Origin of the sequence: Cupriavidus sp. IDO, assembly GCF_000812465.1 — a bacterium.
GTDB lineage: Bacteria > Pseudomonadota > Gammaproteobacteria > Burkholderiales > Burkholderiaceae > Cupriavidus.
Map to the genome: position 1 here is coordinate 57,672 of NZ_JWMA01000022.1, position 50,522 is coordinate 108,193.

The 50,522-nt window shown below is 66.5% G+C and carries 43 protein-coding genes; 18 read left to right on the top strand and 25 right to left on the bottom strand.

The window, feature by feature from the left end:
- Positions 1–91: 91 nt before the first annotated feature.
- A complete protein-coding gene (locus RM96_RS07595; protein ID WP_039009416.1) occupies positions 92–571 on the bottom strand; it encodes a winged helix-turn-helix transcriptional regulator in 480 nt (159 codons plus the stop codon).
- Positions 572–650: 79 nt separating this feature from the next.
- Here RM96_RS07595 and RM96_RS07600 point away from each other — a divergent pair, with 79 nt between their 5' ends.
- Positions 651–1,250, top strand: a complete 600-nt coding sequence (locus tag RM96_RS07600) for a GNAT family N-acetyltransferase (RefSeq protein WP_039009418.1) — start codon at positions 651–653, stop codon at positions 1,248–1,250.
- Between the two features lie 8 nt (positions 1,251–1,258).
- On the opposite strand, the gene RM96_RS07605 is transcribed toward RM96_RS07600, so the two are convergent.
- On the bottom strand, positions 1,259–2,134 hold the full coding sequence (locus RM96_RS07605) for an EamA family transporter (protein WP_039009421.1): 876 nt from the start codon (positions 2,132–2,134) through the stop codon (positions 1,259–1,261).
- A 178-nt stretch (positions 2,135–2,312) separates the two neighbouring features.
- Between RM96_RS07605 and RM96_RS07610 the strand changes: the two genes are divergently transcribed.
- Complete coding sequence (locus RM96_RS07610) at positions 2,313–3,029, top strand: SDR family oxidoreductase (RefSeq protein WP_039009423.1); 717 nt, start codon at positions 2,313–2,315, stop codon at positions 3,027–3,029.
- A gap of 277 nt (positions 3,030–3,306) precedes the next feature.
- Here the strand turns inward: RM96_RS07610 and RM96_RS07620 are convergent, their stop codons facing one another.
- The 6 genes from RM96_RS07620 to RM96_RS07645 all read right to left on the bottom strand — a co-directional run bounded on the left by RM96_RS07620 (position 3,307) and on the right by RM96_RS07645 (position 11,877).
- Complete coding sequence (locus RM96_RS07620) at positions 3,307–4,929, bottom strand: efflux transporter outer membrane subunit (RefSeq protein WP_238587141.1); 1,623 nt, start codon at positions 4,927–4,929, stop codon at positions 3,307–3,309.
- Positions 4,930–4,959: 30 nt separating this feature from the next.
- Positions 4,960–6,921, bottom strand: coding sequence for a glycosyltransferase family 2 protein (locus RM96_RS07625; protein WP_039009426.1), 1,962 nt, complete (start codon positions 6,919–6,921; stop codon positions 4,960–4,962).
- A 2-nt stretch (positions 6,922–6,923) separates the two neighbouring features.
- Positions 6,924–8,213 (bottom strand): hypothetical protein, encoded by a 1,290-nt coding sequence (locus RM96_RS07630; RefSeq protein WP_052279373.1) that lies wholly within the window; start codon positions 8,211–8,213, stop codon positions 6,924–6,926.
- A gap of 82 nt (positions 8,214–8,295) precedes the next feature.
- Positions 8,296–9,633, bottom strand: a complete 1,338-nt coding sequence (locus RM96_RS07635; RefSeq protein WP_039009428.1) for an HlyD family secretion protein — start codon at positions 9,631–9,633, stop codon at positions 8,296–8,298.
- Positions 9,634–10,050: 417 nt separating this feature from the next.
- Positions 10,051–11,505: an MFS transporter gene (locus RM96_RS07640; protein WP_039009471.1), complete on the bottom strand. Its 1,455-nt coding sequence runs from the start codon at positions 11,503–11,505 to the stop codon at positions 10,051–10,053.
- 129 nt (positions 11,506–11,634) lie between these two features.
- Complete coding sequence (locus RM96_RS07645) at positions 11,635–11,877, bottom strand: DUF2789 domain-containing protein (RefSeq protein WP_039009430.1); 243 nt, start codon at positions 11,875–11,877, stop codon at positions 11,635–11,637.
- Positions 11,878–12,071: 194 nt separating this feature from the next.
- On the opposite strand from RM96_RS07645, the gene RM96_RS07650 reads away from it, so the two are divergent.
- On the top strand, positions 12,072–12,782 hold the full coding sequence (locus RM96_RS07650) for a DUF899 family protein (protein WP_039009431.1): 711 nt from the start codon (positions 12,072–12,074) through the stop codon (positions 12,780–12,782).
- Between the two features lie 57 nt (positions 12,783–12,839).
- Here RM96_RS07650 and RM96_RS07655 read toward each other — a convergent pair whose 3' ends face one another.
- The 3 genes from RM96_RS07655 to RM96_RS07665 all read right to left on the bottom strand — a co-directional run bounded on the left by RM96_RS07655 (position 12,840) and on the right by RM96_RS07665 (position 16,495).
- Positions 12,840–13,541: an intradiol ring-cleavage dioxygenase gene (locus RM96_RS07655; RefSeq protein ID WP_039009433.1), complete on the bottom strand. Its 702-nt coding sequence runs from the start codon at positions 13,539–13,541 to the stop codon at positions 12,840–12,842.
- Positions 13,542–13,573: 32 nt separating this feature from the next.
- The gene (locus RM96_RS07660; protein WP_039009435.1) at positions 13,574–13,783 is read right to left on the bottom strand and encodes a hypothetical protein; all 210 of its coding nucleotides are present in this window, start codon (positions 13,781–13,783) and stop codon (positions 13,574–13,576) included.
- 330 nt (positions 13,784–14,113) lie between these two features.
- Positions 14,114–16,495: a TonB-dependent receptor gene (locus tag RM96_RS07665; protein ID WP_039009436.1), complete on the bottom strand. Its 2,382-nt coding sequence runs from the start codon at positions 16,493–16,495 to the stop codon at positions 14,114–14,116.
- Between the two features lie 252 nt (positions 16,496–16,747).
- Here RM96_RS07665 and RM96_RS07670 point away from each other — a divergent pair, with 252 nt between their 5' ends.
- From RM96_RS07670 to tkt, 5 genes are all read left to right on the top strand, one after another.
- On the top strand, positions 16,748–18,514 hold the full coding sequence (locus tag RM96_RS07670) for a PQQ-dependent methanol/ethanol family dehydrogenase (RefSeq protein ID WP_052279370.1): 1,767 nt from the start codon (positions 16,748–16,750) through the stop codon (positions 18,512–18,514).
- A gap of 98 nt (positions 18,515–18,612) precedes the next feature.
- On the top strand, positions 18,613–18,936 hold the full coding sequence (locus RM96_RS07675) for a c-type cytochrome (RefSeq protein WP_039009437.1): 324 nt from the start codon (positions 18,613–18,615) through the stop codon (positions 18,934–18,936).
- A gap of 746 nt (positions 18,937–19,682) precedes the next feature.
- Complete coding sequence (gnd, locus tag RM96_RS07680; RefSeq protein WP_039009438.1) at positions 19,683–20,723, top strand: phosphogluconate dehydrogenase (NAD(+)-dependent, decarboxylating); 1,041 nt, start codon at positions 19,683–19,685, stop codon at positions 20,721–20,723.
- Positions 20,707–21,492: an ROK family protein gene (locus tag RM96_RS07685; RefSeq protein WP_152624059.1), complete on the top strand. Its 786-nt coding sequence runs from the start codon at positions 20,707–20,709 to the stop codon at positions 21,490–21,492. The genes gnd and RM96_RS07685 overlap by 17 nt, the downstream gene beginning before the upstream one ends.
- A gap of 87 nt (positions 21,493–21,579) precedes the next feature.
- Positions 21,580–23,670: a transketolase gene (gene tkt / locus RM96_RS07690; protein WP_039009439.1), complete on the top strand. Its 2,091-nt coding sequence runs from the start codon at positions 21,580–21,582 to the stop codon at positions 23,668–23,670.
- Between the two features lie 237 nt (positions 23,671–23,907).
- Here tkt and pqqE read toward each other — a convergent pair whose 3' ends face one another.
- The 5 genes from pqqE to pqqA form a co-directional block, all read right to left on the bottom strand.
- On the bottom strand, positions 23,908–25,059 hold the full coding sequence (gene pqqE / locus RM96_RS07695) for a pyrroloquinoline quinone biosynthesis protein PqqE (protein ID WP_039009440.1): 1,152 nt from the start codon (positions 25,057–25,059) through the stop codon (positions 23,908–23,910).
- The gene (gene pqqD / locus RM96_RS07700; protein ID WP_039009441.1) at positions 25,031–25,303 is read right to left on the bottom strand and encodes a pyrroloquinoline quinone biosynthesis peptide chaperone PqqD; all 273 of its coding nucleotides are present in this window, start codon (positions 25,301–25,303) and stop codon (positions 25,031–25,033) included. The genes pqqE and pqqD overlap by 29 nt, the downstream gene beginning before the upstream one ends.
- Positions 25,300–25,992, bottom strand: coding sequence for a pyrroloquinoline-quinone synthase PqqC (pqqC, locus tag RM96_RS07705; protein ID WP_039009442.1), 693 nt, complete (start codon positions 25,990–25,992; stop codon positions 25,300–25,302). The genes pqqD and pqqC overlap by 4 nt, the downstream gene beginning before the upstream one ends.
- Complete coding sequence (gene pqqB / locus RM96_RS07710) at positions 25,989–26,906, bottom strand: pyrroloquinoline quinone biosynthesis protein PqqB (RefSeq protein ID WP_039009443.1); 918 nt, start codon at positions 26,904–26,906, stop codon at positions 25,989–25,991. Before pqqB ends, pqqC begins: the two co-directional genes overlap by 4 nt.
- A gap of 172 nt (positions 26,907–27,078) precedes the next feature.
- Positions 27,079–27,153, bottom strand: a complete 75-nt coding sequence (gene pqqA, locus RM96_RS07715; RefSeq protein ID WP_009277446.1) for a pyrroloquinoline quinone precursor peptide PqqA — start codon at positions 27,151–27,153, stop codon at positions 27,079–27,081.
- A gap of 75 nt (positions 27,154–27,228) precedes the next feature.
- Here pqqA and RM96_RS07720 point away from each other — a divergent pair, with 75 nt between their 5' ends.
- A complete protein-coding gene (locus tag RM96_RS07720) occupies positions 27,229–28,167 on the top strand; it encodes an alpha/beta fold hydrolase (RefSeq protein WP_039009444.1) in 939 nt (312 codons plus the stop codon).
- A 105-nt stretch (positions 28,168–28,272) separates the two neighbouring features.
- Here RM96_RS07720 and RM96_RS07725 read toward each other — a convergent pair whose 3' ends face one another.
- Positions 28,273–30,285 (bottom strand): sigma-54-dependent Fis family transcriptional regulator, encoded by a 2,013-nt coding sequence (locus RM96_RS07725; RefSeq protein WP_039009445.1) that lies wholly within the window; start codon positions 30,283–30,285, stop codon positions 28,273–28,275.
- 290 nt (positions 30,286–30,575) lie between these two features.
- Here RM96_RS07725 and pedF point away from each other — a divergent pair, with 290 nt between their 5' ends.
- Both pedF and RM96_RS07735 read left to right on the top strand, forming a co-directional pair.
- Positions 30,576–31,055: a cytochrome c-550 PedF gene (gene pedF, locus RM96_RS07730; protein WP_039009446.1), complete on the top strand. Its 480-nt coding sequence runs from the start codon at positions 30,576–30,578 to the stop codon at positions 31,053–31,055.
- An 81-nt stretch (positions 31,056–31,136) separates the two neighbouring features.
- Positions 31,137–32,030, top strand: a complete 894-nt coding sequence (locus RM96_RS07735; RefSeq protein WP_039009447.1) for a substrate-binding periplasmic protein — start codon at positions 31,137–31,139, stop codon at positions 32,028–32,030.
- Positions 32,031–32,112: 82 nt separating this feature from the next.
- On the opposite strand, the gene RM96_RS07740 is transcribed toward RM96_RS07735, so the two are convergent.
- On the bottom strand, positions 32,113–32,709 hold the full coding sequence (locus RM96_RS07740; RefSeq protein ID WP_039009448.1) for a helix-turn-helix domain-containing protein: 597 nt from the start codon (positions 32,707–32,709) through the stop codon (positions 32,113–32,115).
- Between the two features lie 90 nt (positions 32,710–32,799).
- On the opposite strand from RM96_RS07740, the gene kbl reads away from it, so the two are divergent.
- Positions 32,800–33,999: a glycine C-acetyltransferase gene (kbl, locus tag RM96_RS07745; protein ID WP_039009449.1), complete on the top strand. Its 1,200-nt coding sequence runs from the start codon at positions 32,800–32,802 to the stop codon at positions 33,997–33,999.
- On the top strand, positions 33,999–34,967 hold the full coding sequence (locus RM96_RS07750; RefSeq protein ID WP_039009450.1) for an L-threonine 3-dehydrogenase: 969 nt from the start codon (positions 33,999–34,001) through the stop codon (positions 34,965–34,967). Before kbl ends, RM96_RS07750 begins: the two co-directional genes overlap by 1 nt.
- A gap of 6 nt (positions 34,968–34,973) precedes the next feature.
- Here RM96_RS07750 and RM96_RS07755 read toward each other — a convergent pair whose 3' ends face one another.
- The 4 genes from RM96_RS07755 to RM96_RS07770 form a co-directional block, all read right to left on the bottom strand.
- The gene (locus tag RM96_RS07755; RefSeq protein WP_063925973.1) at positions 34,974–35,510 is read right to left on the bottom strand and encodes a hypothetical protein; all 537 of its coding nucleotides are present in this window, start codon (positions 35,508–35,510) and stop codon (positions 34,974–34,976) included.
- A gap of 130 nt (positions 35,511–35,640) precedes the next feature.
- Complete coding sequence (ada, locus tag RM96_RS07760; RefSeq protein WP_039009451.1) at positions 35,641–36,717, bottom strand: bifunctional DNA-binding transcriptional regulator/O6-methylguanine-DNA methyltransferase Ada; 1,077 nt, start codon at positions 36,715–36,717, stop codon at positions 35,641–35,643.
- A 131-nt stretch (positions 36,718–36,848) separates the two neighbouring features.
- Entirely contained in the window at positions 36,849–37,586 is a 738-nt protein-coding gene (locus RM96_RS07765) for a 2OG-Fe(II) oxygenase (RefSeq protein ID WP_039009452.1), read from the bottom strand.
- 97 nt (positions 37,587–37,683) lie between these two features.
- On the bottom strand, positions 37,684–38,022 hold the full coding sequence (locus RM96_RS07770) for a hypothetical protein (RefSeq protein ID WP_039009453.1): 339 nt from the start codon (positions 38,020–38,022) through the stop codon (positions 37,684–37,686).
- Positions 38,023–38,391: 369 nt separating this feature from the next.
- Here RM96_RS07770 and RM96_RS07775 point away from each other — a divergent pair, with 369 nt between their 5' ends.
- Both RM96_RS07775 and RM96_RS07780 read left to right on the top strand, forming a co-directional pair.
- Positions 38,392–39,879: a PQQ-dependent sugar dehydrogenase gene (locus RM96_RS07775; protein ID WP_238587144.1), complete on the top strand. Its 1,488-nt coding sequence runs from the start codon at positions 38,392–38,394 to the stop codon at positions 39,877–39,879.
- Between the two features lie 193 nt (positions 39,880–40,072).
- Positions 40,073–41,314 carry an MFS transporter gene (locus RM96_RS07780; protein WP_082016452.1) on the top strand — a complete coding sequence of 414 codons (1,242 nt, stop codon included), beginning with the start codon at positions 40,073–40,075 and terminating at the stop codon, positions 41,312–41,314.
- Between the two features lie 122 nt (positions 41,315–41,436).
- On the opposite strand, the gene serA is transcribed toward RM96_RS07780, so the two are convergent.
- The 3 genes from serA to RM96_RS07795 form a co-directional block, all read right to left on the bottom strand.
- Positions 41,437–42,687 carry a phosphoglycerate dehydrogenase gene (gene serA / locus RM96_RS07785; RefSeq protein ID WP_082016454.1) on the bottom strand — a complete coding sequence of 417 codons (1,251 nt, stop codon included), beginning with the start codon at positions 42,685–42,687 and terminating at the stop codon, positions 41,437–41,439.
- Between the two features lie 133 nt (positions 42,688–42,820).
- Positions 42,821–43,336: a hypothetical protein gene (locus RM96_RS07790; RefSeq protein ID WP_039009455.1), complete on the bottom strand. Its 516-nt coding sequence runs from the start codon at positions 43,334–43,336 to the stop codon at positions 42,821–42,823.
- A 78-nt stretch (positions 43,337–43,414) separates the two neighbouring features.
- Positions 43,415–44,146: an MBL fold metallo-hydrolase gene (locus tag RM96_RS07795; RefSeq protein WP_039009477.1), complete on the bottom strand. Its 732-nt coding sequence runs from the start codon at positions 44,144–44,146 to the stop codon at positions 43,415–43,417.
- Positions 44,147–44,553: 407 nt separating this feature from the next.
- Between RM96_RS07795 and RM96_RS07800 the strand changes: the two genes are divergently transcribed.
- Genes RM96_RS07800 through adeC form a run of 3 tightly spaced genes read left to right on the top strand, consistent with a single transcriptional unit; the run spans position 44,554 to position 50,342 of the window.
- Positions 44,554–45,705 (top strand): efflux RND transporter periplasmic adaptor subunit, encoded by a 1,152-nt coding sequence (locus RM96_RS07800; protein WP_039009456.1) that lies wholly within the window; start codon positions 44,554–44,556, stop codon positions 45,703–45,705.
- A gap of 24 nt (positions 45,706–45,729) precedes the next feature.
- Positions 45,730–48,885 carry an efflux RND transporter permease subunit gene (locus tag RM96_RS07805; RefSeq protein ID WP_039009457.1) on the top strand — a complete coding sequence of 1,052 codons (3,156 nt, stop codon included), beginning with the start codon at positions 45,730–45,732 and terminating at the stop codon, positions 48,883–48,885.
- Positions 48,882–50,342 (top strand): AdeC/AdeK/OprM family multidrug efflux complex outer membrane factor, encoded by a 1,461-nt coding sequence (gene adeC, locus RM96_RS07810; protein WP_039009458.1) that lies wholly within the window; start codon positions 48,882–48,884, stop codon positions 50,340–50,342. Before RM96_RS07805 ends, adeC begins: the two co-directional genes overlap by 4 nt.
- Positions 50,343–50,522 lie beyond the last annotated feature (180 nt).

A 50,522-nucleotide genomic window follows, 5' to 3' on the forward strand; every position in this document is an offset into this window, starting at 1 on the left:
ATTGCGATGCGCTGCCGTGGGGCGGCAGCGCGAGGGACGGCACAGTCATGGTGCAGTGCAGTGTGCTGCGACGGTGCGGTGCGGAAGAAATTCAGGTATTGGAAGTGCCCCTAGCGACGGGCAGGAGTTCCATATCCCTGGGCGATACCAGCTCGCCATCCTCATCGACGATTGCGGCGTGCACCAGCTGGCCGTTAGCGCGGGAGCGGATCTGCACCGGACCTTCGCCGTTCTGCGCAAGGTGTGCGTCGCCCCATTGCATCAGGCCGACCAGCACGGGCAGCAACTCCACGGCGGCACGCGTGGGGCGGTATTCGAAGCGCTCCCGCTCGCCGGGCTCGCGGTAGCCGACCCGGCGCAGCAGGCCGGCTTCGGTCAGTGTCTTCAGGCGCGCGGAGAGCACGGCAGGAGAGCATTCGAGCCGGCGCAGGAATTCATCGAAGCGCGTCACGCCGTGGAAAACGTCGCGCAGGATCAGGATCGTCCACTTTTCGCCGATCAGCGAAAGTGTGGAGGCGATCGAGCAGTAACGGAGGTCCGAAGCAGTGGCTTTCATGATGGATTCAAGCATAGCACCCTAACTTCATTTGCAAAAGTCAGGTGTTTGCCTATACTCTGACTACTGAGTTTGTAGTCAGATGGGGTGCGACATGTTCAGTTCGGAATTGGCGGAAGTCGAAGCACAAGAACAACCCGTGGAGGAAGAAAGCTGGCGCGTGCGCGGGGGCGAATGCGTCACGCTGCGCTCCGCGCACGCGGCGGACGAGATAGCGGTCCGGCAGATGGTGGACGGGCTGTCGCGGGAAAGCCGCTACTTCCGCTTCCTGACGGGCGGCCGCGTGGTGGAACACATTGTCGACGGCCTGGTAGCACCGGGGCGGGGCGGCGTGGCGCTGGTGGTGATGGCAAGGCATGGCGATGAGGAAGCCGTCATCGCAAACGGCCAGTACGTGGTCACGGGCGACCGAGTTGCCGAATTCGCCGTGGTGGTCGCCGATGCATGGCAAGGACAGGGGCTGGGTCGCCGCCTGATCAACAAGTTGCAGCAGCTGGCGCGCTCGGCAGGGCTGCGGCTGATGCGCGGAGACGTGCTCAGCGAGAACCGCCGCATGCTCGCCATCCTGCGCGATTGCGGCTTCAGCACCCGGCGCAATCCGGAAGACAGTTTCCTGCACGAAGTGACGATGCCGCTCGCGCAGTCTGCCGCGGCGCCGCAGCGGTTGCCGGCGGACTGGCTCGGTGCGCGCTGATGGCTTCCTCAGGCGGGCTGCCGCTTGCCGCGCGCCGTGGCCGTGCAACCCACTGATGCAACGATGATGCAGCCAATGGCCAGCCATTGCCGGGCGTTCAGCTGCTCGTGCAGGAACACCAACCCCGCCAGTGCGCCCATTGCCGGCTCCATGCTGAGCAGGATGCCGAACGTGCGCCGCGGGAGGCGTTTGAGCGCCACCATTTCGAGCGAGTAAGGGATCGCGCTCGACAGCACGCCCACCGCAAGCCCGGCCGCCAGCAGCGACGGGCTGAACATCGTGGCGCCGGCGTGAGCCAGCCCGAACGGAAACACCACCAGCGCGGCCATCGTCAGGCCCAGCGAGGTCGCCTGCCCGCCATGGGCGTTGCCGGCCATCTGGCCGAAGATGATATATAGGGCCCATCCCACGCCCGCCGCAAGCGCGAAGCCGATGCCGACCGGATCGAGCGTGCCGGTGGCCTGGCCCAGCGGCAGCAGCATTACCAGCCCGATCACGGCAAATCCGATCCAGACAAAGTCGATGGCCTGGCGCGAGGACAGCACCGCCACCGCCAGCGGCCCCGTGAATTCGATCGCAATCGCCAGCCCCAGCGGAATGGTGCGCAGCGACATATAGAACAGCAGGTTGGTCGCGCCCAGCGCCGCGCCGTACAGGGCGATGGCACGCGCGTTCGCCAGGGTCAGCGGTATCCGCCAGGGCCGCCACACGCACAGCAGGATCAGGGCCGAGAAGCCCACGCGCAGCGCAGTGGTGCCCTGCGCGCCAAGCGCGGCAAACAGGCTCTTGGCGAACGAGGTGCCGATGCACAGCGAGGCCATCGAGCCGGTCAGCGCCAGCACGGCGACCAGGGTGGAGCTTTGTTTGAGGCGGGCGAGAGGCAATTGAGGTCCTGTTAAGCGGGCACTGCGTGGCGCTGCCGCATCTTGAACCATTCAGCCTTGCGTCGCCATATACGGCCAGGGGCGTCTGTCACCTGTACAGTTGCCGGCATTTCCGGCTTTCCCTTCCGGTGCCGCCGCGACTATGGTGGTAGCAGCGCAATGCTCAGGGAGCCGAAAGATGGAATCTGCCGCCGCTGTTCGTCATGTTGTCATCACCGGCGCCGCCGGCTCGCTTGGGCAGGCCGTCGCCAGCCGCTTTGCCGGCGAGGGCGCGCGCCTGGCGCTGATCGACCGCGATCTGCAGCACCTGCAGAGCGTCTTTGCCCACCCCGATGCCGACAGCGGCATGCTGCTGTTCGAGGCGGATGTCACCTCGGAAGCCAGCATGGGCAAGGTCGCCCAGGACATCCTCGGCACCTTCGGCGCGGTCGATGTATTGGTCCACGTAGCCGGCGGCTTCGAGATGGGCGACCCCACGCACGCCATCAGCCGTGAATCGTGGATGCGGATGATGGACCTGAACGCCTGGTCGCTGGTGGCGGTGACGCGGCATTTCATGCCGGCGATGCTGGCCCGGCACAGCGGCAAGGTGATTGCCGTGTCCGCGCGCGGCGCCAGTGCCGGTGCCGCGGCGATGGGGGCCTACTGCGCGTCCAAGAGTGCGCTGCAGCGGCTGGTGGAAAGCCTCTCGCGCGAGGTGCGGGGCGCCGGCATCAACGTAAACAGCATTGCGCCGGGCATTCTCGATACGCCCGCCAACCGGCGCGATATGCCTGCGGCCGATCCGTCGGTGTGGGTGTCCACGGGCGTGGCGGCACGGGTGGTCGCCTTCCTTGCCTCGGATGGCGCGCAGGCCATCCATGGGCAGCACGTGGTGCTCGATGGCCTGAGCTGAAAGCCGTTCCCGCTCGCCGTCCGGGTGTGCCGACGCGCTACTGAGGGCGCGCGCCAGCCCTTCGCCGCGGCCGCGCTGCAGGCCGGCGATTCAGCCTGGCTCTCCGGTGAGACAGGACACGGCTGGCGCGATGCCTGCGGCTTCCCGTACCGGCGAGAGGTGTGCCTTGTCGTGCTGGCGCTGACACGCGCCGGTGTTGCGTGGGCATGGCGGTTTCCGCTAATGGCGATTCAGCTGAAGGGCATCTGCCGCTGAGCGGCCGGCGGCAAGGCGGCTCTCACTGCCGGTTCGATGCCGCCACCGGAGCATTCGGTTGCGCGGCCACCGGTGCCTTCGGCTGCGCGGCCACTGGTGCCTTCGGCTGCGCGGCCACTGGCGCGGGCGGCGCAGTGGCGCCATCATCCTTCACTTCCCGCCAGCCGCCGCCGAGCGCCTTGTACAGCGAAACGCGGCTGGTCAGGCTGGCCAGCTGGTAGGTGATCAGCGACTGCTGCGCGCCATAGAGCTGGCGCTGGGCATCGAACACGCCGAAGTAGTCGTCCACGCCGTTGCGGAAGCGCATTTCGGAAAGCCGCCTGGTTTCGGTGCCTTCCTTCACCAGGGCTTCCTGTGCCTTGGCCTGCCGCTCGTAGGTGGCACGTGCCGCCATGCTGTCGGCCACTTCGCGGAAGGCGGTCTGGATGGTCTTCTCGTAGTTCGCGACAAAGATGTCCTTGCGCACCTTGGCCAGGTCCAGGCCGGCCTGGTTGCGCCCGGCGTTGAAGATCGGCACGGTGATCTGGGGCGCGAACACCCATGCCAGGCCGCCGGAGAAGAGCCCCGCCAGGCTGGTGCTGGCTGCGCCCACGGCGCCGGTCAGCGTGATGCTCGGGAAAAACGCTGCGCGAGCGGCGCCGATATTGGCATTGGCCGCCTTGAGTTGGTGCTCGGCATCGAGGATGTCGGGGCGGCGCTCAAGCAGGCTGGAGGGCAGGCCCTCCGGAAACTCCGCCAGCAGGTTGCTGCCATCAAGCGGTGCGGGGCCTGCCGCGGTTGCGGTGATGGGGTCGCCCACGGCATCGGGCAGCTTGCCGCCGATCAGCAGGCTCAGCGCGTTCTCGTCCTGCGCCACCTGCCGGGTGTATTGCTCCACGCCCACCTGCGCGGTCTGCACCTGCGTTTCCACGCGATGCTGGTCGATCTGCGCCATCGCGCCCGCGCGGCGGCCGCGGCTGACCATCTCGGCGGCGTCCTGCTGGGTCTTGAGCGTGTCCTGCGACAGCTTGAGCAAAGCCCGGTCCGCCAGCAGCGTCAGGTAGGCGTTGGCTACCTCCGCCACCAGGCTGATCTGCGCGCTGCGCCGTGCCTCCTCGGTGGCCATGTATTGTTCCAGCGCGGCGTGCTTGAGGCTGCGTACGCGGCCGAAGAAGTCCAGTTCGAAGGCGGTGAAGCCGATCCCGGCGTTATAGGTCGTGATCTGCGCCGGCTGGCCCGGCGCGCGGATCTTCGACGACAGCCGCTGCGCCACCAGGCCCGCGTTGGCGTCCACGGTCGGGAACTGCGCGGCGCGTTCGATCTGGTACAGCGCGCGCGATTCGTCGATGGCCAGCGTGGCCATGCGCAGGTCGCGGTTGTTGGCCAGCGCCAGTTCGATAAGCTGCCTCAGGTTCGGATCGACAAAGACATCGCGCCATCCCAGGTCAGCCGCCGAGGGGCCGGCGGGTTGTGGCTGGCCAGTCTGCCCAGGCTGCGCCGCCGCGCCAGGCTTCGCGCCGTTGTAGGCCGCGCCCTGCGGGTACGCGGACGGGATGGGCGCATCGGGACGCTGGTAGTTGGGCTCCAGGCTGCATGCGGCAAGTGCCACGGCAAGCGCGCACGGCAGCACGCGCATCGGATTGAAAGTCGGGGACAGGCTTCGCATGGGCAATCTCATTGTGGTTAGAAGACGCGCTCAACCCATCAGCGCGCGCCGCATGAAACGCGAGATCGCCAGGCGCGGGCGGCCCTGTCTGGCGATGTTGTGCGCCGGGTCGGTGAACAGCGTGCGGATCAGGCGATGGCGTGCCGCCATGTCCGCATGCAACGCGAGGCCCAGCAACTGGTCCTTGCGCCGCACGATCCGGCAAGGGACCCAGCCGGTCGGCGCCAGCCACACTGCGCCCTCGGCGTCGACCGGCATCATGGCCGCCAGCGGCGTGGTCACCGCCACGCCGTTGCACGACAGGTCGGTAGTGGTGACCTGGAGTTCGCGCTCGCCCACCCGCAGCATCGCGCGTGCCCGATAGGGAAAGCGCTCCTCCTTGCGCGGCCGCGGCAGCTCCACGCACACCAGCAGCGAGGCCAGGTAGAGCATCAGCGCAATGCCGGTCCAGACCGTGTTGAAGGCCAGCCCCTGCGAATCCGGGTCGGCCAGCAGCGCGTGGCCGAGCCCCAGTGCCGACAGCCCCGCCAATCCGGCATAGAGCGCGGCGAACTTGCCGTGGATGACTACCTTCGAACGGTCCAGCCCCTTGTTGGTGACCTTGAAAGGGCGCCCGAACGGCTTGAACATGGCACTGACCAGCGAAGCCGTCACCGCCATCGCGGCAACAATCTGCGTGACTTCCGTGAAGATCGGCAGCGCGCGCTGGCCGGTGATCCAGATGCTGTACGCCCAGTAGGCAACCAGTGCCGGCACGCCGTACGCAAGGAACTGCAGCGGCTCGCCGTAGAGCGTCGGCACGTCGAAGTACCAGTAGAGCAGCGGTCCGGCCAGCAGCATCAGCGTGAACGGGCGCGACAGCCAGTGCAGCAGGCCGTGCACGTAGTGCAGCCGCTGCACGAAGGTATAGCCGCGTCCGCGCAACGGCCCGTCCGCGGTCAGCGCAACCTGGATCGTGCCAAGGCCCCAGCGGCTGCGCTGGCTGATGTACTCGGGCAGGCCTTCCGCGGACAGGCCCACGCTGAGGCGCTCATTGAGCCAGCGGGTGATGTAGCCGTGTGGAAGCAGGCGGTAGGTCAGGTGGATGTCCTCGGTCACGGTGCCGGTCGGGAAGCCGCCGATCAGCTCGAGCAGGTCGCGCCGCACCACGAACGACGTGCCGATGCAGAAGGCCGAGCCCCAGGCGTCTTTGGCCGGCTGCATCACGTCGAAGAACGCGCGCTGCTCGTCCACCCAGCATTCCGTGGCGCGCAGGTTGTACTGGATGGGGTCGGCGTTGTAGTAGAACTGGGGCGTCTGCACCAGGCCCACCTTGGGGTCGTTGAACAGCCCGACCGTGCGCAGCAGGATGTTCCGGTGCGGGGCGAAGTCCGCGTCGAGCACCAGGATGTGGGGCGCGCCGCCCGACTCCGCGCTGAGACGCAACCCGTTGTTGAGATTGCCCGCCTTCGCATGCGTGTTGTCGGGCCGCGTGGCGTAGTGCGCGCCCACGCGTTCGCAGAATGCCTTGAGCCAGTCGCGCCGGGTATCGTCGAGCACCCAGACGCGGAAGTCCGGGTAGTCGATGGCGAGTGCCGACACGATGGTCTTCTCGAGGATGTCCAGCCCTTCGTTGTAGGTGGCGATGAAGATATCCACGCGGGGCACCTGCTGCGCGCGCCGCAAGGCGGCCTCGCCAGCGTCCGCGTCGGGGGAGTGGTTGCTGGTGCGCGACATCACCACGATGGAGATCAGCGTGTAGGCCAGCGTCATGCATTCGAAGGCGAAGAATACGTGCGCCCACACGCTCGCAAAGTCCATGTGGAACTCGGGCAGGGTCTGGGTGGCGCGCCAGATCAGGTACACCAGCAGCAGCACCGCGGTGATGCCGCCAAAGAGCATGCGGTCAGTCGTGCGGTCCTGCCGGCATAGCTGGCTGAGCATGATCACGGCCAGCAGCACGCCGCCGTTGATGACGAGCAGTGTCTGGTTTTCGAGGAACAGGGCGAACATCGTCACTCCTTGCGCGGGGGTACCGCGATGGTGGCGGTGCCGCACTGCGCGTCGAGGCAGCCGGCGGGCCGGAACGGGTTCCAGCGCGCGGCCGCAAGCACGGCCCACGCAGTGGCACCCAGGTGAGGCAGGTGGAAGTAATAGAAGTCGTCGGTGGTGGATGTGGGGCCAATCTGCAGTCCGGTGCGGATGCGAGTTTCCGGCGTGGCATAGAGCAGCCCGGACGGCGCGCGCTGCGAGAGCAGCAGGTCCCACAGCGGCTGGACTTCCTGCTCGCGCCCCATCGCCTGCAGCACCAGCGCGGCCTGCCCGGTGCCTTCGGTCCACACGCCGTCGGGGCTCGCCTTGAAGCCGTAGCCGTTGCGCACCTTGTGATGGCCGCCCACCCAGTCCAGGCTGCGGCGCCAGTCGGCCGGCGGTTCCGGGTCGGCAATCAGCGGCCACAATGCGGCGTCGAGTGCCGACGGTTCGCTGTTCAGCGTATGCCCGTCATCACGCGTGCCGATGACGAAGCGGCCCTCGCGCGGCTGCCACATCGCATCGACGAAGGCGCGCGAGCGCGCGGCAGCCTCGCGCCAGCGCGCGTCGCTGCGGTGGCGCGCCAGCCAGCTGAAGGCGGCGTAGGTATCGACGTTGTGCTCGGTGGATTTCCAGCCCTGGCGCGTCGGCTTGGGTTCATGGGCGAAGAAGCCGCCGATATAGCCCGCCGGCGCGGTGGCGTCGAACATGTTCGCCTGCACCCACCCCATCAGCGCGGCGGCGCCGTCCAGGTAGCGCTTGTCCTGCGTGGCCTCATAGACGGCCAGCAGCATCAGCGCAGCCCAGGCGACGTTGCCGGTGGCGGTGCCAACCTGGTAAGCATCTTCGAACCAGCGCTTGCTTGGCTCGTCCCACCAGCCCGGCAGCGGTGCCGGTCCCGGCGGCAGCGCCCCGGCGCGATAGGCATTGCGCAGGCGCGCGTCGTGGTAGTGGCGGTCCTGCTGGCTGGCCTGCAGCATGGCATCGGCAATGCGCCGCGCTTCGGGCACCTTGCGGCAGGCCACCAGCGCGATGCCGGCGAGCGCGTTGTCGTAGACAAAGGCGGCCTGGCGCAGGGCAGGCGCGAGCGGCTCGCCGCCAGGCGCAGGCTCATAGCTGCCGAGGAACACCGGGCCCGTGCCCGGCACCGCGCTGACGCGTCCCGCCAGCGTCTTGCAACCGTCAGCCAGCAAGCTGTCGCGCGCGGGCGGGCTTGCCGCGGCGGGCGCCGCGGGAAGCAGGCACAGTGTCAGCGCGAGCGTCGTGCAAAGCATGGTCCAGCGACGCGCGACACAAGGCTTGAGGGAAAGCGGATTGGGCTGGCGCATAGGCGTGCATTCCGGTGTCCATGTGCAATCAGGACAACGTGGTCCTCACGCGGCCCAGCCAGCTCTGGTCGAGCGAAACCTTGGCCCACCGTCCCATCGCGCAACGTCCCGAAGAGCCGTTGGTGGTCTTGCCCTGCACGTTGCCGAGCGGACGGTCCAGCTTGGCGATCACGTAGATCTCGTTCTTCTCGATCGGTGGGAACGGCACGAAGTAGCGCGCCTGTTCACCATCGGGCGCACGCGGCAGGACTTCCGCCACCGACGCCGCCAGCGCAACCGGCACGCCGTCTACCTGCACGCTCAGGCGCGCGCCCGGCAGCAGGTCATCGCTCAGGCTGCGCGGGAACACCGCCACCACGCGGGTCTGCGCGCAGTTGCTGGCGCGCGCAAGCGTGGCGCCTGCGGCGACCCGCATGCCGGGATGTGCAATCACGTCTTCGATCACGCCAGGCTCGCTCGAGCGGATCTCCAGGTTCGAAAGCCGGTCGATGCGTTCCTGCTCGGTCGCGATCAGCTGGTCGACCGACTTTCCGTATTCCTCGAGTTGCTGCAGCTCCGCAGTCAGTTGTGCGGCCTCCGCGCCAAGCAGCTGACGCCGCTGCGACAGCGTCGCCATCGGCCCGTCGGCGGATGAAGCGTAGACCTTGTTGCGCGAGGCTTCGCTTTCGCCAACGGCGCTTTCCAGCTCAGCCTTTGCCGCTGCCTTGGCGTTGGTCAGCATGGAAAGCTGGTAGCGTGACGCATTGGTATAGGCCTCGCTCACCGCGCCGGCCCATTGCATGTTCTGGTTGCGGTTGACCACTTCCTCCTGCTGGTCCACCTGTGCGTTGGCCGCGGCTACGCGCGCTTCAAGCCCCCGCACTTTTGCCGCGTGTTCGCGCTGCGCGGCGCCGTTGTACTTCTGCAGGTCCTGGTCGGTCGACGCCAGCAGGCGCTGGTTGCTCGCGAGCTTTGCCTTGGCGGCGTCATAGCGCTGCTGGGTGTCGAGCTTCTTGCCGGTGAGCTCGACCAGCAGCGAGCGGTCGATGTTGGGGTTCTGCACCGTCATCAGCGGCTGGTTGGCGGCAAAGGGTTGTCCCGCTGCCACCATCTGCTGCATCACGATCCCTTCTACCGGCGAAGTCACCAGGCTGACGGGACTGTTGACCACGGCCCGTTCCGAAGAACGCGTGAAGACATTGGGAAACATGATGGTGAGCACGGCCCAGATGATGAACAGCACCACGCCGTATCCGGCCATGCGCGGCACGATGTGCCACAGCGGAACGGCCACCGGCTGGCGGCGCTCCGGCACCCGTGCGTCGCCGTACGGCAGGCGGGCCGGTGCAGTGGTCTGTCTGGACAAGTTGTCGAGCTGGTCGGGCATTTCGTTTGTTCTCCGGCAAGCAGGTCAATGCACACTCGGCTGTCCGTTACCGCAACGCCGCGAGTGTTCGTAAGGCAAAACCAGTCCCTCGCGCAAGGGCAATTGCACGAAGCCCGGCTTGCATGTCCCCAGTTCAGCTTATTGTCTGCAGCGCATCTCGATCACGGCCATCGGCCACGTCGGAGCACCTTGCAAAGCGGACCGGCACACACCGGTCCGTTGGATCGCCCGTTACATCCGGGCACTTTCGTTCAATGGCCCTTGAGCCACGAATATGGCAACCCGTTGAAGCACTACATGAAATGAATTCGGGTTGCCGCGCTGGTGTTAAGGCTAGTCAAGTGTCTCCGCCCTTGCTGTAAGAATGTGTAAGGGCTGGCTGTAGCATCACTTAATTCTTGGATGTCTGTGTGGATATCACTCATCGAAGCTCAGGGGCGGCGCCACCTCTTCAAGCGGACGCCGTTCCGCATCAACGCCGAAACGCAGCGCCAGCAGTCCCGCAATCACCACCAGCGCGGCACCGATGCCGTAGCCCGCTGCCACCGCGCCGCGGCTGCCGCTTTCGATCAGCGTGCCGAGCAGCACGGGTGCCACGAAGCCGCCGGTTCCCGTGCCCACGGCATAGAAGACGGAAATGGCCAGGGCACGCATTTCCAGCGGGAATACTTCGCTCGCGGTGAGGTAGGCGGAACTCGCGGCTGCCGAGGCGAGGAAGAACACCGCGGACCAGCACAGTGCCTGGGTTCGCGCATCGAGCCACCCTTGCGTGAAGGCCCAGCCGGTCAGTGCCAGGCCGAGGCCGGAGAGCACGTAAGTGAGCGCGATCATGCGCCGCCGTCCGACGTGGTCGAACAGCGGCCCCAGCAGCAAGGGGCCGACGGCATTGCCGAGTGCGAACGGAAAGATGTACAGCGCGACGCGCGCGTCGGGCACGCCGTAGAAGCGGGTCAGCACCAGCGCGTAGGTGAAGAAGATGGCGTTGTAGAAGAACGCCTGCGCCACCATCAGCGCCAGCGTGATCACGCTGCGCCGCCGGTAGCGATGCACCAGCAGCCGCATGACGTCCCCGATGGCCGGCGCTGCCTGCTGCCGGAAGCCCATCCGCGTGCGCGTGGAAGGCACTGGCGGCAGCTCGCCGTGCGCAGCCCGGATGTCGGCTTCGATCGAGGCGATGACGCCTTCGGCTTCATCATGACGCCCGTGCGTGGCGAGCCAGCGCGGACTCTCCGGTACATGGCGCCGCACCAGCACGATGGCAATCGCGAGGATCGCGCCCAGCCCGAAGCAGACGCGCCATCCCCACACCGGCCCCAGCACGCGCGCATCGAGCAGCAGCAGGCTCAGGCCGGCGCCCAGCGCCGCGCCGAACCAGAAGCTGCCGTTGATGGCGAGGTTGACGCGCCCGCGCACGCGCGCGGGAATCAGTTCATCGATGGCCGAGTTGATCGCCGCGTACTCGCCCCCGATGCCAAGGCCGGTGCAGAAGCGGCATAGCGCAAACATCGTGAAGCCCGGCGAAAACGCCGTGGCGAGCGTTGCCGCCATGTAGACCAGCAACGTCGCCAGGAACAGCCGCTTGCGCCCGAGGCGGTCTGCCATCCGGCCGAACACCAGTGCGCCGATCACCGCGCCGAGGATATAGAGCGAGCCCGACCATCCGACTTGCCCCGCTGTCAGCGCCAGTGTGTCCTGCCGCTCCAGCACGGCGCCGACCGAGCCGACCAGCGTGACTTCGAGCCCGTCCAGGATCCATGCGACGCCCAGCGCAATCGCCACGCGCCAGTGCCAGCGCGACCACGGCAGGCGGTCGAGACGCGCGGGAATGTCGCTGCTGAAGCCGGTCGCGGAAGTGTGGGGCGGCGCGGACATGGATGCCGGTGGCGGTGGCCGGAGTGCGCGGGTCACCAGCAGGCTGAAGGACAACCTGGGTATTCCATCAATGTCTGCATGCCAGGAAAGCCGGACATGAAGACAAGGCGGCGCGCGACGGATCGGCCGTCAGGGCGCGGGCGACCTCAGTGCCGCATTGAGCTGGTCGACGATCTCGGCCCAGTCGGCATCTTCCTGGATCTCCTCGCGCAGCAGGGTCGCCTGCGCCGGCGTCCAGAACGGGGCGTCTGCGAGCATGACGTCGTCTGGCAGCGGCGAATGCGCCGCCAGGAATGCGCGGATGCCCTGTTCATCCGAAGGCAGGCCAAGTTGTGCAAACAATTCGGAAAAGCGGTGGAATGTCTGGTCCATGGTTGTGCCCTGTCATTGATGGGAGAGACTCAAGCAAGTGTAGAGCACGCGCCGCCCGCGCGGCCGCGCGTCGCGCGGAACGATTCGCCGCGCACGGACACGAACGATGATGGGGCCGTGGAGCCGATGCGGTCCGCCCGGCGGCGGGGAGCGCACATCTCCGCGGCAACCGCAAGCCCGACAGGAGGGTCGATATGCACGCGAATGCCAAACTCACGCCAGCCACGGAACTGGCGCAACGCAACCCCGTCCGCTTTCCCAATGAAAGCGCCGAGTACCGCCAGGCGCGCAATGCGCTGCTTGCAGAAGAGATCGACCTGCGGCGCCATATCGAGCGCGTGGCCGAGCAGCGCCGCCAGCTGCCGCCCGGCGGCGAGGTGACCAAACGCTATACCTTCGAGGGAGAAAACGGGCTCGTCACGCTCGCCGAACTGTTCGGCGACAAGGACACCCTTGTTATCTACAGTTACATGTTCAGGCCGCAGCGGGAAGAGCCCTGTCCGATGTGCACATCGCTGATGGGTTCGTGGGATCACAAGGTGCCGGATATCGAGCAGCGCGTGGCGCTGGCGATGGTCGCCCGTTCGCCAATCGACCGCCTGGTGGCCGCAAAAAAGGCACGCGGCTGGACGAAGCTGAAGGTCTACTCCGACCCAGACGGCGATTTCACGCGTGACTACGTCAGTCCCGAAGATGCCGACGTGCCCGCCTACACGGTTTTCACGCGCCGCGACGGCAAGATCCGCCATTTCTGGAGCGGCGAGATCTACGCCACCATGTCCGATCCCGGCCAGGACCCGCGCGGCGCGCCGGACCTGGATCCGCTCTGGACGTTGCTCGACACCACGCCGGAAGGCCGCGGCACTGACTGGTATCCGAAGCTCGACTACGGCACTGGCGGCTAGCGCGGGTCGATATGGCGGCCGCATGACAAGCAAACAGCGGGAAGCCGAGCGCCGCGCTCAGGCCCGCACGACCCCCACGGTGAAATCGCCCTCGAGCGTGTTGTCGGGGTCCGCCAGCTTGTGCACCCGCACAAGGTTGGGCCGGCTGCCGGCGATCGGATCCTGCGCATTGGCGCGCGTCGGCGCGCCGTGCGCGCGGTAGGCAGGATGGCTGCCCAGTACTTCGCGGTTGAGCGCGTCGCTGAAATAGAGCTGGCTGGTCAGCACTTCATTGCGGCCCAGCAGGATCTTGAAGTGGATGTGGATGGCGCGTGGCGCGTACCAGCCGGGATAGATCGATGTGAATGTGGCGACGCCGTCGGCGCCGGTTGGCTGCACACCGCGCAGGAAGCGCGCGGCCTTGCCGCCCCGCCTGCCTTCGCCGCTATAGCTGCCTTCCGCGTCGCAGTGCCAGACGCTGACCAGCGCACCGGGCACCGGCGCGCAGCCACGGTTTGTGTCGACCACCAGCAGGCGCAGACGTAGCGGCTGGCCGGGGCGGTCGTCGCGAATGTCCGCACGCACCAGCGCGTCATCCAGATAGAAAGGGCCTTCCGTGGCGGCGGGCGTGAGCAGGCAGGCTGCCGGTGGCAAATAGGCATCCGCCGGCGCAGCAAGCACAGGCTCCAGGCCTGCTGTTGCCAGCAGGGCACCGATTTGGCCAAGAAAGCGGCGGCGGGTCTGGTTCGAGGCTGATGCGGCACGCTCGCGGGCTTTCATCGCAACTCCGCATCATTGGCAGCGCCAGGCGGTCACCGCCCCATGGCTTTCAGCATCGAATAGCCGTGGCTGGTGATGCGCGGCGACTGGTGGCATCCGTGCAGGACTTCAAGCTGTACGAGTTGCTTGTCGACCAGCGCGTTGAGGTCGGCCGGATCGATCTGGCGGGAATCGGTGGAATCGAGGGAATCGGGACCATCGCTGATGAGTAGCAGCGTGGCAAGCTCATGCGGACTCAGCACGTTCGTCTCCTTGGCAAGAGGGGGGCGTTTGCTGGGATTGGCACGGCGCGTGACGCCGCGCAGGAGAAACGATACCGCAGAAGACGTTGCCTTGCTGACGTGCTGGCAAGTGCTCGCGTGCATGCTGCAGTGCGGCACACCGTCCCCGGCGGATAGATTGTTTGACGAGGCAGCGAAGGCCCGGTTCCGTACGAGAATTTGCGGTTACATATGGCCAGGGCGCCGTCTCGATGATCCGTACTGCATATAGCGCAGGAAGATGACAGGGCGATGTCGAACCGCTCGCTGCCTCCGTGCCCGAAGTGGCATTTTGTGCGTCGCCGTGCCGCGTTATATGCGATACGTCACCCCGAGCCAGAAACTCCGCGGCGCGCCGGGTGCCACGAAGAGCGCGCTCGCGCTGTCTGCCGGCGCTACGTGCGGTTGCAGCAAATTGCCGTTGGGGAACATGTCATTCGCGATTTGCCCGTAGGTCTCGTAGCGGCGGTCGAACACATTGGCCACGCGCGCGTAGATCTCGAAATGCTTGTTCACCTGGTAAGCGGCGCGCAGGTTGACCGTGGCATAGCCGGGCGTGCCCCAGTCCGCGGCTTTCGGCGCCTTGCCCGGCTGCGGGTCGCTGCGCAGGCCGTCTTCGTTGCCGCTGGTGACGCTGCCGGATACGGCCACCAGGTCGGCGCCAAGCGTCAGGCCGGGCAGCGCCTGCCAGTCCGCGCCGAGCTTGACCGTGTGGGTTGGCAGCCCGGCCATGCGCATGCCCGGCCGGATGTTGATGGTGCGCTCGCCCACGGCGAGCTGCCCGGTGGCCTGGTAGGTCGCCTGCAGGTAGCTGTAGGCGAGCCGCAGCGTGACGCTGCCCAGTTGCTGCCGGACGGTCAGGTCGAGCCCCTGGTTGCGGGTACGGTCGAAGTTCGCGAAGTATCCCTGCTGGGTGTTCGGCGCGCGCAGGAAGAGGATGTCGTCGTGATTGTCGATGCGGTAGAGCGTGGCAGACACGTCAGTGTCCTTCGACGGGCGCCAGCGCACCCCGGCTTCATATGAGTGGGACACGACCTGCTTCAGGTACGGGTCGGCCTGCAGCCCGGCAGGCAGGCGGCAGGGCTGTTGCGGATCGGCGCAGCCCAGTTCGAGCACCGTGGGCACGCGGTTGTTCTGGGCGTAGCCGCCGAATACCGTGACCCCTGCGCCCAGCTTCTGCGCAAGGCCCAGGGCGGGATTGAGCCTGCCGTAGGTGAAGCTTTCGTTCGGCTGTTCGGAGCCGTCGCTGTTGCGCAGCGTGTTGCTGACCGCGACGTGATTCCATCTTGCCGAGGCGGTAAGGAAGGTGCTGCGCGTGACAGACCACGTGTCGGACAGGTACAGCCCGAGCGTGCGCGAGGTGCCGCTGACGCCGGAGAACAGCGCGTTCGGCGCATCCGGGTCGGCGACTGCCCCGCGGTCGTCGGTGAAGGTGCCGGGCTGCTGGTACTGCGAATAGGTCAGGCGGCTGCGGTCCAGGCTCAGCCCGGCGTTCATCACATGGCTCTCGGTTTCCTTCGCTAGGCTGAGTGCCATGCCGACGGTCTGCTGCCACATGTGGGTGGTGTTGACGATGGCCGGCGGCAGCGCCGCGCCCTCGGCACGGGTAAAGCCGCAGCGGGCACTGCGCGGGCTGCCGTCCGCCAGGAAGCCGTCTTCGCAGTCTTCGGCGTAGTTCGCATAGTCAGGGTTCACGTCGCCGTTGGTGGTGTCGCGTCGGCTGGTGCGCACGTAGGCGAGCGCGGCGGCGCTGGTCTTGTCGTCGAACCAGTGGCGGCCGTTGAGCGCGACCTGGGTGACCTGGTTCCGGGTCTGGTCCGGATAGGTGTACACCGCGCGCGGATTGCTCTCGTAAAGGCCCGGCAGCGTGGCATTGCCACTTGCGCGAACGCTGGGCAACAGGCCATTGCCGATCAGGTTGCTGCGGCCGTGCAGCAGCGAGACGTCCCAGCTGTCGGCGTCGCCGGCGTGCCCCGCCTTGACGAAGAGGCTGCCGAGACGGCCCTCCGAATGGTCGCGCCAGCCCTGCTCCTGGAACAGGGTGCCGGCGGCGAAGGCGTGCCAGCCTTCGGCGCTGCGTACGCCACCCGACAGGTCGGCGCGCTTGCGATTGCCGCTGCCGTAGGACAGGTCCGCCTTGAAGCCGGGGGAGCCCAGGCCGGAGCGGGTGGTCATGGCCAGCGCGCCACCCAGCGTATTGAGGCCGTACGCCGGGTTGGCGCTGGACACCAGCGAGACGCTCTCCAGCGCGGCTTCGGGAATCATGTCCCAGCTGACCACATCGCCGAAGGGCTCGTTGACGCGGATGCCGTCGAGGTAGACCGAGAGGCCCTGCGGCACGCCCGGGATCGACGAAGCGCGGAAGCCGCGGTAGGTGATGTCGGTCTGGAATGGGCTGCCCTGGATGTCGTTGACATTGACGCCGGCCAGGTTGCGGGCCAGGTAGTCGGGCAGATTGCCGGCGCGCGATCCGCCCAGGTCGTCGCCGCGCACGGTCTGGACGGTGTAGGGCACCAGATCGCTGTCCACGCCGATGCCCGGCAGCGGGGCGGCCGCAACCACCATCACTTCGGGCAGCACGGCACTGTCCCCGATTGGCGCACCGGTGTCCTCTTGTGCAACAGCGGGCCGGGCGATCAGCAGGGCCACGGCCAGCGCGATCGCGGTGGCGTGGGTGGACGGGTTGGCTGGCATCTTGCATCTCCTCCGGATGGCTCGCGGGCCTGCCTGCGTTGGGTAGCGCCCTGGTTCGAACCGGCAGAGGGGCCGGGAGCAGGTTCCATGCCTCCGGCGTGGGGAAACGCTCCCGATCGGCAAACGGTTTGCCGCAAAGGCGTGGCGACGCCGTGGCCGCCCTGTCAGTGCGGGAATGTCATTGGCATGGGAATTGCCAATTGCCTGTCTGGTGTGAGTGGCGCACCGGTGGGAATCACAACAGGAGAGGAGATGACGATGAGGACGTTAAGGACGTTACGAATGATGATGGTGCTCGCGGCGGCCGCCGCGAGTCTTGCCGCGCAGGCGGCGCAGACGTCGGTAACCGATGCCATGATCGAGAACGACGCGAAGACGCCGGGCGATGTGTTGTCGTGGGGCATGGGCCCGCAGGGCCAGCGCTATTCCGCGCTGTCCCGCATCAATACGAAGAACGTCGGCGAGCTGGTGCCGGCCTGGTCGTTCTCCTTCGGCGGCGAGAAGCAGCGCGGCCAGGAATCGCAGCCGCTGATCCACGACGGCAAGATGTTCGTCACGGCCTCCTACTCCCGCATCTACGCGCTCGACCTGAAGACCGGCCGCAAGCTGTGGAAATACGAGCATCGGCTGCCGGAAGGCATCATGCCCTGCTGCGACGTGGTGAACCGCGGTGCCGCGCTCTACGACAACCTGGTGATCTTCGGCACGCTCGACGCGCAGCTGGTGGCGCTCGACCAGAAGACCGGCAAGGTAGTGTGGAAGGAGAAGATCGAGGACTACGCGGCCGGCTATTCGTACACGGCGGCGCCGCTGATCGTCAAGGGCATGGTGCTCACGGGCGTCTCGGGCGGCGAGTTCGGCGTGGTGGGCCGGGTCGAGGCGCGCGACGCCAGAACCGGCCAGCTGGTGTGGTCGCGGCCCGTGGTGGAAGGCCACATGGGCTACCGGTATGACAAGGACGGCAACAAGACCGAGAACGGCGTGACCGGCACCACCGGCGCAAGCTGGCCCGGCGAGACCTGGAAGACCGGCGGCGCCGCCACCTGGCTGGGCGGCACCTATGATCCGCAGACCGGGCTGGTCTACTTCGGTACCGGCAACCCCGGACCGTGGAACAGCCACATCCGCAAGGGCGATAACCTCTACTCGGCCTCCACGGTGGCACTCGACCCTGCCACCGGCAAGATCGTCTGGCACTACCAGAACACCCCGAACGACGGCTGGGACTTCGACGGCGTCAACGAGTTCGTGACCTTCGACCTCGACGGCAAGCGCATGGGCGGCAAGGCCGACCGCAACGGCTTCTTCTACGTCAATGACGCCACCAATGGCAAGCTGGTCAATGCCTTCCCCTTCGTCAGGAAGATCACCTGGGCGAGCGGCATCGACCTCAAGACCGGCCGCCCGAACTTCATCAATGAAGGCCGCCCCGGCGACCCGAGCGGGGGCAGCGATCCGAAGAAGGGCCAGTCTGTATTTGCCGCGCCCGGTTTCCTTGGCGGCAAGAACCAGCAACCGATGGCCTACAGCCCGCAGACCGGCCTGTTCTACGTGCCCGCCAACGAGTGGGGCATGGACATCTGGAATGAGCCCGTCAGCTACAAGAAGGGTGCCGCCTTCCTGGGCGCGGGCTTTACCATCCACCCGCTGAACGAGGACTACATCGGTGCGCTGCGCGCCATCAATCCCAAGACCGGCAAGATCGTATGGGAAGTCAAGAACAACGCTCCGCTGTGGGGAGGCGTCATGACCACGGCCGGCGGCCTGGTGTTCTGGGGCACGCCGGAAGGCTACCTGAAAGCAGCCGATGCGAAGACGGGCAAGGAACTCTGGCAGTTCCAGACCGGCAGCGGCGTCGTGGCGCCGCCGGTCACCTGGGAGGACAACGGCGAGCAGTACGTCGCGGTGGTGTCCGGCTGGGGCGGTGCAGTGCCGCTGTGGGGCGGTGAAGTCGCCAAGCGCGTGAACTTCCTGGAGCAGGGCGGATCGGTGTGGGTGTTCAAGCTCCACAAGAGCTGAAGCCGGTCATCGATGTCACTGCCTGGTGCGCGCCGGCACGGCATGCCGTGCCGGCTTGCGCCGGGCGCGGTTGCAATGTGAATCAGCGGGATAAAGGTATGAAGCATGGATTTCTGGTGTTGGCGGTCGTCGCTTCGGCGCTGTCGTACGCGGCACGGGCCGGGGCGGCACCCGATATGCAGGCGCTGGCGGATAAGAGTGGCTGCTTTTCCTGCCACGGCATGCAGGCAAAGGTAGTCGGGCCGGGGTTTGCTGAAGTGGCTGCCAAATACAAGGGCGACGCCGAGGCGGCCGGGCGGCTGGCCACGAAGATCCGCGAAGGCGGCAAGGGGGTGTGGGGGCGGATTCCCATGCCGCCGCACGGCAATCTTGGGGAGGACGATGCCAGGAAGCTGGCGGAGTGGGTGTTGAGTCTTGGGTAGCAGTGGACGGATGAACTGACGATAAGAAGCAGGCTGGTCCAGCGCATGCTGGCTTGACACGACATCCTGCGGTGGCCGGGTGGGCTGCCTGGGTTTGCCGTCGGATGTCGGTCTTTTGGCTTCTATTGGATCCTGGCCGATCTGCGGGGTGGGGGTCTGTCTCGACGCGCACCGACTTCCGCGATCGCTGCCGGCCCAGAGCCGACATTCATATTTTCCGAAAGCGGACAGTCAACAACAATGTTGGCAAGCAGCCACATTGCTGCGATCCAAAAAGGTTGGAAGTCCAAAGCATTACCGATGGAAAGATTTTCGGGCTTACCGAATAACAAGATAGCGCTGTTTTAGCGATCAAAAATTTTCAATCCATCGTGAGCCACGAACCCCCGCACCGAGGAGCGGTCAAATCCGGAAGAAGCGGTGCTGGTCGCAGGTCAGTCGTTGCCACCGTTCAATATGCTGTCTGTCATAAGGTGAGCATTCGGGTTCCGGGCTGTCGGCAGGTTGGATGAGCCGACGTCGAATATTCTCTTTCTCCTCGTTATCCGGCACTGACTCATCATTTGCTGGCCGGACTACGCCAGCTGCCTGGCGACATCAATATTGGCTCGTATTTGCGCGCCGCCTGTTTTAGCGCGTGGATCGTCGAATGCAGCGGTCGTCGCACCACTGATGAAGCGTATAACCGGAAATCATTCAATAGAATGCATTAATCAGGGCCACTTCATCCAGAGAGGGAAATAAAAATGCACCTCGGCATGATCGGATTGGGACGCATGGGCGCCAGTTTGGTACAGCGTCTTACCAGGGATGGCCATACATGCGACGTCTACGATGTGGATCCCGCTACCGTGAGGAAGATGGCCGGCGCCGGTGTCCAGGGGCGTGCCTCGATCGACGAACTGGTCGCGAAGCTGGCCAGGCCACGCGTGGTGTGGCTAATGGTTCCCGCCGGCGTGGCCGGCAACACGATCGAGGCGGTGGGCGCCCGCATGGATGAGGGCGACATCATCATCGATGGCGGCAACAGCTATTACCGCGACGACCTGCTACGCGCGAAGGCGCTCAAGCAGAAAGGCATCCATTTTGTCGATTGCGGCACCAGTGGCGGCGTGTTCGGGGTGGAGCGCGGCTTTTGTCTGATGATTGGCGGCGAGGAGCAAGTGGTCAGGCATCTGGAGCCGATTTTCAGGAGTATTGCGCCCGGAGTCGAGGCAGCATCCCGCACGCCCGGCAGGACTGGCACTCCCACGTCGGCCGAGCATGGCTATCTGCATTGCGGTCCGAACGGCGCGGGCCACTTCGTAAAGATGGTTCACAACGGGATCGAGTACGGCGTCATGGCGGCATATGCGGAAGGCCTGAATATCCTGCACAACGCCGACGCCGGCAAACGCGCACGCGAGGCGGATGCCGAAACCGCGCCGCTGCGCGAGGCGGAATATTACCAATTCGACCTGGACCTTGCCGAGGTCGCGGAGGTGTGGCGCCGCGGCAGCGTGATCGGCTCGTGGCTGCTCGACCTTACCGCTGCCTCGCTGCTGGCCAGCCCCGACCTGAAGGGCTATGCGGGCCGCGTCTCCGACTCCGGGGAGGGGCGATGGACGATCGCTGCGGCCATTGACGAGTCGGTGCCAGCGCCGGTTCTCAGTGCCGCGCTTTATGAACGCTTCAGCTCGCGCGGCGATGCCGATTTCGCCAATCGGGTCTTGTCTGCGATGCGCAAGCAGTTTGGCGGACATGACGAGAAGGGGAAGGAAAAACACCAAGATGAATCCCATCGATAATGGCGCTCCCCGATCAAAAAGACAGTTGAATGTGCTGGTGGTCGATGTCGGCGGCTCCCATGTCAAGTGTGTCGCTACCGGCCACAAGGACGCTGTTGCGTTCAGGTCGGGACGGAACATGACGCCAGATCGCATGATGAAGAAATTACGGGAGATCACCGCCGGCTGGCACTACGATGCAGTTTCGATCGGCTATCCGGGTGTGGTCCTCGGCGAGCGGATCGCGCGCGAACCGAACAACCTCGGTTCGGGCTGGGTCGGCTTCGATTTTCAGGCAGCGTTCGGATGTCCGGTAAAGATCATCAACGACGCGGCGATGCAGGCTCTCGGCGGCTACGAAGGCGGCCGTATGCTATTTCTCGGGCTCGGCACCGGGCTGGGATCGGCGCTTATCCTCGACGGCGTGATTGCTCCCATGGAACTGGGACATCTGCGCAACGGAAAGGGACGCAATTATGAGCACGATCTCGGCGAGCGGAGCCGCCAGCGCCTGGGGAACAAGAAGTGGCGCCGCAAGGTCGTGGATGTGGTGGATGGCTTCCGCGCGGCGCTGTTGCCCGACTATATCGTGCTGGGTGGTGGCAATGCCGTACGTCGGAAGGAATTGCCTTTGCTGTCCCGCCGTGGCGACAACGTCAATGCGTTTCTGGGGGGCTTTCGCTTGTGGGAGCGGCAACCCCGCCATGCGGCAGAATCGGGTGCAACTGGCGGCGACATTGCAACCGGCGGCAACCGGCATGGCCATGTAACGGATGAGACGGCGACATGAAAACGCGCGATGACGTTGTGTTCCTGCCGGACTGCGGATCGGGCATATCGCCGATTTGAAAAACTCGAGCTACCGAGGAGGCGCCAGATGAATGCATCTCGAACCAACCCCGCGCTTGACGATTTGTGTATCAACACGCTACGCTTTCTGTCGGTCGATGCCGTGCAACGTGCCAACAGCGGGCATCCCGGCTTGCCGTTGGGTGCGGCACCGATGGCCTATGTATTGTGGACACGCTTCCTCAAGCACAACCCCGGCAATCCACGCTGGTTCGACCGCGATCGGTTTGTGCTTTCCGCCGGGCATGGTTCGGCGCTCCTGTACAGCCTGCTCCACCTCACAGGCTACGACCTTCCGCTGTCACAGCTACAGCAATTCCGGCAGTGGGGCAGCATCACGCCGGGCCACCCGGAACGGGACCTGGCGCCCGGCGTCGAAATCACCACCGGCCCGCTTGGTCAGGGCTTCGGCAACGGTGTCGGCATGGCGATCGCCGAAGCGAACCTGGCCGCGCGTTACAACCGCGACGACTGCCGCGTGATCGATCATTTTACGTACGGAATCGTCAGTGACGGCGACCTGATGGAAGGCATCGCATCGGAAGCCGCATCGCTGGCCGGCCATCTGCAACTGGGCAAGCTGATTTACCTGTATGACGACAATCGGATCACGCTGTCGGCCGGTACCGACATGACGTTTACCGAGGACCGCGCGCGACGCTTCGACACATATGGCTGGCACACGCAGGCACTGCCCGACGGCAATGACCTCGCGGCGCTCGGGCGGGCGCTGGATGCGGCCCGTGCCGAGAACGGGCGTCCTTCGCTGATTCTGGTGCGAAGCCATATCGGTTATGGCTCGCCCAACAAGCAAGACACATTCGAGGCCCACGGGTCACCACTAGGCGCGGAAGAGGTCCGCCTGACCAAACGGAACCTTGGCTGGCCGGAGCAACCGGCGTTTCACGTTCCCGCGGAGGCAAGCGCGCATTTTCGCGAAGCGCTTGCACGAGGAGAGAAGAGCGAGCAGGCGTGGCACGACAGATTTTCCGCCTATGAAGCGAAATTTCCCGAACTCGCGGCGGAGTTGCGGCAACTGATGCAGGACAGGCGCGATGCTCGCGCAAGCGTAGCCACACATCGGGAGGACTGGGATATCGATATACCGCAGTTTCCCGCCGACGCCAAAGGCATGGCCACCCGCGTGGCATCGGGCAAGGTCATGAACGCCATTGCAGCGCATTTACCGACGCTGATAGGCGGCTCGGCGGATCTTGATCCGTCGACGCATACCGCGCTGATCGGGCTCGGGGACTTTCAGCCCCCCGGCGCGAGCGCGCGCGACCGGCAAGGCTCGGAGGGCGGCTGGAGCTATGCGGGCCGCAATCTGCATTTTGGCGTACGCGAACATGCAATGGGCGCGATCATGAATGGCTTGGCGGCGCATGGCGGCACCTTGCCGTTCGGCGCGACTTTCCTGGTGTTTTCCGACTATCTGCGTCCGTCGATCCGCCTGGCCGCACTGATGGGATTGCATGTGGTCTACATCTTTACCCATGACAGCATCGCGCTCGGCGAGGATGGTTCCACGCACCAGCCCGTGGAACAGCTTGCCAGCTTGCGCGCGGTGCCGCGCCTCGTCGTGGTGCGTCCGGCCGATGCCAATGAAGCTGCGAGCGCCTGGCGTGTTGCGGTAAGAACACGCGACCGGCCGATAGCACTGGTACTGACGCGGCAGAACGTCCCTGTACTCGACCGGACGCAATTCGCTGCCGCCGATGGTCTGCTGCGCGGTGCATACGTGCTGGCCGATGCGGCGGACGGCAAGGCGGAACTGATCCTGATCGCCAGTGGGTCGGAAGTCGGCCTGATCGTCGCTGCCTACCGACAATTGCTCGCACAGAACATCAAGGTGCGCCTGATCTCGATGCCGAGCTGGGAATTGTTCGACGAACAACCGCAGGAATATCGCGATGCCGTGTTGCCGCCGGCGGTTGGCGCAAGGCTCGCGGTCGAGGCTGGCGTTTCGCAGGGCTGGCATCGCTATGTCGGCGAGCGTGGCGAGGTGCTAGCGGTAGATCGCTTCGGTGCATCGGCGGCCGGAGAGGTGATGCTGCGCGAATACGGCTTCACCGCCGAGAACGTCTGCCGGCGCGCCCTCGCGCTACTTCACCGATAAGAAGCGCGCGGGGCGTCGCAAGCGGGAGGCTGCATCATTCAACCTCGCGGAGCAGCAACTGCCACTATTCCGCCTGGATTCCCGCCTCCCTGACCACCTTGCCCCACTTTGCCAGGTCAGACCTGATCAGCGCCGCGTATTCCTGCTCGCAAGGCTCCAGCCTTGCTGCGCTTCGTTCCTAGGCTTCCACGCCTTCTCGACAGACTTATTTCTGCAACGAATCTCCGACTCAGGACACTAGGTCTCGCGCCGCTGGCCAACCAGTCGCAACGAATTCCCATCGCTACGAAACACCATCGGCTTCGCTTTCGCCATGCTCCCCTGCATCACGATCTCGCTGACCGCGGCATGCTCGCGAGAATGCCCACATACGGGGTCCGTCGCAGCGGGATCTCCAGTCAACAGAAACGCCTGGCACCGGCAGCCACCATAATCTTCCTCCCGGTGGTCACACGAACGGCAAGGCTCCTGCATCCACCCGGTACCCCGGAATCGCCGGAAGGCATCGCTCTCCACCCAGATCTCCCGCAGCGTCTGCGCAGCAACATTCGGCAGCACCAGCCCCGGCAGCATGCGAGCCGCGTGGCAGGGCAGCGCAGTTCCATCGGGCGCGACGCCAAGGAAGGTCGTACCCCAGCCATTCATGCATTTCTTCGGCCGCTGCTCGAAGTAATCCGGCACCACGAACAGGATCTGGCATTGCCTGCCGATGCGCGCACGGTAGTCGTTGACCACGGCCTCGGCTTCACGCAGCTGTTCCCCCGTGGGCATCAATGCCAGCCGGTTCTCCCACGCCCAGCCGTAGTACTGCGTATTGGCCAGCTCCAGGTACTCCGCGCCCATCCGCAGCGCCATCTCGATGATGGCGCCGACGTGGGGGAGGTTGTGCCGGTGCAGCACGCAATTCATCACCATGGGATAGCCGTGCGCCCTGATCATGCGGGCCACGCGTTGCTTCAGGTCGAAGGTGCGGGTGCTGGAGAGGAAGTCGTTGAGCTCGCGGGTGGAGTCCTGGAAGGAGAGCTGGATGTGGTCCAGTCCGGCCTCGCGCAGCGCGGCAAGGCGGGCATCGGTCAGGCCCACGCCGGAGGTGATGAGGTTGGTGTAGAAGCCCAGCCCGTGGGCGTGCCGCACCAGTTCCTCCAGGTCCTTGCGCAGCAGCGGCTCGCCGCCGGACAGGCCGAGCTGCACGGCGCCCAGCGCGCGGGCCTGGCTGAAGACATTGCACCACTGTGCGGTGTCGAGCTCCGTGGTGTGGCTGGCATAGTCCACCGGGTTGGAGCAGAAGGCGCAGTGCAGCGGGCAGCGGTAGGTAAGCTCGGCCAGCAGCCAAAGTGGCGGCCCGGGCTGTGCAGCCGACTCAGACGAGCCAGCCGCGTTCGATGGCATGTTTGACAAAGGCATGTACCTCCGGTGCGATGCCCTGCACGCCGAAGGCGGTCTGCAGGTCGTCGATCAGCATGTCGAGCGTGTGGCCGCCGTCGCAGCGCTGCAGGATGGCGGCGGCGCTGTCGTTGAGGGTGACCATCCCTTCCGGATACAGCAGGACCCAGCTTTGCTGGGCCTCTTCCCATTGCAGGCGGAAGGTCCGGTGCAGCGTGGGCCTGGCGAGGTCTGGAGCGCTTGTGGTCATGGGCTGGCCTGCTGGATGGCGTCGAGCATCGACCAGAGGATGTCGAGCTTGAACTGCAGGATATCGAGGGCGCGCTGCTGCTGCTCCGGCGTGCGGAAGTGGTTGAGGGTCACGCGCAGGCCATGATCGACATCGCGCTGGGCGAGCGGGATGCGCGAGCGGAAATAGTCCAGTCCCGCGGCTTCGATCCACGGGTAGTGGGTGGGCCAGCCGGCCAGCCGCTCCTTGTGGATCTCCGGCGCGAACATTTCGGTCAGCGACGAGCACACCGCTTCCTGCCACGGCGCGCGGCGCGCGAAGTTAACATAGGCGTCGACGGCGAAGCGCACGGCGGGCAGCACATGCCGTTGGGCCAGCAGCGCGTCGCGTTCCAGCCCCACGGCCTGGCCAAGACGCAGCCAGGCCTCGATGCCGCCGGGCGCGGTCCCGGTGCCGTCGTGGTCGAGGATGCGCACGACCCATTCGCGGCGCGTGTCGCGCTCGGTGCAGTTGGAGAGGATGGCGGCATCCTTCAGCGGGATGCAGGCCTGGTAGTAGAAGCGGTTGGCCACCCAGGCCCGGATCTCGGCTGGCGTGCATTGCCCGGCCGCCATGCGCTGGTTGAAGGGATGGTGGATGTGGTAGCCGGATTCCCTGGCGCGCAGGCGCGCCTCGAACTCCGCTGGGCTCCACGCGGTGGAATGTGTCATAGCGCGATTTCCATGCCGTCATACGCCAGCTCGATGCCATGCCGCGTCAGCTCGCCGCGCTCGGGCGAGTCCTCCGCCAGGATCGGGTTGGTGTTGTTGATGTGGATAAGGATCTTGCGGCTGGCGGGCAGCCGGTCGAGGATCTCGATCATGCCGCCGGGGCCGGACAGGGCGAGGTGTCCCATGTCGGCCGCGGTCTTGCCGGAAAAGCCGGCCTGCTGCATTTCGTCGTCGCGCCAGAAGGTGCCGTCGACGAGCACTACGTCCGCGATGCGCAGTTCCGTGAAGACGTGATCGTCGACGCGGCCCAGGCCGGGGGCGTAGAAGGCACGGCGGCCGCTGTGGCGGTCGACGATTCGCAGGCCGATATTGTCGCCACGGCGCGGCGCATGGCGGTTGGGCGAATAGGGCGGGGCCTTGCTTTCCAGCGGCACGGCGGTGAGCGCCACGCCTTGCAGCGGCGGCACTGAAAATGGTGTGTCGTCCAGCGGCAGGGCGTGCGCCTCCAGCCCGCAATAATGCGAAAGAATGCGGGTGAGCGGAAAGGCGGCGCCAAGGTCGTCCAGGACAGTGCCGGTGGCGTAGACCGGCAGGGCGCGGCGGTGCTCGCGCAGCATCAGCAGGCCGGTGACGTGGTCGATCTGCGCGTCCATCAGCACGACGCCCGCAATGGCGGTGTCGCGCGGTGCGCGCGCGGGCTGTAGCGAGGGCGTGTCGCGAAGCTGCCGCAGGATATCCGGGGAGGCGTTGACGAGGATGGCTTCGGCCCCATCATCGAACAGGGCGATGGAGGACTGTGTGCGCGGCGTGGCACGCAGGGTGCCCCGGCGCACGCCGTCGCAGTTGTGGCAGTTGCAGTTCCACTGGGGAAAGCCGCCGCCGGCGGCCGAGCCCAGTACCCGGATGGTGGTCATGGTGCGGGATGTCTGTGGTTGTCGTTGCTCCGCCAATGGCGATGCGCTAACAGCTACCGCTAGCGGGCTCCCTCTCCCGCTTGCGGGGGAGGGGAGCAAACAAGCGGACTGCGGGATTTGTCGCCAACCTCGGCGCGCATGCGAGCCGGGAAGTGCCCTCGGCCGCTAACGCTCAGCGGTTGGCGATATACATCGTGATTTCGAAGCCGAGCCTCAGTTCGGTGTAGGCGGGCGTGGTCCAGTTCATGTCTGTCTCCTCTGTTGGCATGGTTAGTGAATCGCGTGCGGTGAACCCCGCCGCATTCCGAACGAGGCAACAACCATGCCCGCAATGCCACCGACATCCTCCTGCTTCTTCATGCGTACGCCGGACGGCCAGCGCGTTCACGTCCGCTTGAGCGGGCCGGCCGATGGCGAGCCCTGGCTCGTGCTGCATGGCGGGCCGGGAAGCGGCTGCGATCCCGCCATGGCGGACTGGTTCGACCCGCTCGTGCACCGCGTGGTGATGCCCGACCAACGCGGCGCCGGACGGTCCAGGCCGGCGGGGACCCTGCGCCGGAATAACGTGGGCACGCTGCTGCGCGACCTGGAGCAACTGCGCGAGGGACTCGGCATCGGACGCTGGGGCGTGGTGGGCGGATCGTGGGGCGCGGCGCTGGCGCTGGCGTATGCGCAGCGCTTTCCGGACGCCGTGGCCGCGCTGGTCTTGCGCGGGACCTTCCTGACCGGGCGCGACGACATGCTCCGGCTCTTCGTCCCGCGCCATGGCGGACGCCGCATGCTGCATTGCGTCACGCCGCTCGGGGAGCGCCTGCCGGACGCGCGCGCCACTCTGCTCACTGTGTCAAGGGTGTTGCAAAGTGGTACGCCTGTTCAGAAACGAGACACCGCCGCTGGATGGCGAAGTCGTGAACGGTCAATGCTGCACCTTGGCCCGATGCTAGCCGCTCGCGCACGGTCATGGCGCGAGCGCGTGGCGGCGGCGAACAAGTACCGGATCCAGGCGCACTACCTGCGCAACCGCGCCGGACTCGGCAAGCCGGCGCTGCTCAGGGCGGCACTGGAGATCGGCGCGCGGGGCCTGCCGGTCACGCTGCTGCACGGCCGCGCCGACCCGGTCTGCCGCCCCGCCAACGCCACGCGCCTGCTCGCGGTCATGCCCCAGGCGCGGCTGACCTGGGTGCCGGGCGGCCACCTGGCCACTGGCGCCATGCGCGGTGCGCTGGTGGCCGCCATCCGTGCGGCGGGCTGGCAGCGGTGAAAGGCGCGGCTTCGCGTCGCGCCATCCGTTGAATGTCCGGCGCGTCTGGCGCGAACCGGAAGACCTGTGGATGCAGGGCGAGCCGCTGGCGGGTGCCGGCGGCGTTCAGCTCTCGTCCTGCGGCAGCCCGCGCGCCTCGTCCATCTTCCGGTAGACCGTATTGCGCGAGATGCCCAGGGCCTTCGCGGCCGCGGAGATATTGCCGTGGTGCGCCTTGACCGCGGCGAGGATGGCCAGCGCCTCGACATCGGCCAGCCGAACCGGCTGGGCGCGCGGGGCTTGTTGCGCCGCTGCGCCCGGCACTGTTGCCGGCATGGCATCCTGGCCCTGCCGCGCATGCAAGTCGTCGAGGAAATCGTCGGGCAGGTGGTCCGCTGTGATCTCGGGCTCGCCTTCGGCCATCAGCCGCGCCGTGCGCAGGAGGTTGCCGAGCTGGCGGATATTGCCGGGCCAGTGATAGGCGCGGAACATCGCCATCACGGATTCGCTGATGCGTGGCGCTTCGGCGTCCTGCTGGTCCAGGCGCAACAGCTTGGCGGCGACCTCGTCGAGATCGCTGCGCTCGCGCAAGGCCGGCAGGCGCACGACCAGGCCGTTGAGGCGGTAATAGAGGTCCTCCCGGAACAGGCCGTTGGCGACCTGCTCGCGCAGGTTGCGGTGGGTGGCGCAGATCACCGAAACGTCGACATGGATCAGCTTGCTGCTGCCCAGCGGCGAAACCGCGCGTTCCTGCAGCGCGCGCAGCAGGCGTGCCTGCAGCTGCAGCGACATGTCGCCGATTTCGTCAAGGAAGAGCGTGCCGCCGTTGGCCAGCAGCATCTTGCCGATGCCGCCCTTCTTGCGGGCGCCGGTGAAGGCGCCTTCTTCATAGCCGAACAACTCGGACTCGATCAGGTTTTCCGGGATCGAGGCGCAGTTGACGGCAATGAAGGGCCCCGCGTGGCGCGGGCTGTCGGCGTGGATCGCGCGTGCCAGGAGCTCCTTGCCGGTGCCGGTCTCGCCCAGCACCATCACCGGAATATCCTTGCCGATGACCTTGCGCAGCTTGGTGATGACGGCCTTGATCTGGGCGTCGCCGGTGTCGAGCTCGTCCAGTCCGGCCAGCTGGCGAAGCGGCGCGGCGGGCAGGCGGGGCATGGCTGCGCTTTCCGCCGCCCCGGTGCGGCCGCTGTCTACGGCATTGCCCGGGATGGAGGCAGTGGGGGACTTCCACTCCACGCGCGCGCTGACCCTGACGCCGCTCGGAAGATGCAGCTGGACGATGCCCGCCGGCGCCTGGCGCACGGCGTCGAACAGCTGCGACATCGACAGGCCAAACAGCGAGGAAAAGGTGTGCGCGTGCAATGCGCCGTTCGACAGGCCGAGCTGGAACTGCCCGCTGCGGTTTGCCGAGAGGAAGCGGCCGCCCGGCGTAAAGGAGGCAATGCCCTCCACCAGCGTGCCGAGGAACTCCGCGCGCGCGTGGAAGCGGATGCACACCATGTCCTGGAAGGCATTGGCGAACAGCTGGTTCTCGATCATCTGTGCCGACATCCGCACCAGCGCCATGGTGTGCTTGTGGAAACCGCGATGGTCTCCCGTCACATCGAGCGCGCCGACCGTCTTGCCGTAGGCATCGAGGATGGTCATGCAGGAGCAGGTCAGGAACTGGTTGGCCTCCAGGAAGTGATCCGCGCCGTGTACCAGGGTGGCCCGGTTCTCGGCCAGCGCCGTGCCGATCGCATTGGTGCCGCGGCTTTCCTCCGACCACACCGCGCCGGGCCGCAAGGCCACCTTGTCGGCCCTGGCGAGGAAGTCGTCATCGCCCATGGAGTGCAGGATCAGGCCGGCGGCGTCGGTCAGGATCACCATGCTCTGCGTGTTGACGATCTGGTCGTAGAGCGTCTCCATCACCGGCAGCGCATACGTGAACAGCGACTGGCTGCGCTCGATCTGCGTCCTCAGCTCGCTCTGGCGCACCGGGCAGAAGTCCGGCGACTCATAGGGGCGCAGACCATACGAGGCGGAGCGCCGGTGAGCCTCGGCGATCAGGCCGGGACCCTCGGGTTGCGCTCCGCCAGCCACTGCGGCGGCTGCGGCATCGGGCACGCGCAGGCCGGCTGCCGGTTGAGAAGTCATTTCGCTGTCTCCTGTGAGTATTCCGCCCGCGATCTTTGCGCGGCTCGTTGCTGCCGGCTCGTGCGTTGCATACGCGCCGGCCCGCAGTGTTGCGTCATGTAGCAAAACACTTGCCAGGCTGTTGCATTCCCGGACACCCGGACAGTAATGCTGCACCGCACCCAGCGCCGGCTCCGGTCCGGACCGGGCGTGGACCGGGCTTTTAGGGCCCCCTGGCCAACTGGTACGGCTTTTGCGGAAGTGGCCTGCAGAAAATCGAGAACAACATCTGTCCACTGTAGGAGACAAACATGAAACTTCCCCGCCGCCTGCTTTCCCTGCTGTCGCTTTGTTCACTTCTGGCCGGGAGCGCACCCGGAATCGCCCTGGCACACGGCGATGTCACCCCGCAAGCCGTGGATACCAAGACACTACCGCAGCTTGGCGAAGAATGGCGTCCGGATAATCCATACCGGAGCGGCGATGCGCACCAGGAAGCCCTGCGCATCGGCACTTCGGCCTATAACCAGAACTGCGCGCGCTGCCACGGCCTGGAAGCCGTCTCCGGCGGCATCGCGCCGGACCTGCGCAAGCTCGACAGCGACTGCCTGTCGCTGGCCGATGCGAAGAAGAAGCAGGCCTGCATGGGCGAGATCTCCCAGTACTTCACCACCACCGTGCGCAAGGGGCGCACGCGCGATGGACGCGTCTACATGCCGCCGTTCGAAGGCACGCTGAACCAGGAAGCGGTGTGGGCCATCAAGACCTACCTGGAATCCCGGCACGAATAAGGGGGCATCCCAACGTCCACCCGCATTGCACCGGACCGGCCCGTCGATGCCGGCCTCATTCCATGTTCCAGGAGACCTTTCATGTGTGCCAGCCCTGCCCGGGGCGCCGTTCCCCTCCCATCAGCCGGTTCCGCCCTGCGCCGTGCGTCCGCCAGCCTGCTGGCGGTTGCCGCGATCTTTTGCGCGCAGCCGGCGCAGGCGGACCTGGCAAAGATCCGCCAGAGCGGCAGCCTGAAGGTGGCCATCTACAAGGACCTGCCGCCGTTCTCCGCGGTGGCGGGCAGCCAGCCCGAGGGCATCGACGTGGCGCTGGCCAGAGCCCTGAGCAAGGAGATGGACCTGTCGGTGTCGCTGCTGCCCTTCGATGCCGACGAGAACATGGCGGACGACCTGCGCAATATGGTCTGGCGCGGCCATTACCTGGGTTTCGGTCCGGCGGACGTGATGCTGCATGTGCCGGTCGATCGCGCCTTTATGCGCGAGAACGACAAGACGCTGATCTTCGCGCCCTATTACCGCGAGACCTTCGTGCTGGTGCATGACCGCCAGCGCGTGCCCGAGGTGCGCGCGCTGGAAGACCTGGCCGGGCAGCCGACCGGAGCCGAAGGCGGCTCCGCCGGCGCCAATGCCTTGCTGTCCGGCGCGCGCGGCGCCCTGCGCGACAAGGTGAAGATCTACGCCGGGGCCGACAACGCGCTGCATGCGCTCTTCGCCGGCGAGATCGCGGCGGCAATGGTGACGCGCGCGCAGTACGAAAGCGCGCTCAGGGCGGCCGGGCAGTCCGCCGCACGCTTTGCCGCGGTGGACATGAGCTCGCCGCTGCTGCCCGCACATGGCTGGGCCGTGGGCATGGCAGTCAGGTCCGGGGAGCGCGAGCTGGCGGAATCCCTGCAGAACGCGCTCGACGCCATTCGCCGCAACGGCGAGCTGGAGCGGATCTTTGCCCGCTATGGGGTGTCGATGCAGGCGCCGTGAAAGCCAGCGCAGTATCCGCAAGGCAATGCCCTGCGCACGCGCCGTCCGGTCTGTCCCGGCGGCGCCTCTCCTCTTGTCCGTGTCAGCCCGGATGCACTACAACCAGTAGTGCAGTGGCAGTGGTCTTGCCGCCATTGGAGATCGCATGTGCGACATCGGCCGCATAGCGCGCCGTCTCGCCGTGGCGCAGCTTTTTCTCGTCCGCACCGGCCCGCACCGACATCGACCCGCTCAGCACCGACAGGTGCTCCTGCGTGCCGGCTTCATGCGGCTCGGAGGCCAGCACGCCGCCGGCCTGGATGGTCAGCTCGTACCACTCGAAGCGCCCGGCCAGGTCGATCGGGCCGAGGATGCGCAGGTCGCAGCGGGTATCGGGGCTTTTCAGCGAGGGTGTGGCATGTGGCTGCACGACCGTGATGCCGCCCCCGGCGCGCTCCGCCGGGCCGCCAGCGAGGAAGTCCGTCAGGTTCACGCCCAGCGCATTGGCCAGGCGCCACAGCACGGCGACCGTGGGATTGGCCAGGTTGCGTTCGATCTGGGACAGCATCGATTTCGACACGCCGGCACGGCGAGACAGTTCGTCGAGCGACAGGCGCTGTTGCTGCCGCAGCGCCTGCAGGGCCATGCCAACGGCTGGCGGCCCTTCGGCCTGCGTGGTCTGGGCGAGGACTTGCGTCATGGAGTGATGTTCGTTATATTGCTAGAAACGTTCGATATATAGAACGTGTTCGATTTATCGATCGCATCCTAGCACACCGGGAGTCAAACCATGTCGAGTGCCGAGGCATTCTATGCATCCGTCCGCGCCGAGCTCGAAGGCATCCGCGAGGCGGGGCTGTACAAGAACGAGCGCGTGATTGCCACGCCGCAGGGGGCGCGCGTGCGCACCACCGACGGCCGCGAGGTCATCAACCTGTGCGCCAACAACTACCTCGGCCTGTCGTCGCATCCCCGCGTGATCGAGGCGGCGCACGAGGCGCTGCGCACCCATGGTTTTGGCCTGAGTTCGGTGCGCTTTATCTGCGGCACGCAGGATCTGCACAAGACGCTGGAAGCCCGGCTCTCCGCCTTCCTCGGCACCGAAGACACCATCCTCTACGGCTCGGCGTTCGACGCCAACGGCGGCTTGTTCGAAACGCTGCTCGGGGCGGAAGACGCGATCATCAGCGATGAGCTCAACCACGCCTCGATCATCGACGGCATCCGCCTGAGCAAGGCGCGCCGCTACCGCTACAGGCACAACGACATGGACGACCTGCGCGCGCAGCTGGCGCAGGCGGACTCGGACGGGGTGCGCCACAGGCTGGTGTTCACCGACGGCGTGTTCTCGATGGACGGCACCGTGGCCCGGCTCGACGAGATGCGCACGATCTGCGATGCGCACGGCGCGCTGCTCGGCATCGACGAATGCCACGCAACCGGCTTCCTGGGCGCGCGCGGGCGCGGCACGCACGAGCTGCGCGGCTTGTTCGGCAAGATCGACATCATCACCGGCACGCTCGGCAAGGCGCTGGGCGGCGCCTCGGGCGGCTTTACCAGCGCGCGCAAGGAAGTGGTGGCGCTGCTGCGCCAGCGTTCGCGTCCGTACCTGTTCTCGAATACGGTGGCGCCGGCCATCGTGGGCGCGTCGATCGCGGTGCTCGATCTCCTGGAAGCCAGCACCGAGCTGCGCGACCGGCTGGAACGCAATACGAAATTCTTCCGCGCGGGCCTGGACAAGCTGGGCTTCGACCTCAAGCCGGGCGACCACCCGATCATCCCGATCATGGTCTACGACGCGGAAAAGGCGCAGCAGCTCGCGCAGCGGCTGCTGGAGCTGGGCGTGTACGTGGTGGGCTTCTTCTATCCGGTGGTGCCGAAGGGCCAGGCGCGCATTCGCGTGCAGATGAGCGCCGTGCATGACGAAGCCGCGTTGCAATCCGCGCTCGAGGCATTCGGCCAGGCCGGCCGCGAACTGGGGCTGATCTGATGGCTGACGGCAATCCAAAGATCCTGATCGTCGGCGCCAACGGCCAGATCGGCTCGGAACTCGCGCTGGCCCTCGCCGAGCGCTACGGCCGCACCAATGTGGTCACGTCAGACGTGGTGCCCACCGGCCGCCACGTCCATATCGCCCATGAGATGGTCAACGCGACCGACCGCGGCGAGCTGGCGACCGTGGTCGAGCGCCACGGCATCACGCAGATCTACCTGCTGGCGGCGGCGTTGTCGGCCACCGGCGAGAAGGCGCCGCAGTGGGCGTGGAACCTCAATATGACGGGCCTGCTCAACGTGCTGGAACTGGCGCGCCAGACCGGCATCGAGCGCGTCTTCTGGCCCAGTTCGATTGCGGCCTTCGGCCCGACCACGCCGTCGGAGCAGACGCCGCAGAAGACCGTGATGGAACCCACGACCGTCTACGGCATCTCCAAGCAGGCAGGCGAGGGCTGGTGCCGCTGGTATCACGCCAACCACGGCGTGGATGTGCGCAGCGTGCGCTATCCGGGCCTGATCTCGCACAAGACGCCGCCTGGCGGCGGCACGACCGACTACGCGGTCGACATCTTCCACTCGGCCGTGAAGGGCGAGCCCTACACCTGCTTCCTGAAGGAGGACGAGGCACTGCCGATGATGTATATGCCCGACGCCATCCGCGCGACCATCGAGCTGATGGAAGCCCCGGCCGGCCGGCTGACCGAGCGCGGCAGCTACAACATAGCCGGGATGAGCTTCACGCCGGCGCAGATTGCCGCGGCGATCCGCGAGCAGGTGCCGGGGTTCGATATCCGCTATGAGCCGGACTACCGGCAGGCGATTGCGCAGGGCTGGCCGGACTCGATCGACGATTCGGTGGCCCGTGCCGACTGGGGCTGGAAGGCAGAGTACGGGCTGAAGGAGATGGTGGCGGATATGCTGGCGAACCTGCGCGAGACGCTGCAAGCGCCGGTTTGCCCTTAATGCACGTCATGCATTGCGCCGCTGCGCGGGGTGGGCATGCGCACTGGCCCTGGCTGGTGCAGGCACGGGTTTGCCGGGGGCACGGACGTTTTGCGCGGCCTCCTGCAGGTCCGCGTCCTGCCATGCCTCGCCATTCCAGCGCTGGAAACGTAACCCGGACATCGGAATCGCGGACAACGCGCCAAGCCAGTCAGTCGGGGTCGCGCCCCGGCGCAGGCCGGCCGAGACCATCGCCATAGCCTCGGGGATGTCGATGTCGGCCACGCGCGTGACGTTGGGCCATGGAATCAGTCGCGAGTCAGAAGCCGGCAGCCCGAAGCGGTACAGGCCGTCCGCAAGGGGAAATGCCGCTCGTGCGGCCTGGTGCCGCATCCACGCAGAGCGCGCGGTCGACGGTTCCCACCTCTGTTGCCGCGAGAACCACAGCACGCCGAGCGAGGCGCCGGCATGAGGGGATCGTGTCGGGATCAGCCGGCCGGAATCAGAGATGGCAGATAACCTCGTGCCGACCGTGTAGTGCCAGACGAAGTTGCTTGCAAGCATGATGTTCTCCTGTTCGTGCCCATTCCAGCTTGGGCGCGAATGCTTGCCTGGGCAAGCAGGGTCATGCTGTATTGTGCAATGCGGAATAGTGATGCGCACGGCTCGCCGCTTCCGGGATGCGGACGTGGCATCAGGTCCCGGACGCGAGCGCCGGAACGTGCGCTTCCCGCTCGATCAGCTCGCGCTTGCGCTCCACGCCCCAGCGATAGCCGGACAGGTTGCCGTCGCTGCGCACCACGCGATGGCAGGGGATGGCGACCGCGAGGTGATTGGCCCCGCACGCCTGCGCCACCGCGCGCACGGATTTCGGCGAGCCGATGCGCGCGGCGATCTCGGCATAACTGGCGGTCGTCCCGGGCGGGATTTCGCGCAGGGCCTGCCAGACGCGTTGCTGGAAGGCGGTGCCGCGCACGTCGAGCGGCAGGTCAAGGCCGAGCGATGGCGCCTCGATCAGGCCGACCACGCGCGCAGTCAGTTGCTCGAAGCTGGCATCGCCGCCGATCAGGGTCGCATTGGGGAACTGGTCCTGCAGGTCGCGCGCCAGGGCGTCGGGATCGTCGCCCAGCAGGATCGCGCATACCCCACGGGCGCTCTGGGCCACCAGGATGGCGCCGAGCGAGCACTCGCCAATCGCAAAGCGGATTTCGGTATCCGCGCCGCCGGCCTTGAAGCTGGTGGGCGTCATGCCGAGCAGGTCGTCGGATGCTTCATAGAAGCGGCTGTTCGAGTTGAAGCCGGCATCGTAGATGGCCTCGGTGACGGAGCTGCCCCGCCCGAGCTGCTCGCGCAGGCGCCGGGCGCGGTGCGCGGCGGCGTAGGCGCGCGGGGTCAGGCCGGTCACGGCCTTGAACATGCGGTGGAAATGCCAGGGGCTGACGCCGGCCTCGGCTGCCAGTGTTTCCAACGCAGGCGCTGTCTCGGCGGCTTCGAGGCGGCGGCATGCGGCCGCAACGATCGCCGCGCGGCGCACGGCGGACTGGTCGGCGGCTTCGCGCTTGCTGGGGCGGTAGCCGGCTGCTTCCGCGGCGGCCGCGCTATCGAAGAATTCGACGTTCTCGGGCCGCGGCAGGCGTGACGGGCTGCTGGGCCGGCAGTAGACGCCGGTCGTTTTCACGGCGTAGACGAAGTCGGCATCGGCGCTGGCGTCGCGGGCGACGACCCGGGCCCAGCGCGGGTCGGTGGTGGCAAGGGTGGCTGGCTTTTGCATGATGTCGGTGCGGTGTCCCAGTGCGGGGCGTGCTGGAGGTCGATACCTGCAATGTAGAAGCCTGCCGGGTTTCCTGCACTCCGCGGCTTGCTTTCAAATTCAGTGTGATGTGGGCGGTACAGGTGCCGCTGTCAGGCGGCGTCGTGAAAGATGATGCCAGCCGTCTGCCGGTGCCCGGAGCGCACGCGGCTCACGCCATGCCGCAGGTTCACGCGGTATGGCCCGCGCGTACCCTGCACCGGCCGCTGGCTGACCGCGAAGACGACGGCGTCGCCTTTGCCCAGCGGCACCACCTCGGGACGCGACTGCATGCGCGGGCGCTGTTCGGTCAGCACGAACTCGCCGCCGGTGAAGTCCTGGCCGGGCGCCGAGAGCAGGATCGCAACCTGCAGGGGGAATACATGCTCGCCGTACAGGTCCTGGTGCAGGCAGTTGTAATCGCCCTGGCGATACTCCAGCAGCAACGGGGTGGGGCGCAGTTGACCGGCGTCGTGGCAGCGCGCGATGAAGTCCGCATGGGTGGCCGGGTAGCGCACGTCGATCCCCATCGCCGCATTCCAGCGGTTGGCAACCGGCACCAGGTGCGGATACAGCGCGGTGCGCAGATCCGCAACGAGCGCAGGCAGCGGATAGGCGAAGTACTTATACTCGCCGCGACCGAAACCGTGCCGGGCCATGACCACGCGTGAACGAAAGCGGCGGTCTTGCGCGTAGAGCGCCGCCAGCGCATCGCATTCCGGTGCGCTCAGCATGCCCTCGATGACGGCGCAGCCGTGGTCGTCCAGATCCGTGCCGGCGCGGCGCCAGTCGATGGCATCGATGCGGCGCGCGATCTCTTCCGGATGCTTCGCTCGGGAAACTGCGGGCATGTTGGCTCCTGACGGAAACTGTCGATGCACCGCATATTAAAAGCTCCGCGTGCAGACGCCACTCCGGGGCTTGCGGCCGAATTCGGCGGTCCGCCAGCTATTGATAGGTAATCACAAGCACATACGCGGTCGGGCTGCTGCGGTGCTCGCTGCCCCCATTCCGGAACAGCGGTTCGGCATCGAGCTCGGCCAGTCCGATGCGCGTATGCCTGGGCATGCTGCCGCGCGCAAGCCGGACCGGCGTCGTGATCGTCTTGCCGGACGCTGTCATGCAACTCGCCGCCAGCCCTTCAAGGGTGGGTTCAAAATCGCAGGAGGGATCGGTGATGGCCCCGTGGAACGTGATGGTGCCAGTCTGCGCGCTGGCCACCCCTGTCACGCATGCCATCACGATCATCGGCCGTTTCAGCCAGTTCGCCAGCCTTGCCATTTCCATAATCACTCCAGAACGATCCGGGGCGAAAGCCTCGTCAACGCCACGCCAACGCATCTTTGCGCCGATGCCGGCTCCACGCGCAGAAGGCTGGTCAACGCCGATGCAACTGCGTCCCCGGCAAACGCCGTCACAGACGGGATAGCGGCCTGGAGCCGGCATTCTTTAGGGCGCTGCCAGGAGGCCCGGTGTATTCAGTGGTGCCCTGGACCGCATTCTGAATTTTCCGACCACCACGGGTGAAATGTGCGTGTCGTGCAATGCCTGCGGTGTGCCGGGTTCGTGGTGGCTTGGTATGGCTTCCCGCTGCAGCTAATCTTTAGGGAACCACGGCGCGACAGGCCGGGTCGGTGTGAAGCAGAGGAGGGCGGAATGATGGCGACTGCAAGACTATATGCCCGGCGCTTCCTCATGCTCTTGCTCGCGCTCGTCCTGGTGGCGTGCGGGGGCAGTTCCGAGGTGTCGGTCAGCTCAGGTTCAGGTCCAGGTACAGGTACGGGTACGCCGGGGCGGGGAGCCATTGCGGTCTCGATATCCGGGCTTCCGCAAGGCACTGGCGGCGACCTGACCGTGACCGGTCCGAACGGATTCCGGCAGCGCGTGGCAACATCGACCACGCTGACCGGCCTGGTGCCGGGGACCTACACCGTCGTGGCCGGGAACGTGTTGACTGGCAGCACCACGCTCTCCCCGCAGCCGGTTACCCAGCAGGTGGCGGTCGGAAGCGGTACATCATCCGTGGCGGTCACCTACAGCGCCACGGCGGCCTTTGCACTGGCCCTGCGTGAAGTCGTGACCGGTCTGGCGGCGCCTGTGCACCTGACCGCGCCGCCCAACGACAGCCGCCTGTTCGTGGTGGAGCGTGCCGGGCGCGTGCGCATCGTACAGAACGGCACGCTGTTGCCGACGCCGTTCCTGGACATTTCCGCACTGACCACGACGGACGGCGAGCGCGGGCTGTTGTCGATGGCGTTCGACCCGGGCTATGCCGCTAACGGCCGCTTCTACCTCTATTACACCAACCTCGGCGGGAATATCGTGATCGCGCGCTACCAGGTGTCGGCCGCCGATCCCAACCTGGCCGGCACGACGGGCGCCATCGTGCTGACGATTCCGCATCCGGATTTCAACAACCACAATGGCGGGCTGCTGGCCTTTGGCCCCGATGGCATGCTCTATCTCGGCGTCGGAGACGGCGGCGGCGAAGGCGATCCGTCCGGCCACGCGCAGGATCCGGGGACCTTGCTCGGCAAGCTGCTGCGGATCAATGTCAGCAACAGCGGCGCCCAGCCCTACGCGATTCCGCCCGACAACCCCTTCGTCGGCCAGGCGGGCCGCCGCGGCGAGATCTGGGCGACGGGGCTGCGCAACCCGTGGCGCTTTGCCTTCGACCCGCCCGCCGGGAATCTGTATATCGCCGATGTCGGCCAGGATCAGCGCGAGGAGATCGACGTCGAGCCCGCTGCCAGCGGCGGGCTCAACTACGGCTGGAACGTGACCGAAGGCACCCTGTGCTTCCTGGCGGCGTCCTGCAATACGCAGGGCCTTACGCTGCCGCAACTGGAATACGACCACGGCCCCTCAGGCGGATGCGCCGTGATCGGCGGCTACGTCTACCGCGGCAATGCCATGCCTGCCTTGCTGGGGCGCTACCTGTACTCGGATCTCTGCAGCGGGTGGCTGCGCAGCTTCGCGTTCCGGGACGGCGTGACCGAGAAGCTGGACTGGGGCATTGCCGCTCCCGGCAGCGTGCTGTCGTTCGGCATGGACGGGCAGGGCGAGCTCTATCTGCTGGCGGACACCTTCGCTTCCGGCACGAGCGGGAAAGTTTTCCGCATCGTGGATCGCAACGCGCCGTAGCGCCACGCGAACGGCCGCGCCGCGCAAGCGGTGCCCGACGCATATTGCGGAATTGCTGCAGAATGTCGGCTTCCGGCGCTTGGCCGGACCCTGGATGCCCCGTATCAGGTGACTGGCGCGCCGCAAGCCAGCCCGGCATCCCGGGAGCTCAAACACATAAAACCCCCGCGATCTCACTCTCCCTGGCTTTCCTATGGCAGTTCCTGACGGCATTGATACAGATACAAACGCTCCTTCCTCCCACCTGACCGCAACCGAAAGTGACGATCCCTCGTCAAGCCGGCGGGCCTTGCTCGCGCTGGGCGTGGGCGGATTCGGCATCGGCACCGGCGAATTCGTCATCATGGGCTTGCTGCCAGACGCCGCGCGCGACCTGGCCATCTCGATTCCCGAAGCCGGCCACCTGATCAGCGCTTATGCGCTCGGCGTGGTCATCGGCGCGCCGCTGCTGGCCGTGCTGGGCGCGCGCTGGCCGCGGCGCAGCCTCCTGATCGCGCTGATGGCGGCCTTTACGGTGGGCAACTTTGCCAGCGCGCTGGCACCGGCGTATGGCTCGATGCTGGTGGCACGGTTGCTGACCGGCTTTCCGCACGGTACGTACTTCGGCGTGGCGGCGCTGGTGGCCGCCAGCCTGGTGGCGCGCGAGCGCCGCGCTCACGCGGTGGCGCTGGTCATGCTGGGCCTGACCACGGCCACGCTGATCGGCGTGCCAATTGCCGCGGCCATCGGCCAGTGGCTGGGCTGGCGCGCCGCGTTTGCGCTGGTGGGCGTCATCGGCGCGCTGACGGCGCTACTGGTCTGGCGCTGGGTGCCGTTCGTGCCCGCCGACCGCCATGCCAGCCCGCTGCGCGAGCTGGGCGCCTTCGCGCGCAAGCAGGTCTGGATGACGCTGGGCATCGGCGCGATCGGGTTTGGCGGCATGTTCGCGGTATTCAGCTATATCAAGCCGACCATGCTGGAACTGGCGAATCTGCCGGAAAGCTGCATCCCGTTCGTGCTAGCGCTGTTCGGCATGGGCATGGTCGCCGGCAACCTGATCGGCGCGAAGCTGGCTGATCGCGCGCTGATGCCCACCATCGGCGGCGTGCTGGCCTGGTCGGCGCTGGTGCTGGGGATGTTCGTGTTCACCGCATCCAACCTGTGGCTGGCATCCGTCAATGTGCTGCTGATCGGTACCGTGGTGGCACTGGGGCCGGCGCTGCAGATCCGCCTGATGGATGTGGCTGGCGACGCCCAGACGCTTGCCGCGGCGCTCAATCACTCGGCGTTCAATATGGCCAATGCGCTGGGAGCGTGGCTGGGCGGCGTCACCATTGCCGCCGGACTCGGCTGGGCTTCAACGGGTTGGGTCGGGATGCTGCTGGCGATGGGTGGGCTGGCGGTGTTTGCCTTGTCGGTCATGAGTTTGCCGCGACGGGAGGCTGTGGTGGCATGAGGCCCCCGATCACGGAGCCACTCCGCTCTCACGAGGTTGGGAGGACAGCGAGTCGCCGGCTACGCCGGCGAAACAGCCACGCCTCCGAGAGCCAATATCCCGCAATCCAGCGATAAACCTTCCTATTTCAACACCACCCGCGACCGCACAAATCCAGTATGTGCCCGCAGCGCGGCAACCAGTCCTTCGGAAGGCGCGCGATCCAGATCGGTGACCACGTAACCCGTGCTGCCCCGCGTCTGCAGATGCTGCCCGTTGATATTGACGCCATCCTGCGCCAGCAGCGTGTTCAGCGCCGCCAGTGCGCCCGGCGCGTTGTTGTGGACGTTGAGCAGCCGGGCAGGCGCCAGCAGCGGCCCCGGATCGACTTCGGGGAAATTTACCGCGCCAACGGTGCCGCCCGTGTTCAGGAAGTTAACCAGCTTGGCGGCCACTTCCGTGCCGATGTTCTCTTGCGCCTCTTCCGTGCTGCCGCCGACGTGCGGCGTCAGCAGGACGTTGGGCAGGTTCTGGAGTTCGCTGACGAACGGATCGTGGTTGGTCTTCGGCTCTTCCGGGAACACGTCGATGGCCGCGCCGCCAAGGCGCTTCTCGCGCAGCGCCGCGGCCAGCGCGGGGATGTCCACGACCGATCCGCGCGAGGCATTGATCAGGATCGCGCCCGGCCTGAACGACGCCAGCACGCCGGCATCGATCATATTGCGCGTGCGCGGGGTGGCCGGAACGTGCAGCGTGACCACGTCGGCATGCGCTACCGCTTCTTCCAGCGAGCCCGCGGCGCGCGCGGAGCCGTGCGAGAGCCTGGCGAGCACGTCGTAGTAGACCACCCGCATGCCCATCGATTCGGCCAGCACGCCCACCTGCGAGCCGATATTGCCGTAGCCGACGATGGCGATGGTCTTGCCGCGCGCCTCGAACGAGCCGCTGGCGCCCTTGGCCCATTTGCCGGCATGCGCGAGCGCGTTCTTCTCGGGAATCCGGCGCAGCAGCATCACGGCTTCAGAGACCACCAGCTCGGCAACCGATCGGGTATTCGAGAACGGTGCGTTGAAGACCGGAATGCCCGCCGCGGTGGCTGCTTCCAAATCAACCTGCGAGGTGCCGATGCAGAAGCAGCCGATCGACAGCAGCTCCGGCGCGCTGCGGATATCGTCCGCGCGCAGGTGCGTGGCGGAGCGGATGCCGATCAGGTCGTGGCTGGCCAGGACTTCGCGCAGTTCGGTGCCGGCCAGTGCGCCGGTGCGGCGCTCGACCTTGAGGCCGGCTTCGTCCAGCCGGGTGGTGGCGCTTTGATGGATGTTCTCGAGCAGGATTGCAGTGGTCACGTCATCTTCCCGTGTGAGGCGTGACGGCGGCACGATGCACGCCGTCATGCGGTCGGCGCATGGTCCGACAGCCACGATCATTCTCTGCCAAAAAGCGGGAAATCTCAGGGAGCCCCTTCGGGCGACGCTGGAACCCGGCGGCCGGCCTGGTGCGCGGCCGGACGGGAAGGCTGCGAAGCGGTCAGCGTGACCTGCCGCGGCGGTCGCCGCCAAGCGCGTCGACGATGATCATGGTCTGCTGCAGCACGCCCTGGTCGTCGAAGTAGCAACTGAAATGCGCGGTCTGGTAGCCATCCTTGTACATGCGGTAGGACCAGGCTTCGCGTTTCATCAGCGCGTAATACTGGACGGGTTCCTTCGGCTTGCCGAAGCGCTCCTCGATATCGCGCTTGGTCCAGGCGCCGACTTTGGCCTGGTAGATCTCGTTCTCCGTCAGCATCTGGCGGTAGTTGCTGAGCTTGCCGGCTGCGTCGAAGTCCGCCGCGTAGACCTCATGGCCGAGTGGTTGCCTGGAATAGATCCACCGCCTGGTTCCGCCGGCCAGCTGGTAGACCTCGGTGGGAGTGCCGAAAGTGCTTCTTACGACGCCCTCGTCGCTCCCGATCAGCTTCTGTCCCGCCTGCTCGGGCTGCAGGCTGGCGCAGGCACTGAGCGCAACCGCGGCCGCGCACAACAACCTGCCCAAACGAATTTGCATGTCGGTTCTCTCCTGCGCCGGAACATGGTGGCGCACGCGAGTATTTTGATCCGAAATCTCCCGGCGTCGGACACTGCCCTAGCGTTTCAGCGAAGCCGCCAGCTCGCGCAGCAATCCCGCGCCATCGCCACGCCAGGTGCTGCCGTGCATGCAGGCCAGCGTGGTCGGCTGCAGTCCTGCCAGCCGTTGGAGCATCTGGTCGCCATCGCGGGTGTGGGAGTAGTAGTCCATCTGCCGGCGGAACGCTTCGCTGGGGCCGAGGATGTCCGATTCGGTCATCGCCGGAAGGTCGGCGCCGCCCTGGGTGAGCAGGTCGCCGCAGAGCAGCGTATGGGTGTGTTCCTCCATCAGGAGCCCGCATTCCCAGGCATGCGGCAGATGCGGCGTTGCCAGCCAGCGTACGGTGTGCCGGCCAAGCGCGACCGCTTCGCCGTCGTCCAGCGCGCGCGGCGGCCGGTCGGCGATATCCTCGACCGAGACCATCGCGGCAATCGCACCGCACAACGGCGCCGACCGCGGCGCTGCCGCCAGCCACTCGTTGAGCGAGCCGCACTCGTCGGCCTCGAAGTGGGAGAAGGAGATATGCCGCAGCCGCGCGGGGTCGATCACGCTGGCCACGGCCTCATGCACCAGCGCGAACATCTTGCGGGGCCCGGTATGGAAGAGCAGGGGCTCGTCGTCGACGATCAGGTACTGGTTGAAGGAGAAACCGACTGCGCCGCCGGCGATCCTGACCGGCGTATTGATACGGTAGATCCCGTCCGCGATTTCATGCACGTTGGTGCCGGACTGCTGGTTGGTCACGGTCATGACGCTCCCCCTGGTGCGCGCTGGCGGGCCGGCCCGCGGCCGGCGCAGCACCATCCACTTTAGGCGATAGCGCGGCCGTCCACCGGAATTCCGCAGCAGGTTCTCATGCCGCTCTCGCCACCCATGAACCCGACGTGATTCAAACCTATAATCGCCCGGAGAAGCCCCCGACAAGAAGGCTACTTTCCCGGGGGCCGGCGCGCTGCGGGCCTTGCGATGCAAGCGCATGAAGCGTCCGGCCGGCGCAGAAGTTGCTGATGCCGCACTCCATGTCCGGGAGTCTTGCCGGACCGCGCTCGCGGCCCGGTCTGGCAGCAATGAGGTGGCAAGGCACGAAGGCGTGGGCGCCTGCGTGTTGCCGGGGTCGTGCGTTCGTTTGATGCGGTTCGTTCCTTCAGGAAGTCGCTATGCAACCATCGTGCGCCAGGCGGGCTTCGATACCCGGCTTGTTCGGTCTTGCCGTCATGCTGCTGGCCGCCTGCGGCGGCGAGAAGAAGGCCGCCGCACCGCCACCGCCGCAGGTTGGGGTGGTGACGCTCAAGAGCGAGTCGGTGCCCCTGAATACCGAACTGCCGGGGCGGACCGCGGCCTACCGCATTGCCGAAGTGCGGCCGCAGGTTGACGGGATCATCCTCAAGCGGTTGTTCGTGGAAGGCAGCGACGTCAAGCAAGGCCAGCAGCTCTACCTGATCGACCCCGCCACCTACGAGGCCACCTACAAGAGCGCCGAGGCCACGCTGGAATCCACCCGCCTGCTTGCCCAGCGCTACGGCAGGCTGGTAGCCGACGAGGCGGTCAGTAAGCAGCAGTATGACGAGGCCCGCGCGGCCTGGCTGCAGGCGCAGGCGGCGGTGGACCGGGCGCAGATCAACCTGCGCTATACGAAGGTGCTGTCGCCACTGTCCGGGCGCATCGGGCGCTCCAATGTCACCGAGGGCGCGCTGGCCACCAACGGGCAGGCCACGGCGCTGGCAACGGTCCAGCAGATCGATCCGATCTATGTCGATGTGACCCAGCCCTCCACCGCCTTGCTGCGCCTGCGCCGGGAGCTGGCCAACGGGCAACTGGTAAGCGCCGGCGCCAACGCGGCAAAGGTCACGCTGGTGCTGGAGGACGGCACCCAGTATGGCGAGCCTGGCCGGCTCGAATTCTCGGAAGTTGCCGTGGACCCTGGCACGGGCTCCGTCACGCTGCGCGCCATGTTCCCGAACCCGAAGCATGAGCTGTTGCCCGGCATGTTCGTCCACGCGCGGCTGCAGGAAGCCGTCCGGGCGGACGCCATCCTGGCGCCCCAGACCGGCGTGACCCGCGACCTGAAGGGCCAGGCGACGGCTCTGGTAGTCAATCCGAACGATGAAGTCGAGTTGCGCATCGTCAAGACCGACCGCGTGGTCGGCGACAAGTGGCTGGTGACCGAGGGCCTGAAGGCCGGCGACCGGGTGATTGTCGACGGGCTCCAGTTCGTGAAGCCCGGTGCCAAGGTCAAGGCCGTGCCGGCCGGCACGGCACCCGCAGGCGCGGCGTCCGCGCCTGCTGCCCAGCCGGCAGCCAAGTCCTGACGCCGCGGCCAGCGAGGATTCGCCATGTCCAATTTCTTTATCGATCGCCCCATCTTCGCGTGGGTGATCGCGCTGGTCATCATGTTGGCGGGCGTCCTGTCGATCCGCGCGCTGCCGATCAACCAGTATCCGGCGATCGCGCCGCCGACCATCGCCATTTCCGTGACCTATCCGGGCGCATCGGCCTCGACGGTGCAGGACACGGTGGTGCAGGTGATCGAGCAGCAGCTCAACGGGCTTGACGGCCTGCGCTACATCTCGTCGGAGAGCAATTCCGACGGCAGCATGACCATCACGGTGACGTTCGAGCAGGGCACCAACCCTGACATCGCGCAGGTGCAGGTGCAGAACAAGCTGCAGCTCGCGACGCCGCTGTTGCCACAGGAAGTCCAGCAGCAGGGCATCCGCGTGACCAAGTCGGTGCGCAACTTCCTGGTCATTGTCGGGCTGATTTCGAAAGACAAGAACATGACGCGGGAGGACCTTTCCAACTACATCGTCTCCAACATCCAGGACCCGCTGTCGCGCACGCCCGGCGTGGGGGATTTCCAGGTGTTCGGCTCGCAGTACGCCATGCGGGTCTGGCTGGATCCGGCCAGGCTCAATAGCTATCAGCTGGCGCCGCTGGACGTCAGCACCGCCATCAAGGCACAGAACGTGCAGGTGGCGTCGGGCCAGCTCGGCGGCCTGCCCGCGGTGCAGGGGCAGCAACTGAACGCCACGGTGATCGGCAAGACCCGTCTGCAGACCGCCGAGCAGTTCGGCAACATCCTGCTCAAGGTGAACGCGGACGGCTCGCAGGTGCGGCTCAAGGACGTGGCCGACGTGACGCTGGGTGGGCAGGATTACACCATCAACGCCCAGTACAACGGCCGCCCGGCATCCGGGATTGCGATCCGGCTGGCCATCGGCGCCAATGCGCTCGATACCGTCCGGAACATCCGCAAGACGCTGGACCATCTGGAGCCGTTCTTCCCGCCGGGCATGGAGTCTGTGTTCCCGTACGACACCACGCCGGTGATCGCCGGCTCCATCAAGGAGGTGGTGAAGACGCTGATGGAAGCCATCGCGCTGGTGTTCCTGGTGATGTACCTGTTCCTGCAGAACTTCCGCGCCACCCTGATCCCGACCATTGCGGTGCCGGTGGTGCTGCTGGGTACTTTCGGGGTGCTGGCGGCGTTCGGCTATTCGATCAACACGCTGACCATGTTCGGCATGGTGCTTGCCATCGGGCTGCTGGTGGACGATGCCATCGTGGTGGTGGAAAACGTCGAGCGCGTGATGGCCGAAGACGGGTCGTCGCCGAAGGAGGCGGCACGCAAGTCGATGGGCCAGATCCAGGGCGCGCTGGTGGGCATTGCGACGGTGCTGTCCGCGGTGTTCCTGCCAATGGCGTTTTTCGGCGGCTCCACCGGCGTGATCTACCGGCAGTTCTCCATCACTATCGTCTCGGCAATGGTGTTGTCGGTGCTGGTGGCGCTGATCCTGACGCCGGCGCTGTGCGCGACCATGCTGCAACCGATCGAAAAGGGCGACCACGGCGAGCACAAGGGCGGGTTTTACGGCTGGTTCAACCGCGGCTTTATCGCGACCACGCGCAATTATGAAGGCGGCGTGAAGCGCATCCTCAGGCGCCGCCTGCCGTTCCTGCTGGCTTACCTGGCGATCGTGGTGCTGATGGGCTGGCTGTTCACCAGGATCCCGACCTCCTTCTTGCCGGAAGAAGACCAGGGTGTGCTGTTCGCACAGGTGCAGACCCCGCCTGGCGCAACCGCGGAGCGCACGCAGAAGGTGCTGACCCAGATGCGGGAGTACCTGCTGAACGACGAGCGCGGGGTGGTGAGTTCGCTCTTCACGGTCAGCGGGTTCAACTTTGCCGGGCGGGGACAGAGTTCGGGCTTTGCCTTCATCCTGCTCAAGCCATGGGAGGAGCGCACGGGCGATGACACCAGCGTGTTCGGGCTTGCCGACCGCGCGCAGAAGAAATTCCGCACGTTCCGCGATTCGCTCGCCTTCGCCTTTGCGCCGCCTGCCGTGCAGGAGCTGGGCAATGCCACCGGCTTCGACTTCTACATGCAGGACCAGGCCGGCCTGGGGCACCAGGCGCTGATGGGCGCGCGCGACAAGTTCCTGCAGCTTGCATCGAAGAGTCCCGTGCTGCAGCGCGTGCGTCCCAACGGGCTGAACGACGAGCCGCAGTACGTGCTGGAAATCGATGACGAGAAGGCGCAGGCGCTGGGCGTGTCGCCTGCCGACATCAACAGCACCGTCGCGATTGCGTGGGGTTCCAACTACGTCAACGACTTCATCGACCGCGGCCGCGTCAAGCGCGTGTACCTGCAAGGGCGCCCCAATGCACGGATGAATCCGGAAGACCTGGGAAAATGGTTCCTGCGCAACGACAAGGGCGCGATGGTGCCGTTCTCGGCGTTTGCCACAGGCCAGTGGAGCTTCGGCTCGCCCAAGCTGCAGCGCTACAACGGCGTGGCTGCCGTGGAAATCCTGGGCGAACCTGCGGCGGGCCGCAGTTCCGGTGAAGCCATGAAGGCCATCGAGGAGATCATGAAGCAGATGCCGCCCGGCATCGGCTATTCGTGGACGGGCCTGTCCTTCGAAGAGCGCCTGTCCGGCTCGCAGGCGCCGGCGTTGTACGCATTGTCGCTGCTGGTGGTGTTCCTGTGCCTGGCGGCGCTCTATGAGAGTTGGTCGATTCCGTTCTCGGTAATGCTGGTGGTGCCGCTGGGCGTGATCGGCGCGCTGCTGGCAACGCTGGCGCGCAGCCTGTCCAACGATGTGTTCTTCCAGGTCGGCCTGCTGACCACGGTGGGCCTGTCGGCCAAGAACGCCATCCTGATCGTGGAGTTCGCCAAGGCGCTCCACGAGCAGGGCAAGAGCCTGGTGGAGTCGGCCGTGGAAGCCTGCCGCATGCGGCTGCGTCCGATCGTGATGACCTCGCTGGCGTTCATGCTCGGCGTGTTTCCGCTGGCGGTGTCGACCGGCGCGGGCGCGGGCAGCCAGCATGCGATCGGCACCGGCGTGATCGGCGGCATGATCACTGCCACCGTGCTGGCCATCTTCTGGGTGCCGCTGTTCTTCGTGGCGGTCAGTGCGCTGTTCAAGAAAAGCAAGGACAAGCCCAAGGAGGACGACGCATCCGTCGAAAAGGGGGCGCTGCCATGAGAGCGACGGTCCTCTGCCTTGCCACCGCCATGCTGGCCGGCTGCAGCCTGATCCCGGCATACCACCGTCCGGCGGCGCCGGTCGATTCTGCCTATCCGCAAGGCCCCGCCTATCCGCCTGCCGGCACCGCCGAAACGCAGGCGCCGCCCGCGGCCGAAGTCGGCTGGCGCGACTTCTTTGCCGATCCCCGCCTGCAGCGGCTGATCGAACTCGCGCTTGAGAACAACCGCGACCTGCGCGTGGCGGTGCTCAACATGGAGGCCTTCCGCGCGCAGTACCAGATCCAGCGCGCGGAGCTGTTCCCCCAGGTCGGCGTGACCGCGCAGGCCGCGCGGCAACGGATTCCTGCCGACCTGTCCACCACCAGGCAGCCCATCATTGGCAGCCAGTACGGCATTGCGCTGGGTGTCACGGAGTGGGAAATCGATTTGTTCGGCCGCGTGCGCAGCCTGAGCGAGGCCGCGCTCGAGCAATATTTTTCGAGCGAGGAAACCCGGCGCAGCGCGCATATCGCGCTGGTGGCCAACGTGGCCAATGCCTACCTGACCCTGCGCGCGGACGAGGCGCTGCTGGACCTGACGCAGAGCACGCTCGTTGCGTATGAACGCAGCTACAAGCTGACGCGGCGCAGTTACGAGGAAGGCATCGCTTCGCGGCTCGACCTGCGACAATCGCAGACCGCCGTCGAGAATGCGCGGGCCAGCCTGGCGCGCTATACGCGGCTGGTGGCGCAGGACGCCAATGCACTCACGCTGCTGATCGGCACCAGCCTGCCGCCGGATCTGCCGCCAGGCCTGGAGCTGGACCAGAAACTGCTTGCCGATGTACCGGCCGGCCTGCCGTCCGACCTGCTGCAGAACCGGCCGGATATCCTCGCGGCCGAACACCAGCTCAGGTCGGCCAATGCCAGCATCGGTGCCGCGCGCGCGGCCTTCTTCCCGAGCATCAGGCTGACCGCCAGCGCCGGCACCGCCAGCAGCCAGCTCTCGGGGCTGTTCAAGGCGGGCTCCGGCACGTGGCTGTTCGAGCCGAGCATCAACCTGCCGATCTTTACCGCGGGGAGCCTGCGCGCCAGCCTGGACTTCGCGAAGATCCAGAAGGACATCAACATCGCGCGGTACGAGCGGACCATCCAGACCGCGTTCCGCGAAGTGGCCGACGGGCTCGCGGCGCGCGGCACCTTCATGGACCAGATCCAGGCCGAGCAGCGCTTCGTCGAGGCCACCGAAGACGCCTACCGGCTGGCTGACGAGCGCTACCGCACCGGCGTGGACAACTACCTGGCGGTGCTCGACGCGCAGCGCTCGCTATACAACGCGCAGCAGGTCCTGATCACCAGCCGGCTGAACCAGCTGAGCGCCGAGGTGAGCCTGTTCACGGCGCTTGGTGGCGGATGGAATGACGTGACCGGGGCCGCAGCGGGCAGTGCCGAACGCCAGCCAGCGCCGGCATCCTAGCGCCTGGTCATGGCATATCGGTGATGAGTGTTGCCCTTGCTTTCTTTTGGGGCTTCGCCTCCAGACGACCTCTTCATCAAATATCCGCACTCTCCCTCAGCCGCCCCGCCGATGGCGCGCCGCCAGCTTGTGCGTGAGCGCCACCAGTGCCGCCAGCGGCGGGGTGGCGCCCTCGGCGGC

Excerpts from the sequence above, each read along its gene's own strand:
- pedF (WP_039009446.1), top strand. The coding sequence starts at position 30,576 with ATGAAACTTCCCCGCCGCCTGCTTTCCCTGCTGTCGCTTTGTTCACTT.
- tkt (WP_039009439.1), top strand. The coding sequence starts at position 21,580 with ATGAATGCATCTCGAACCAACCCCGCGCTTGACGATTTGTGTATCAAC.
- pqqC (WP_039009442.1), bottom strand. The coding sequence starts at position 25,992 with ATGACACATTCCACCGCGTGGAGCCCAGCGGAGTTCGAGGCGCGCCTG.
- RM96_RS07675 (WP_039009437.1), top strand. The coding sequence starts at position 18,613 with ATGAAGCATGGATTTCTGGTGTTGGCGGTCGTCGCTTCGGCGCTGTCG.
- RM96_RS07800 (WP_039009456.1), top strand. The coding sequence starts at position 44,554 with ATGCAACCATCGTGCGCCAGGCGGGCTTCGATACCCGGCTTGTTCGGT.
- RM96_RS07720 (WP_039009444.1), top strand. The coding sequence starts at position 27,229 with ATGCCCGCAATGCCACCGACATCCTCCTGCTTCTTCATGCGTACGCCG.
- ada (WP_039009451.1), bottom strand. The coding sequence starts at position 36,717 with ATGCAAAAGCCAGCCACCCTTGCCACCACCGACCCGCGCTGGGCCCGG.
- RM96_RS07795 (WP_039009477.1), bottom strand. The coding sequence starts at position 44,146 with ATGACCGTGACCAACCAGCAGTCCGGCACCAACGTGCATGAAATCGCG.
- RM96_RS07625 (WP_039009426.1), bottom strand. The coding sequence starts at position 6,921 with ATGTTCGCCCTGTTCCTCGAAAACCAGACACTGCTCGTCATCAACGGC.
- adeC (WP_039009458.1), top strand. The coding sequence starts at position 48,882 with ATGAGAGCGACGGTCCTCTGCCTTGCCACCGCCATGCTGGCCGGCTGC.
- RM96_RS07765 (WP_039009452.1), bottom strand. The coding sequence starts at position 37,586 with ATGCCCGCAGTTTCCCGAGCGAAGCATCCGGAAGAGATCGCGCGCCGC.
- RM96_RS07750 (WP_039009450.1), top strand. The coding sequence starts at position 33,999 with ATGGCTGACGGCAATCCAAAGATCCTGATCGTCGGCGCCAACGGCCAG.
- RM96_RS07735 (WP_039009447.1), top strand. The coding sequence starts at position 31,137 with ATGTGTGCCAGCCCTGCCCGGGGCGCCGTTCCCCTCCCATCAGCCGGT.
- RM96_RS07685 (WP_152624059.1), top strand. The coding sequence starts at position 20,707 with ATGAATCCCATCGATAATGGCGCTCCCCGATCAAAAAGACAGTTGAAT.
- RM96_RS07770 (WP_039009453.1), bottom strand. The coding sequence starts at position 38,022 with ATGGAAATGGCAAGGCTGGCGAACTGGCTGAAACGGCCGATGATCGTG.
- pqqD (WP_039009441.1), bottom strand. The coding sequence starts at position 25,303 with ATGACCACAAGCGCTCCAGACCTCGCCAGGCCCACGCTGCACCGGACC.
- RM96_RS07645 (WP_039009430.1), bottom strand. The coding sequence starts at position 11,877 with ATGGACCAGACATTCCACCGCTTTTCCGAATTGTTTGCACAACTTGGC.
- RM96_RS07595 (WP_039009416.1), bottom strand. The coding sequence starts at position 571 with ATGCTTGAATCCATCATGAAAGCCACTGCTTCGGACCTCCGTTACTGC.
- RM96_RS07725 (WP_039009445.1), bottom strand. The coding sequence starts at position 30,285 with ATGACTTCTCAACCGGCAGCCGGCCTGCGCGTGCCCGATGCCGCAGCC.
- RM96_RS07620 (WP_238587141.1), bottom strand. The coding sequence starts at position 4,929 with ATGCGAAGCCTGTCCCCGACTTTCAATCCGATGCGCGTGCTGCCGTGC.
- RM96_RS07655 (WP_039009433.1), bottom strand. The coding sequence starts at position 13,541 with ATGAAAGCCCGCGAGCGTGCCGCATCAGCCTCGAACCAGACCCGCCGC.
- pqqE (WP_039009440.1), bottom strand. The coding sequence starts at position 25,059 with ATGCCATCGAACGCGGCTGGCTCGTCTGAGTCGGCTGCACAGCCCGGG.
- serA (WP_082016454.1), bottom strand. The coding sequence starts at position 42,687 with ATGACGGCGTGCATCGTGCCGCCGTCACGCCTCACACGGGAAGATGAC.
- RM96_RS07600 (WP_039009418.1), top strand. The coding sequence starts at position 651 with ATGTTCAGTTCGGAATTGGCGGAAGTCGAAGCACAAGAACAACCCGTG.
- gnd (WP_039009438.1), top strand. The coding sequence starts at position 19,683 with ATGCACCTCGGCATGATCGGATTGGGACGCATGGGCGCCAGTTTGGTA.
- RM96_RS07640 (WP_039009471.1), bottom strand. The coding sequence starts at position 11,505 with ATGTCCGCGCCGCCCCACACTTCCGCGACCGGCTTCAGCAGCGACATT.
- kbl (WP_039009449.1), top strand. The coding sequence starts at position 32,800 with ATGTCGAGTGCCGAGGCATTCTATGCATCCGTCCGCGCCGAGCTCGAA.
- RM96_RS07790 (WP_039009455.1), bottom strand. The coding sequence starts at position 43,336 with ATGCAAATTCGTTTGGGCAGGTTGTTGTGCGCGGCCGCGGTTGCGCTC.
- RM96_RS07740 (WP_039009448.1), bottom strand. The coding sequence starts at position 32,709 with ATGACGCAAGTCCTCGCCCAGACCACGCAGGCCGAAGGGCCGCCAGCC.
- RM96_RS07635 (WP_039009428.1), bottom strand. The coding sequence starts at position 9,633 with ATGCCCGACCAGCTCGACAACTTGTCCAGACAGACCACTGCACCGGCC.
- RM96_RS07805 (WP_039009457.1), top strand. The coding sequence starts at position 45,730 with ATGTCCAATTTCTTTATCGATCGCCCCATCTTCGCGTGGGTGATCGCG.
- RM96_RS07670 (WP_052279370.1), top strand. The coding sequence starts at position 16,748 with ATGACGATGAGGACGTTAAGGACGTTACGAATGATGATGGTGCTCGCG.
- RM96_RS07665 (WP_039009436.1), bottom strand. The coding sequence starts at position 16,495 with ATGCCAGCCAACCCGTCCACCCACGCCACCGCGATCGCGCTGGCCGTG.
- pqqB (WP_039009443.1), bottom strand. The coding sequence starts at position 26,906 with ATGACCACCATCCGGGTACTGGGCTCGGCCGCCGGCGGCGGCTTTCCC.
- RM96_RS07775 (WP_238587144.1), top strand. The coding sequence starts at position 38,392 with ATGATGGCGACTGCAAGACTATATGCCCGGCGCTTCCTCATGCTCTTG.
- RM96_RS07630 (WP_052279373.1), bottom strand. The coding sequence starts at position 8,213 with ATGCTTTGCACGACGCTCGCGCTGACACTGTGCCTGCTTCCCGCGGCG.
- RM96_RS07755 (WP_063925973.1), bottom strand. The coding sequence starts at position 35,510 with ATGCTTGCAAGCAACTTCGTCTGGCACTACACGGTCGGCACGAGGTTA.
- RM96_RS07780 (WP_082016452.1), top strand. The coding sequence starts at position 40,073 with ATGGCAGTTCCTGACGGCATTGATACAGATACAAACGCTCCTTCCTCC.
- RM96_RS07610 (WP_039009423.1), top strand. The coding sequence starts at position 2,313 with ATGGAATCTGCCGCCGCTGTTCGTCATGTTGTCATCACCGGCGCCGCC.
- RM96_RS07650 (WP_039009431.1), top strand. The coding sequence starts at position 12,072 with ATGCACGCGAATGCCAAACTCACGCCAGCCACGGAACTGGCGCAACGC.